This is a genomic window from Maribacter sp. Hel_I_7 (assembly GCF_000688315.1).
In the GTDB taxonomy this organism is placed as follows: Bacteria; Bacteroidota; Bacteroidia; order Flavobacteriales; family Flavobacteriaceae; genus Maribacter; species Maribacter stanieri.
The window spans coordinates 1-54481 of record NZ_JHZW01000002.1 but is presented as its reverse complement, the minus strand read 5'-3'; the positions used below and the strand labels follow the sequence as shown (position 1 = coordinate 54481).

Here is a 54481-nt window from a genome sequence, read left to right as displayed (position 1 = left end):
CTTTAGAATTTAAACCTATAGAGCAACAATTGATGCTGAACAAGAAAAGGAACAATTAAAAATGACCAATTATCTAACATTCGTAATAGTGTATATAGCTTTTATAGTGTTGGGTAAGTTATGGTATCAATATAGAAATAGTAAATAATTATGGGAGAAATTGTCGAAAAGTTTTGGTATCAGGAATTAGACTGGTCTATGATATGGGTATGTACTGGTGGTATACTTGTAACTATAATGGCTATAGGTACGGGTATAACTCAAAAGAATTTATACGGTGTAGATAATTACTTTAAAGGTACTTGGAAAAACTATTTATATCAGATTTTAAGCGGTTATCTAGTACTATCATTTATAGTAGAGGTTGGACTACCTTTTGCTGATTACTTCGTTAGTATTCCTGTTGATATTCAAACACCTATTGATCATTTTTTGGCTGCTATTAGCGGACTCGGTGGTGGTTTTATTGTAGCGAAATTGATACGGTTATTGCAAAAATTGAATTAAGATGATATTGGTTACAACAATAGTTAGTGTGTTGGTGGCAATAGTAATATTGCTCTCTGATCATGCCGATAAAGCATAATAAGCGCATGCCTGAGAATTCCCCCAAAAAACTACTGCTTAGACTGTGGATCAAATACAGGTGGTGGTTGCGATCAAAAGAGCGCCGGTTTATAAAGACCAGGCTACATACGTTCATAAAAAAGAATAAAGGTTGGTTGGTTCTGGTGCCATTGGCTACGACTACCGTACAGTTGTGGGTAATGACCGGTAAGCGCGATAAGTGGCGTACCAAGAGCGAACAACTAGCGGTTACCAATGCTTTTTTGGTCACCGCCAATATCGGTAGAAACATTGAGATGGATGAGCTCGATATTGCCTGGTACGAGAAAACTCAACGTGGCGATAGTATTCGCATTACGGGCATGAACGAAAAGTACGAGGAAGTATTCGGACTCGACAGAGTGAAGAGTTTAGGTAAAACCAATTTTGATCTAGTGCCCTATGAAGTGGCTGTGGTTTTTGAGGCGATGGACCGTAAGGTATTAAGCAGCGGAGAACCTGAAGATGACGTAGAACCGTGGATGTGGCCAGACAGCAGTAAAACGCTATTGTATAGCCATAAATGGCGTAGCAAATATTATAAGAACAGAATGTTCGGTTTTAGTGCTCCTTTAGAGTTGTTGGTAAAGGTTATTGATGCTCAAGGGAAAATGGAAGTCATAGAGATTGTAACCGATAGTGCAAATGCGGTGCAAGACACGATAATTATTAATTAAATAGAAGTATCATGAAAAACAGTTTAAAATTATTAGTAGTGGTGCTATTGGCACCTATGGCGTTATTGGCGCAAGAAGAAAGCATTGAATTCGATAATGCCACATCGGTATTAACATGGCTTATGCCACTTATTACATTGGGCGTAACGTGGCTCGTAAAAAAGATAGCCCCGTTCGTTACCGGCACGACCACGTTGATTGTGGTGCCTTTGATAGCCACGGCATCTGCCTACTTAGGTACGTTGGCGAGCGACGGCAATTTTATTGTCATGTTCTTAACAGGACTTGGTTCGGTATTCTTAAACCAACTGTACCGATCGGTAACAAGTGAAGTATAAAACTAACTGGGTGGGGTTCGACTCCCTGCCCAGTAACAAAAGTAGATTAAAATGAAAAAGATAGTAGTTGCCCTGGTATTAATGTTCGGTTGTTTGGCGACCGCACAAGAGCTGAGTAAAGATGCCGTTATAGAAATCGGAGTCATTGGCGATGCCAAGAATTTTAGAATACGTACCTATTTCGGTCCCGACCAACAAAACCCGGCACAAGATATGACCTGGGAACGTCTAAGCGGTAACCGTGTTGCCTTTGTTGTGGTACCTACGCAAGAGTACATGGTCAGTAAAGAAGGTTTTAAGCTGGGTAAAATAAAGCTCTCCCCAAAAGACCCCTTGTTCAACACCTACGGCAGTACCTTCTCCAATTACAACGAGTTGGAGCAATGGGCAGAAGATAGTTTGGGTGAGAGTGATGGGGATGTGGTGTCTTCCCCTGGTTCTGGTGCAAGTACAGAAAGACCAGAAAATGCTTCTACGGGGGAAAGTTTTTTTGATTCAACATTAGGTTATCCGATATGGTATAATGGAACTAATTGGGTAACAAGTGCTGGAGTTGATGAGCCAGACGTAGTAGTTGAATTGGCTTACAACCCTAATCTAATAGAAATAGGCGGTCAAAGTAATGCATTCGGATTTGCTCCTAGTTCTGGATTGCCTGGAGAACTTTCTATACCTATAACTGGGGCTTATATGGCTATAGGTGGTAAAGACGGTAGTTATGAATCTATGACACTAGAAACTTTAAGCTATACGAATAGTAAAGGATGGAACGGTACTAATACATTTGGTAATTTCGGTATAGAGTTAAGGCTGGCAGAAGTATTGGTAGATACATTTGGAGAAGATTTTTACTTCATAAAAACATCCGAGGGATCAACAGGGCTTGAAACTGTAGCTGCTGCGGATTGGAATATTAATTCTGTAGATGATTTATATTTAGATAGTAATGGTCATCATGATGCAGCGGTAGCATTAATGCCTAGTCAATTAGCCCCTGCTTATTATGTTTGGATTCAAGGAGAGGAAGATATACAACAAGATAATTTAGATACTTACCAAGCTAATTTAGAAGCTTTTATTGCAGCAAAACGAGCTTATTACAATTACCCTCAAATGCCTTTCCTTATTTGTAGGATGAGCAATAACCAGACTTTATATACAGAATTACAAAGAAATACTATACGAGCGATTCAGGAAACTGTAGCTGCACAGCCATATAATGTTCTAATAGATACGGATGCAGCCACTACTCAAGCGGATAATGTACATTATAATGCTTCTGGAATAAACACTATAGCACTTGAGGTAGCGGAAGCTATAGGGGTGAATATAGATCAGTTAGGTACTGAATTAACAGGTACTTCTTTTAGTTCTCCATATTATCTAGAAGGTTCTAATGATGTTTATTCTGATGAAAAGGCTTTTGATAACAATACATCTACATTTTTTAGTTCAGAAGGTTCAGGAGGGTCTATTAATAAATATATAGGGCTTGATTTAGGTGTTGGTAACGAAAAAGTAATTACAAAAGTATATATATATCCCAGGACTAGCTTTGGTGATAGATCACATAATCTTACACCACAAGGGAGTAATACAAGTACTACAGATGGGTTTGTAGATATAGGGCCATCGACTGGTACAGATCCAGTAAGTGGAGAATATACAAAATTAATAATCACAGATACAACACCTTATAGATATATTAGAATGTATGGGGAGGTTGCGGATTTAGACGTAGCAGAAGTTAAATTTTACGGGTACTAGAATAATTTACCTAAATAATGAACAGCATACATAATATAAACAGCTATGACATTAAAGGCGATGGTCTTCCTTCTAAAGTGGAGACCGTTGCTTATGTTGCTCATATGGCACCACTAAAACTTGTGGAGCAATGGATAAAAGAAAAGTACAAATGTGATATTAAAATTTATGTATCACTTAAAAGTAGCTACAGAAGTGTTGAGTGGGAAAAATCAAAAGGTCGTAGCGGTTATTCAGAACATACCTATAATTTTTTGGGTGCTTGTGATATTACTTGCGATAACTTTAAAGAAAATCAAGGAATATTACTTGAAGCCTTAATTGCTGTTACTAGGTACACACGTTTAGCAATCTATAATGGTTTTATCCATGGAGATTATAAAAACGCTCAGAATGATGCTTATGTCTACAACAGTAAATGGGTAAGGCAAACACACATAAAAAGAGAAGCTTAATGAACGACATTCTATTCTATCATCAAAAATATTGCGGTATCTGTGGTACTAAAGGAGCTTACGAAATACGACCAGGTGATTTTATCTGTGAGGAACATTTGTTAAGGAATATACCATGTTAAAATGTATAATTACTGTATTACATATAAGGTATCAGAAGATGATTACAGACCAGGCTTAATGAACATGAGAGGTGCGAATATAAAAGAGGTTGAATCTGCTTTTTATAAAGCGTTTCCAACGTATATATTAATAGACATTGTATGAGAATCGGGATCCTGTTTTTAGTTTTTATCATCTGCACGAGCTGTGGTACCCGTAAACGTGCGATGGATTTAGAAAAACTTGAACTGGAGGAAAAAAAAGAAACTCGTGTTGAAACTAAAAATGACATTACCTCGAATGTACGGTACACCAAGGCGTATAACATGACCACGCTAGAACCGGTGGATCCAACAAAGGAAAGCACCTTTACGGACAGTGCCGGTAACACGACCAAGTTCACCAACAGTAAAATAATATTTGACAGTTCAAAAAAAGACAGTTCGGCTACGGGCACTGACCGGTCTGTTTCTGCTAAAGCAGAAAAGATTGAAAGCAAATTAAAATCCAAAAAGAAAGCTGTTGAAGTGGAGACGAAAAAACCGAATCCGTATTTGTGGGGCGGTTTGGTGGTAGTGGTATGTTTTAGCTTGTACTTATTAATTAACCGTTCTAAAAAATAGCGTTTGACGTATAAAGGAAAAGAAATACAGTTAGTTCCCTTCAGGTTGCGAGATCACCTGGTACCATTTCTTTTCAATGAATTTAAAGCCGAGGAGGTGGTGATGATGCCACGTCTGCAGACCAAGGCCATAAAGTTGAACCGTACCAGTAGCATTTGCCGTATTATCAACCTTATTCATGCTAAGTACGAAGACAGTACTCATTTGTACGATTATAGAATACAGTTCAGTATTCGCATGGTGCAGGGCGGTAAAAAGTTCGAGAGCTCACTTTTTAAAAGTCGTAAAGATGTGCATGAAATTTTGAGGTTTACAGAATCTGACAACACCTATATCAATAGTTTCTTTGAAGACATTTTCCGTACTGCATTCATCTTCTATGTTAACGGTAGCAAGCAGTTTACCAATATTGGCGTAAAAGAGGTCATCAACGATTTTATGGATGAGTACGACCTGCTAGAACTTGGTTTCGATACCGAGGCGTTGCGTATTCTCTATTACCGTGAAACCAGTAAGGAAAATAAACTGACCAGGTTTCAGCATAAGAAGAGTAATAGGGTTACCAATTACTAAGCGTGTCCCTAACAAACAGATTGCCGCGCTTCGCTCGCAATGACGTGATTTTGGTGTTACACGCTTAACGCTCAGTTCTTCCCATTTTTACGTTGTGAAAGTAAATCGTCTATTATCGGAAGTTATTAGAGGGGTTTGGTTATTGGAACCAAGCTACCTATTGGGGTTTGGTGAAACGGTGCATAAAATCGTCAGCGGGCAGAATGTGGAATTTGAAAACAGTACTACTGCCCTGGTAAAGATCATGGACCCAAACGGTAACCGTGTGCGTGCCAATGATGACGGAGATATGGATATCCCAGAAGGTTCCGTTGCCGTGGTAGATATGATGGGGGCGGTCATTAAATATGGCGATTGGTGTACTTATGGTGCAGATGAAATTGTTGGGGCGCTGCAAATGGCAGAGAACAACCCCAATATTAAAGGAAGTATTTTAAATATCGATGGACCAGGGGGCGCGGTGAGTGCTATAGGTCCGTTTTTGCAATTTGCGAAAACGAAGACCAAGCCCGTTATCGGTTTGGCAGATGCCTGTATGAGCTTACACTATTGGACGGCGTGTGCGGTCTGCGATTACTTAATGGCAGATAATGATGTAAGCGCCCGTTTTGGTAGCGTTGGCGTAGTAGCATCGTTTCAAGATGTGAAGCCTTACTATAAAGAACAGGGGATCGTGTTCCATGAAATTTATCCAGATGAAAGTGCGAACAAAAACGAAGCTTTTCGTTTGGCGCTAGAGGGTAAATATGATATGATAAAGACAGAGCAGCTATCTCCACTTGCTCAAAAATTTCAAGCTGGTGTGCGTGCCGGTAGACCTAACCTTAAAGAAGAACCGGGGGTGCTCAATGGTAAAACTTATGATGCCGATACCTCTTTAGGCTTGGGAATGATAGACGGCATTGGTAGTATAAAAGAAGCGATCGGTATGATCGATAAAATACAATTACGAACAGAATTAAAGAGAATTATTTAAACCCTTAATTATAGAAAGCCATGAAATGGACATTAGCAGCAAATTTAGCCACAATTGTTTGTGGGATCCTCGGTATCGGAGAAATTCCGGTATTGGAGGGAAAGGTCAATTTTACAGATGACCAAAAACAGCAATTAGCGAAACGGCTAGAGGCTGAGAGTGATGTAGATGAAGCGATAAACGCTTTTAATCGTGATCTCGCAAAGATGGAAACCGATGCCCAGCGTGAGGCTCGTTTAAACAGTGAATTGAAAACGGCATTGCAAGAAGCCGGACATACTGAAGAGGAAGTGGATGCTAAAATCGCCGAAGGCGATGTACCCGGACAAATTGCTGCGCTTAATGCCAGTAACAAGTTAATGAAGCAACAGATAGATAAGTTGATAAACGAATCTGAACCTGATGCTCCCTTAGCTATAGTTCCATCACCAGGTAAAAAAGCAATGCACAGTGCTACCCATTTATGGGGAGACAACAAAGCTTACAACGCTTTTGCGGGTAGACCATGGAACCAAAGAGCTGCAGGTATCGTAACCGATGCAACGGAGTTCAGTGATAAAGTGATCGTTGAGAAATTGAACGATGATTTGGATCATTATTTTAGAGAGAATCCTGAAACTATTAAATCACTACATAGAGATAATTTTGGTTTACCATCGTTTTGGCCCAAACGTTTTAACGTAGATGATAAGGTAAGTGACGGTAACATAGTTTCGGCACCTATTACCCAAGCTAGAAAACTGCCTTGGTTACCGAAGAACAAACAAATGATCCAGGCAGAGGAAGGTCAAATATTCCCTGTACAAATAGACATTGAGTTCATTGGTTACTACTTACAGAAAATGGAAGCTAGCTGGTTGAACAAATGGAATAAAGAAGGTTCTCAGCCTTACAAAGAGTCTTTTGTAATGTTCTTGGTATCTGAATTGGATAAAAAAGCGCGTGTTGAAGATCGTATCTCTACTGTAAAAGGTATTCACGTTGCTACTCCTGAAGATGCTACTACTCCCGGTAAATTCATTAACAGACAAGATGGTCTGTTATACCAATTGTACAAAGGTAGGTTCATTACCAAAAAATTCAAGCCGTTTGCAGTAGGTACGCCTACCACTTCTAACATTGTCGATTATGTAGACAAAATGATAGAAAGTTTGGATTTAGATGTGCGTGTTATGCCAAATTTGGTGTTCTACATTTCGCCATATTGGATCAAAGCCTACAAGCGTAGATATGAGCAAATTCACGGTACACAGAACAACTATACGGGTTATCCTGTAAACCCTAAGGATTACAGCAACGTTCAGTTCGAAGTGATGCCAGATTTAGAAGGTTTAGATGTCATGTTCATCACCTTTGATGATAACATTGAATTGTTGGAAAACATTCCGAAAGAAAAATCATTATATCATTTTGAGTACCTAAAAAGAATCATGTACATATGGGCAGATTACAAGCAAGGTATTCGTTTGATCCATGTGGGTAACAAGATTAAAGATGGTGATCCATTAGAATTTAAAGTACAAAGTGTTTGGACGAACGATGTGCCGATCTTTAAGAGCGATGTGAACATTCCGCTGTTTGATGATGCCACGGGTACCATTAAAGCGAAGTATGGCTATATGAAAGTTGACGCTGCTTGGGCAACGCCAATAACACATATTGAAGGTGCACAACCTGGTCAGATCATTAAGTTAGAAGGTAATACAAATATGGCAGCCAGTAAGAATGTAAATTCTACGGGCAACCTAACGTTAACTGCTACGTTCGATCTAAAAAGTGGTGGCATTCTAACACTATTCGTTAAGAACGACGGTACAATTACAGAATTGAGCAGAACTGCAGGACCGCCAGCTGTAGCTGCAGACGAAGATGTAAACTTTGACGGTGATACGATCGATGCCAGCAATGGTAGCGTATTCAGATTTACCGGTGCGGCTAGCGATGTACTAGAAGCTATACTTAAAGGTGTAGAAGGCGATTCGGTTACTATTTATGGTAATGCCGCTGCTGGTGTAACACTTACGGTAAGTGATGTTGCCGGTAATATAGATGTTACTGCTAATGCTGTTCTTGCCCTTGCGGCAGACTACGTGACTTTAGTCAATGTAGGCGGAGTATGGTACGAATCTGAAAGGGATATCGCCTAATCATTAATCTATAGTCCTTCTGTTTTTTACGGGGGGACTTTTAATACTTAAAAAGTTATGCCAATATATACAAGAAAATCGGTTCCGGCTCCTGTAGGGATTGCCCCAGGTGCAGCGAAACCAAAGAATCCGAATGTGACCATCATATTCGTAGATGATATTTTATCATGGCCAGTACGTGATGCAGGGGGAATTCTGCTAGACGGAAACTTTGTGATGAAACCTGGTACCAGTATGCATCAAATTTACATGACACCTAAAAAGCAAAAGCCTGGTTATACCGGTGAGGGCGATGTAGATGCGGAAGTTGTACCACAAAAATTTGAAGGCTCTTCGCCTGGTAACAGTTTAGAGCTTCGTGAGTTCATTCAGAATACACTGGGTAAAGATGTAATTTTGTTATCTGGTGATTGCCAAGGTGCGGAGTATGACCAATATGGTACGCCATGTTCACCATTACGTATGAAGCCTACCGGTGTTATCGATGATACCAGAACGGCACATGACCTTATGTTCGAGCAACCTTTGGCAACGGGGTATTTACCTGCATTGTTTAGAGGTGCTATTGTAATGGCAGATCCTTTTGAGGTTGCCGATGAAAACATTTCGTTGTTGAAAGCGAACGGTTCTCAATACCAATTGGCAGCCAACGCATTAGGTACGGCATTAGATATTGCCGCTATCGACCTTGACCATGGTGCTGTGGTGAGTTTAATTGGTGACGGTGGTGCTGACCCTTATGTGCTAAGCGGCGGTGCGGCTACAGCTGCAACGGTTATTTTAGCGAACGGTACAGATTGGGCTGCGACCAAAAATGCGGTGTTAGATTTAAAGGTCTACAAAGCTGGTGCAACTACCTATTTAATAGAACAGAAAAGAGCTTAATTAGTTTGAGTTAGTTTGGTTGTTTAGATTGAAAATCCCCTGCAGGAGTGTAGGGGATTTTTTTTATGGACAAATGTTAGACAAATGTTCGACATTGTTTCGACATGCCCTGTTTTCTTCATGTTACACCGTTTGCAATTGGCAATTGCCATATTTGAAGTAAGCAAGTACAAATAAAATCTGATCACAATATGAAAGATAAAGTTTTAGCCTTTTTAAAGGATGGGTCCGGAGTGCCGGAAGAGCGTTATAATGAGGCTATGGCCTTATTACAAAAAAGTGAGGGTAAGAGTGTAGCCCAGGTAAATAGTTATTACCGTAGTGGCTTCACGGAAACGAATCTCAAAAACATCTGTTATGACCTGCAGCAATTGCATGGGGTGAGTGATGTGGAGATGGCAAGTTCTAAAAATAAAAAGCCAAAAGTACAAAGTACGAAGTCTGATGATGGTGACTCTTTAGATGCTGTTTTGGCGTTGGTGCCTGATGAAATAAAGGCTATTGTTGTTTTCATTGCGAATATGCCTGCAGGAGATTATCCTGCGGAAACAAAGGTATTATTCAAACCATTATCTGAATTTGTAGAAAAGCATAAAGCTGTATTCTTAATGCCGGATAAGACGCCGATGAGCGAAGAGGAAATATTTAAAACCATTTATGTGTCTATTGCAGATTGGAAAGATGAGAATAATTTGGTTAATGCCTTTGCTGATAAGATTACTGGTATAATTCAAGAACAATCTGGACCAGGTTCTGCAGGATCTATTGATTTAGCAAATACGCTAAATAAGAGTGCAGATATCCTGAATAACGATACATATGTTGCGAAAAACGGAACAAATTCACTTATAAGTGAATTAGAGTCTGCATCAGAAGAAGTTAAAAGTGGATTAAAAGTAAGAGAGCGTTTTGCATTCTTGGGAGAAACGGATTGTCCGGATAAGTTTAAAATACTAATTAATGATTTTTTTACAGCTTTAGATGCTTTTAAAGCGGGGCATGCTGCTTTGCTTATAGTTACGGAAGAAGGAAAAGATAACCGTACGTTAACGGATGCTGAAATCTATGCAATAGGAAAAGAAACTATTGATGCCTTCCAATTAAAACAAAGTATTTGGGATGAGCTGGAGTTCTACAACGAGCATAAAGAGGTTTTGGGTAATCACCCCATTTTTGCCGATGATCAACTAAAAGAAAAGGTTGCCGCTATGAGCGATGTAGATTTGGTGAACCGCCAGAAAAACGTGCGTAGCTATATCAGTAAAGAAAACAAGAAATTGAAATCTGCAAAAGATGAAGCTGCAGCAACCAAGATAAAGGGAAAAATTCAAGAGTTGAATCAAGAGTTGAACCTATTGGATGAGCGCATCGGAAAGAAAAAATAAATTTTTTGATTTACGACAGGCGAGTGCGAAAAACGATGTTGTAAACGATAAGAGCCCCAATTTTACTTCTAAGTATTTATTGGGGCATTATCAAAAAATAAAGCAGCTAGATAAAGACCTGGGCAGGTTGCCCAGTAAAGAAGAATTTTTCTTTCTGCAGACAGACGGGGCTTTTAATGCCTTTACGTTCATACCCTTTGTTGCCCGTAACTACGCTATTAAAGAATTGTTCGCCAGTACCTATAGTATTAGTCGGCGAACTATTGAAGCCATGGTAGAACTGCACGATGCAGGGGTTATCGAAAAGATAACGCTGTTGATCAATGAAAGTATGCCGAAACGGAATCCGGTAACGATCGATTTACTGAATGGATTGGTAAAGTCAAGACCTAATATCTGTGTAAAATATGCATGGACACACGCTAAAATCTGTTTACTGGAGACCATGGATGCCCATTACTGTATTGAAGGCAGTGGCAATTGGAGCGAGAACGCACACTATGAACAATATGTGTTTGCGAATAGTAAAGGGTTGTTTGAGTTTAGGAGGGAGTTGTTTGATGGTTGTTAGTTGTTGGTTGTTGGTTGATGGTTGTTGGTTGTTCGTTGGTGGTTGTTGGTTGTTCGTTGTTGGTATTAAGATAAAAGTATTAAGTACAAAGTATGGATATAGCTCAGATAGGTATTATGATTTTTGGGGCTTCGGCTATTTGGTTTGTGGGGCGTAAAGAAAGCTGGAAACGGTGGGGCTATATTTTAGGTTTGCTAGGTCAGCCTTTTTGGATTTATTCATCCGTAGTTAATGAGCAATGGGGAATCTTAATAATGACACTTTTCTATACGTATTCATGGAGTCAAGGAATTTATAATTATTGGATAAAATGAAACTATCTCAAGAGGAGTATGAACAGATTGAAGATTTATCGGCGGCGAATTATGGTGTCGATAAAATTGCGATGTATTTAAGCCTAGACAAAAAGGAATTTCGGATCGATTGGGAGAATCTCAATAGTTTGGTACGTCATCACTATGATAGGGGTCAGCTGGTTGCTGATTTTGAGATCAACCAGAAATTATTGGAGAATGCCCGTAGTGGTAATATTACTGCAGCACAGATATTTGAAAAGAACCGGGAGCGTGTTCAGGTAGAAAACCTGAAGGAACAAATTTATTTTGGTACGGAATGAGATTGAAATTGGAAGATATATCGTTGGATATTCTCTATGACTTTATAGAGAACGGCAATCCCGATAAAGCAGATCCCGCCATTGTGGAATATTTAGAGGTGCTGGACAAAGTGCGCGGTATGCGCTTGCGTTTTAGCAATTTTCCCAGTAAAGACCACATCATTAAACATTTAATGAAGGTAGACGGGTTCTCCCGTTACTTGGCTACCCAATTCTACAATGACGCTACCCAGTACTTTTATTGCGATACCAAAATTACTAAAGAGGCGTACATAAATATGTATGCCGAAGACCAGGAAAAAGATATTGCCCTGGCAAGAGCTCTGGCAAAAGATGTAAGCGATCTGGCAAAGATTTCTAAAATGAGAATGGACCTTGCCAGTCTTAGACAGCTGCACGTTGCCGATAAAGAGGAACTACCGGAAGAATGGTTCGCAAAACCTTGGAAGCTTTATGCGATGGATGCCGAATTCTTAGGCTTGCCTACCGTAAACAGGCACAAATTGGCGGAGCAGATAGACAATTTGCCCGAGCTGAGCGAAAAGGAACGTGAAATGATCAAGCGTGAAGCTGCAGTATTACCCGTAAAAATATTCGTAGATGGCTCGGAAGACGCACGTAAATCATAAAAACCTAGATGTAGAAGGTAGATTTGGCTCTTGGGTTAAAATGAGTATTGACCTGATATCTCCCAAAACATTGATATTTATTGGTGGGCGTGGAACTTCTAAAACTGGTGATATTCATGCGGAACGGAGTATTGAAGTTTGTTATGATATGCCAGGGAGTTATCAGGTATTTGTCGCGGACACGTATGTAAATGCGTTAAAGAACGTGGTGCCAACCTTGTTAGAAGGTTGGGAGCGCAAAGGGTGGAGAGAAGGAACCCACTACGTTACCGATGAGCGGCCGCCTGCACACTTTAAACTTCCGTATAAACCGGTAAGTCAGTACAAGCATACCATCAGTGTATTTAATGGGTGTTTTTATAACCTGGTTTCCATGGACCAACCTGCAGGTGCAGCTGGAAACAGTTACCAACATTTGTTCGGTGATGAAGTTAGATATATAGATCCAAATAAATTAAAGAAGTTAACTCCAGCATTACGTGGTGAATATGTGCGTTTTGGACATTCTGTTTATTATAGAGGTAGGACATTTACAACTGATATGCCTAATGTTGCAGAGGGTGATTATGATTGGTGTTTAGACGAAGAAAAAAATATGGACTTGGAGCAGATAAAACTCGCTCTTCAAGTTGCTCTTGTATTAAATGAGATTAAAAAAGAGCTGTATAATGCCATTCGTGATAATGATAGAATTAAAACAGGTAACCTTAGAAGAAATTTAGAGCGTTGGACGGAACGTTGGGTGCGCGCTCGTAAAGATTCTACCTTCTTCTATGTCGTAAGTAGTTATGTGAACGTAGATGTGCTTACAAGCGGTTATTTTACCGATTCGCTGAAAGCATTGGGTATCGAGGAGTTCAAAGCCAGTATTCTGTCTTTAAAGGCAGAATTGAAGAAGGGCGAGCGGTTCTACATTAACCTGGGCAAACATCACTTTTATGATGACGGGGTTTTCTCCGATTTTTATAACGATTATGCCATTGGTGAAGAAATTGAAGAGACGAGCTTGGCGCTCAAATATATTAACCTGGACAAAGAGCTCGATGCCGGTGTAGATTTTGGGAACATGTGCAGCATGGTTCTCGGTCAGGAATTAGGCAGATACTACTATTGCCTTAAAAATCTATACACATTGGCGCCAGATAACTTGAAAGAATTGGCGAAACAGTTTATCGATTTTAATAAACATCATAAAAAGAAGGTTCTGAACCTTTATTATGACCGTAGTGGTAACCAGTACGCCCAAATGAAAAAGGATTGGGCAACGGAGCTGCAGAACCATATTGAAAAATATGACGGAGTGGCAACGGGTTGGACAGTAGTATTAAAAAGCAAGAACCAACGTACCATTTACCATGATGAAGAATTCAACTACGCCAAAAAGTTAATGGGGGAGTATTATGACGGCATTCCGAAATTAAAAATAGACAGGTACCAGTGCCGCGAATTGAAAAGTAGTCTGGAACTTTCAAAAACGAAAATGAAAAAGAATACCCGTACCGGCAGTATTGAAGTGTTGAAAGATAAGAGCAGCGAAAAGCTGGATCTGAAGAAATTGCCGATGCAATCTACCAATTTCAGTGATGCGTTTAAATATTTAATGTGGAGACCAGAATGGGTGAAAGTAGCGAGCAATAAGAAAGGCGGCGCCATGATGGAACCTAGTGTGATGGATTAGAAATTTTTGTAAATTTATAGTATGTATGGAACTTCTACGAATTGGGAAAAGAAAACTAGAATGCAAGATGACATGCATAGTTATTATAAGTCAAGTGATATTGAGTCTTGGAAACGTGAACATTTGAATTTTCCTGAACATAAAACCTTTATGCAAGAATTGGCTGAGAAAAGTCCGATTCATGTAGATGAGTACCGATATAGATATCCTCTTTTTGCGAACAAAGTGGTGCTGGAGAAAGATATAAAGCCTGATAACTTTAGGAGATTTGATGAATTGAGTATTGAGTTGTTGAAATTTAAAACAGAGAGGTTGGAATCTGGTCTTGATTTTAATTACAGGGACGTTTTAGGTCTGCAATTAAAAAGAAAATTTGAGGTTTTAAAACAAGCTGGAGTTCCAGTTTTTTTGCATAATGATCCATTTGGTGACTATCCCGATAAAAGTACAGGATATGAATATTCAATACCAAAGCAATTTGAATATCAACAATTTTTTATCACAGAACCTTGGCATATTGCGTTGAGAGGTTCATTTGAGTATGCAAGTAATAAGCTTCATGCATTTGTAGATAACTACAATTGCTAAAGAAGACCAAGCCCGCCCGTAAGGGCGAAAAAATTTCTCGCCCTTACTAGCATTGGAAAAATGGGTTTAACCGTTTTCGGTCGGTTGTCGGGTTTTTCCGTTCCCACTATGTTACGGCTTGCATTTTCAGGTTTTTTTTAATGAGGTCGTCTCAAAAGCAATGCTAACAAAATTCATCCTCTGCACTAGGTGTTATTTAATTAAAATCAATAAGGTTTTATGTTGATGAAAATTTGGGTTTATTGCATAGCTGCGGTGCGGTGCTGTCATTCTTAGCGTGTCCATGTGGTGAACTTCGCCCCTTATTTGATGCATACATAGATTAATAGCGGTCATTTTACAACAAATAGAATCAAGGTCTTGCGCTACATAGTAATTGCCTTGAACGGCTTTATTTGAAGCTAAGAGCAGGCGACCGCTTCCACACGTTGGATCGTTTATATTGTTGCCCCATGTTGCGCCAGTTAAAGTAATAGATGCCATAATATCGCATAAACTTTTAGGCGTAAAGAATTGACCTAGCCTACTTTTTTTATATTGTCCGGCTAAAATTTCGTAGTAGTCGCCTAATGGGTCGATCCAATCTTTATTTAATTTTGCATTGTTATACAGTATTAAAAGTTCGCCCATCATTTTTGCGAAGTGGTTTAACTCCTTTTTATTGTATCGTTTTATTGTTTCAAAATATAGCGGTTCTTGTGTCTCTCTAGCGAATACACATATGAAAATGGTTAGAAAATCATCAAAAACGGTGCTCACATCGTGGCGGTATGTCAATTGATTAAAGAATTTATTAAACTCTTTTAATTCTCCTGGTACTTCTCTAGTCTTTGGCATTTTTTAACGGCTCTACTTGGTTATTAGAAAAAACGAAAGTGATCGGAAAGAAATCGAGTTCCTCGGTTTTTTGTTCTCCGTTGGGTTTCTCAACCTCTTGTTTTTTTCTGCCCCATAATAAAAAAGCCTTTTCACCTTTTTTTACTACGAAGCCGTTTTTTATCCAGCCTTTGAACGTGTTAAATTTGTGGTGAATTTCGTCGGTGTAGATATGCTCTACAATTAATTGGTTAATTGTCATTGCTTCAATTAGTTCCTCTTCTTCTGGGTGCTTGCATTGATTTATAAGTTCTTCTCGTATTGCTTTTGCTCTACTTGAAAAGTCTTTTAATATTTCTCTTTTTTGCTGTATTGTTGTTTTTTGTGCTGTCTCCATGATTAAAAAATATATTCGTTAAAATCGCTTTGTTGTTCTGTTTCGTTTTGGAATTGGTCCGCAATGGCTTGTGCTTTGTTAAATGTTTTTTTGCATCGAGCTTTAAAAATTTCGTAATCGGTGTAATTGAAAATTTTGCTCAATCCTTTTTTATGTAGAATCGATTTAACTTGTTCGGAGAGTAGGAAAGGGTTATTTTTATCCTTTCTAATTTCGTTCGTCATAACAGATTAGATTATTGATAAAAAGCCCGTAAAACCTGCCAGTTAAACGGGCTTTATTATTTGTTAGATATTATATTTTAAAATTTCGTTTTCTGAATGTGCAATAAAAAGGCTTAATTTTTCTTGCATCACTTTTACTACTTCTTCCACTACTTGAGAATTGGACACGGTAAACTCATAACCCTCGGCATTTTTAAGAGTTATATTTTCTTTTGTGCCATCACTTGAAATAATAAATTTATCTAGCTGATCTTTTTTGTCCGCTAAAAACTGATAACGGTTTGCCAATAGCTGAAAGTTTTCCATTTTTTTAATCCTTGCGCTTGCGCTAGGGTTTAGAATTTCTTCAACAGTTGAACGGCTCATTTTTTCTGAATCCTTGGCGGTTGACTCTGTTGCAACTTTTTGTGGGGTTGCTTTTTCGGTTGCTGTTTTTGCACTCGTTTTTGTGTTACTCATAACTTATAATTATTTGATTATCAATACTTAAAGATAATAAAATATCGTCTAATAGGCGAGTATTTATATGTAAAAAAGCAGGGAATAATCTAGTTTAGATCACTTCTAAATAATGTATGATTGCCTATATATTTTGTTAGAAAATCAGAGGTTAAAAAATATTTTAAAAATTAAACATTCTGAAAATCAATGAACTAACCTAAAATATTTAGGTGGTGAGTTGATTTGAGTGAATCAAGACACCGACCCGCTGAAAAACGTAAATGCAATTGCCTGTGCGGCTGAATCTGCGAAATATGACTAAGCATTGAATCACACCACCACCAGTACTTATTGTTGTTGTCGCTCTTCATGTTACAAACAACAATGAATCCTATTAGTATAATTGTGTCATATAGCAATTGCATGAACACAGTTAATATCTATGATGCATTAAAACAGATGCGAGAGCTCACCAAGATTGGTGCACCATTCTCATTTGAATACATAACATTTAATAGTTCTAAAGGTTATAGCGAGGGAACAAAGAAAGTTGCTAAAGCATTATTACGTACTGGGTACTCAAGAGAGCAATCGGATAAAAGTGAAATACTTATTGGATATACAGTAGAGCCTGAAACCTTACCTAGATGGTTCTATCTGCCTTTATTAATGAAGTTTAACGGGATGAAAGTAACACCATGAATATTGAATACATAGGTAATAATGCGGTAGTAGATGATGGTCAGAACGCTTTTACGTTCGAAGTATCGGACAATCCGCGAAGCTTTGACTCTTATCGTGTCGATCAACAGACATTGGATTGGACAGATAACAGATACCATCTAGGTGGTTGGCGTGTATTTCCTTATGGTAATGACAATCAATTACCTAAACAAATAAGAGATATAGTTCAAGAGAACTACATTGCTCCTGGTTTAGTTAAGAAAAAGACACAATGGTTATGGGGTAAAGGACCTAAGCTCTATATTGAGAAAGTAGTAGAGGGTAAGCTTGTTAAAGAATGGGTTGAAGATGATGAGATATGGAAATGGTTCCAGTCGTGGGATGGTGAAGAGTACCTGACCAAGGCATGTGTAGATTATAACCATATAGAGGGTGTATTTACTAAGTTCTATTTGAGCAGGGGCGGACGTATAGGTAAACCATCTATTGCTAAGTTGGAGCATAGCATGCCCGATAAAAGTAGATTGGCAGCTGAACTAACTGATACAAGTAATAAAGCTACTCATGTTGTAGTTACTGATTGGAACTTTGAAATGATTAATGCTATTCTTAATCCAAAGGTCTATCCTATTTTTGACTATAAGAATCCGTTTGCGCACAAGAATAGTATTCTATATAGCAATATGTATAGTTTCTGTTCAGATTACTATACAGTACCTGATATATATGGTTCGTTTGAATGGCTACGTAGGTCTACCGCAATACCGGCAATCCTTAGGGCATTGTCTCAAAAAGGAATCTCGGCAAAATATCATGTTATATCGCCTCAAAAATTCTGGGATGATAAAAAGAAAATGCTTGAAGATGATGCTACGGCTCGTGGTAAGAAATTCAAACAGAAAGATTTCAATAATTATAAAAACGATTTCCTAAAAACTATAAGTAAGGTATTGTCCGGTGAATCTAATACCGGTAAGTTCTGGCATTCTACCAAGGAGATAGAAATTGAAGGTACCAACATGAAAGAACATGGTTGGGAGATTAAGGAAATACCGAGCAATACCAAAGAGTTTATCGAATCTCAAATAAAAATCTCTGAACGTGCAGACCATGCAGTGAGTTCAGGTATCGGAATAGGTACCGTATTAGGTAATGTTTCAGAAAGTGGTCGTTCAAGCGGTGGTAGTGAAAAGTTGTATGCGATGAAGGAATATCTGGAAACGGGAGTTGACATTGCTGAAATGATCGTATGTAAGGGTATCAATTTCGCTATAGCAGCAAATTGGCCGAACAAAAAAACAAAAATGGGCTTTTATCACACCGAACCCGAAAGAGAAGAAGATATAACGCCAAGCAAAAGAATCAAAAATCAATAGCATGAATATTATTTTTAATAAAGATGGTGCCGGTGATCAAGAGATGAAACAACATCTTGGCTTTATAGATAAAAGTATTGGCTACGCTAATTTAGACCGATTCATTCGTAATGCCTGTTTGACTTTAATTGAAATTATAGGGCAACCGACTTATGAGGCTATTTATGCTATGTATGCTGCAGGCATTCCTTCTGCTGTGAATACTGGTTACATCACCATGTTACAAGATGCAATTGCTATTGAGGCATATCGCAGATATGTGCCATCCAAAGATGTGGGGCATACGCAAAACGGCAGGCGTATGCGAATGGACGAACATGAAAAACAAGCCTTTGAATGGATGATTGATCGCGACAACAGCAATATGGAACGTATGTTTTATCTGTCCGTTGATCAATTATTGAATGAATTGGAAACGCTTGCTTCTTGGAAAACTTCAGATGCTTATAAAAAACTGAACGCATTATTTGTTTCAAAAACTTCAGATGTTCAAGAGTGGTTCGATATCAGTAGCTCTAGATATCTTCTTCTAAAACTAACACCAGGTTTAAGACAGGCAGAGCGCCGTGCTATTCTGCCTCGTATCGGTACAGAAATGATGGCGACGGTAAAAGCTGCTCCCCAAGACAATGAAGATTTGTATATGCTTATTAAAGAAGCGTGCGTGTATTGGGCATTATCGTGGGCAATGAGAGGTCGGTTAACGGTAACCTTGTTTCCTGAAGGGGTGTTGCAACGTTTTGTTAGCGATAGAACCACTACTCAAGGCAAAAAACCACCATTACAGAACGAATATGCCTGGGCAGCTCAAGAATTCATGAACGATGCCAATGATATCCTCATAAAAATAGAGGAAATGGTAGCTGAACCTGTTCTAGAGGAAGAGGAACCGTCCGAAGCAGAAACCGATACCGAGAAATACGGATTCAATGAAGATGACAATTTCGTAACTACTTAAACTAAAATAATGTTAAAAAAAATCACTCGTTTTTTTAAAAACTGGCTGCAGCAATGGAAAGATTATTTTCAAATGCGAACCAATGACCGATTGACCAATAAATTATTTAAAGCTCAAATTAAAGACATCAAAGAGCGTACTGAACTAAAAAAAGAAATTCTCGAATATATACAGTCAGAATTCAAGGTTAACCCACGTAGTAAGCACATACCAATGAACATACGTCGGCAAATTGTAGAAGGTGTATATAACAGGTTTCGTAGTAGAATGGAGCCTTTAAAGGTCAATGTAAATTATAGCCTACAATTCGCGCAATGATTTCTATAGAAATTCCACATACCGGCACCAAGCTTTATATGCCCGAAGATTTATCGGAGTGCGATACCAGGCAGTATTATGAGCTGTCTATGCTGATATACCAATTGCAGACACAGCAAATGTCTTATGAGGTATTTCGGGTACATGCCGTGTATGCTCTTTTAAATATGAAGCCTGTTGAAGATGATGATACCGGTGCTCAAGAAGATAAAATGGCAAACATCTATAAGCTATCAGAGCTTGTAGATGATTTTTTTGAAGATGGAGAAGGTGATATTCGTATTCTAAAACAATACTATGTACATAATCCTATCGCCAAGATAAAGCTCTTGGGCAGTAATTATTACGGACCTGCAGACGGATTCGAAAATATTCAGTTTGGCGAATACATAGATGCACTTCACCTATTCTCTGAATTCAATGCCACAAATGATAATGAATGCCTGTATCAATTAATGGCTACGTTATATCGTAGACCAAAATCGATATTCAAAATAGGCGTTTCTAATGAAGAAATTAATGGTGATGCTCGTAAAGCGTATAATCAACACGGTGTAGAAGATCGCGCCAAACATTTTAAAAAGCTGTATTTCGGACAGGTATATGGTTTTTACCTATTGTTTGCATCCTTTCAAAAATATATAGCATCGGCAAAGATATACTGGCAAGGTAGAGAGCTTGATCTTAGTATATTGTTTGAGGCGGACCCCGAAAGCAAGCAATCTGATGTGCCTGGTATAGGGATGAAGAGTATTTTGTTTACGCTGGCAGAAAGCGGAGTGTTTGGCTCAAAAAAGGAGCTGGAGAAAGAAAACCTTTGGGAAATTTTAATGCGCATGTACGATCTAACCAAGCGAGATAAGGACTTCAAAGTCCAGCAAGACGCTTTAAAAACGAAATCATGATAATTACACCGAATGAGTTAATGTTGTTTTTGGCTGCCTGCAAAGATGCGATTGATGAAATTAATCATATAGAAATGATTATCGATGATTCTCAATTAGCCAATAGAATAAATGATGTACATGTAGCCGATAATTTATTGTTATACGGTGTGTTGCCAGATTATGGTGGTGATTATAGAGATGACGACGCACCAATGTATGATAATGGGTTAGATTTTCTTATCCTTAAAAAAGTGGAGTATGCAGATTTGAATCAAAGCGACTTTAATGCCGTTATGCAAGAAACTTTAATGGCTGCACGTAAGTTTCTTACGTATGTGTACACCGAAAAAATGAATTCGAATACCTGTCCTACATTTGCATATTTAAAAGAAGGTAGTGAAAAAATTACCCCTGTCTGGGCAAAAGCAGGTTGCAATGGCTATATGGTATCGTTTAATTTACGAACTGAATTATAAAAAAAATAGTCGTACCTTAGACGACTATGAAAGACGAGCAGATTAAACAGCTTTTTATGAAGGTTGTTACCGATAACGATTTAATTAAACCTTTAGGTGCAAGCAAAGATCAATTGTATAATTGGCGCCATCCAAAAAGGAAAAAGACATCTTTAGGTGTAATGCTAGAAGTACTTGGTAAGCTTGGTTACTTAAAATTTCAGAATGTCGTAATTACAACAACAGATATACACCCGGTTATAAATGACAAGACTAGAACGCCGTAAGGCATCGCAAGAGAATTTGATTTTAGAACGCCGGTTCATACGTACTGTATTGCGTGAAGAAGGTAATGATATGATGGCAACGCAGACCAAGAAAATGAACCGTAGTGGCTTTCAAAGTCGTGAGCTTTTTGCCGATCGTAAAATAGATGCTACCGATACCGTGCTTTCTTTTGATCATTTAATGAAACACCGTTTTATAGATATGAAACGTAGGCGTACCACGACTGGTGTGGTAAAGAAAAAGAACTACGCTATACATAACCGCCTACTCTATGGTTATGCCAATAACATTGTTCGTAGGTTGTCATTTGGCTTTACGGAAAGTACCAGGGAAATTATGGGAGGTTTAGAATAATCAAGATACAATGGAAAAATCAACTTTTCAAAACTTAGTAGTTTTAAAAAATGTTCAGAAATCAGTAAAGAAAAAGCTGGGTTCTGACTACAATTCTAAAATAAAACCATTTGTTGATATTATAGACAAGGTAATGGTGAATAATAATATAAATGAGTTTGAAGCTTTGAAGTTAATTAAAGATGAGCTTTCTATTTATAAAAAGTCTGGAGCACCTCAGTTTTTCTCGGCAGCTTTAATTGAAATTACCCAATCAAAACATTTTACGGGTTTTAAGGATAAATGATAATGTTGCATTTCATCGATTATTTTTACCTCAAACCGTAATAATAGAATGTCCTCTTAAAACCAGAGGTTTTCCTAGTTGTTTGGTGTTGTAAGATTTTTACCTTTGCTTGAACAACTTTTTAATAAATAAATTCTCCCCCGTTTATTTACGCAATTTCATTTCTGAACTTTAGGGAATAACCCTAAAATAAGTTTAAAATGAAAAAAGTAGTATTTGCGTTGTTGTTCATTGTTGCTGTTAGTGCTTGTACCAATGATAGTATTGAAGAAGAAGATACATTAAATCAAATTGAAAGCGTTGACGGTTCAAAAATTAAAAGACCAGGTTCTAGCGGGGGTAACTAATACCTCTCGCAGTTCTTTGTTAGGAAATTTATTGGTAGCCTTATCAGGATTCATTTTGTATTCTGATAAGGTTTTCTCTTTTCTAGGGATGCAGTTTATCGTGCCCGAAAAGTGGGCAGCTGCAGGTATGGACTTTCCCACCTTTGTTTGGTTCTGTTCACAGACCATTAGCCCTGCAATCTGGGCGTTGAGTACCCGTTTGTTTAAAACACATTTGTTAATACATGCGGTACCGGTGTACTGTTATGTGTTGCAGTTATATTTTATATTTTTTGATTTCAAGATAGTAGATGACAGTTATTTGCAGGTATATGTCGTTGGTACTACAGTATTAACCATGTTGGCTTTATTGGGTATGTGGTGGTTGTTAAGACGCCATGTTGCCCAAAAAATTGAGCAGGCAAAAAAGATAGTGTTGGAGAATGGCAAGTAATTTAAAACAGTTAGCATTAGTACTACAAGTTGCAGAAGAGCTTCATGTAGAAGGTAAACTTCAAAATGAAGATTATAAGAGGCTCATTGAAAATGTAGAGGCAGAATACAAGCATAGTTCAAACTATATGAGAGAGGTCAAAGTTTGGCTGAACGAATTGTTGAGCAATGATAGGGCGTCTAACCAATTACAAACTTTAGATACGCTTCTATTTACGTTCTTGGAGTCTTCAGATGCTGATGACCACCAGAATAGAACCGAGATTATTCTATTGGTAAAGCAGTTCAAGAAATTACTTTCTATAACAGACGGTTATAACGAAAAGTTATTGGTAAGACAATTAAACCATTTACAAAATTAGAATATGAAATACGATCAGAATTCGAACAATCCAAAAGGATATGTTTTTTATGCATTATTATTTTTTATGGGGCTGATGATTAATTTGTCATCTGCTCAAGGGGCTAGTGTTAGTTGGAAGAAGAAAATAAAAGAACCTATAGAGACTCTTGATGGTCATGTTATCGATATAGGTGACGAGATACAAATTAATGAAGGGGTAAACCAAGACGGTTCTTTTAGGTACGTTCAGTTTGTAAATAATTTTAATGAGCCTATTCAAAATGCAGATAGTAGAGCTGCATTTAAGAAGCAGAAAGTGAAGTTTTTTAAGGAACAGGACGGAGTACATTACCTTTTTACCAAGTATTTCTGTATAAATATAAATGCAGCTTTTAAGAATGGAGAGATTTCATTAAAATAAAAAAATGGATACTATCATAGCATTTTTCGTAGGTGGATTATTAGGTTTTTTTGTGGCAACCCTTTTATATAAAAAGCCCAAATCTTTAGATATAATTGAAACTGAAAATAATCTTAAGTCTGTTTCTTCTAAACCTATTTTTAAAAATGAAGAATATGCCGAAAGTGCTAAAATAGAAGCTTACGAGGATATTGCTGAGTTTAAAAGCAGAAAGATAAAAAGCAATTATCTGCAGCCTAGAAAAGATTTAGATGATAAGACTCATTTTTTTTATGGTAAGAAAGTGGTGGTAACAGGTGTGTTTGATGATTTTTATGACCGCAATATTTTGGTTAAAAAATTATGGGAAGTTGGTGCCGACGTGGATAGTGGTGTAAGTAAGAATACTAAAATATTGATTATAGGGAATTCACCAGGTCCTAAAAAAATGGATTTAGCGGTTGAATTTGGAGTCACTGTTATATCTCAAGAAAACCTTTCCGAATATTTTGAGGACTATGAAGATTTTATAGAACCTTAATAAATTAATCTACATATTTTCTTATAGGAATTACTTTCCTATCTTCGCCTTGTCGAATTACACATGCAGTTTTTTAAACTGAATATTTACCGGAAGGCGTCCGTAACCCGTAAGGGTCGGGGGTCTATATCTTCGCATTATGCATGTGTAACCTGACAGCGCCTTCCGCCGTCGAATTATACTATGTCAAACAAAACATTCTTTAGAAACACCGATACCATTTATACAGATGACGGTGAAGTTATCGATAGCGATAGCCTTTGGGAACAAAAAGAACAAAACCTATTGGTCCTCGTTGATGATGACCGCTACATAGAACATAAGTTGACCATGAACTTTATAGAAGTAGAATAGTTAACTTATAAGTTAAATTTTAAGCCCCGGTGTCTGAGCGTAGTCGAAGACATCGGGGCTTCTTCATGTTACATGAAAGGCAATTGCATTTGGCTAAACTTGCTGAAAGCAATTAGTAATGGCTAAACGTATCGTAGACGAAGAAATGAGGTTCACCATTGTGGTCAATGGCGATAAGGCACAAAAAGAACTCTACGACCTCGAAAAATCTACCAGAGACCTAACCAGTCGTAACAAAGAACTCCGAGCAGAACAGGCTAAGCTTGTAGCATCTGGGCAAAAGAGCAGTGCGGCATATAAGGCATTGTCTGCAGAGATCAAACAGAACAATGCCGTAATCAAATCTAACAAGGCGCAAATGAAAGCCTTGCAAGAACAGATAGGTGTTACGGGGTTGACCATGGCGCAATTAAAAAAGAAAGCTGCAGAACTTCGGTTGCAGTTGCATAACATGGTGCCGGGCTCCGCTCAATTTAAAAAGTTCAATACTGAATTAGGGGCGGTCAATACCAGATTATCTGAGCTTCGTAATCAAAGCAAGGCATCTCAGTTCTCTTTGGGCAGTCTCGCCAACGGCTTCAATAAATACGCTGCACTTGGTGCATCTGCCATTGCTACGGTTACCGGTTTGGTATTCAGTATGCAAAAGTTGATAGACATCAACGGTAAACTGTCAGATGCCCAGTCAGATGTGCAAAAAACTACGGGGCTTAACAAAGAAGAAGTAGACGAACTTACCAAGTCCTTTGGGGCTTTGGATAGCCGTACCAGTCGTATCAACAAATTAAAGATTGCCGAAGAGGGTGGTCGTATCGGTATCGCCAAAGATGAAATTGAAGATTTTGTCGAAGTTATGGATAAAGCGGTTGTTGCTTTGGGCGATTCTTTCCCTGGTGGGGTAGAAGAAACGGCTTCTAAACTCGGTAAACTAAAGTTGCTGTTCAAGGAGACCAAAGAACAAAGTGTCGATGAAGCTTACAATGCCATAGGTAGTGCCATTAATGAGCTTGGTGCAAATGGTGTGGCTACAGAGAGTAATATTGCCAATTTTGCTACCCGTGTAGGTTCGTTGCCAGATGCGCTAAAACCGAGCATTGCAGATGCGCTGGCATTGGGTGCAGGTTTTGAGGAAAGCGGTATTCAAGCGGAAATTGCCGGGCGTGCCTATAGTATTCTCTTGAACCAAGCGGCTACCAATACCGAAAAGTTTGGCGAGGTAATGGGTATTACTGCAGATGAAGTGGCAAGACTCATTAACGATGACCCGTTGGAGTTCATGATCAAATTTGCAGAGGGGCTAGATGGTATGAACGCTACCGATACCGCCGAGACCTTAAATTATTTGGGCGTACAGGCAGACGGTGCCAATAAAGTGTTGGGTGCCCTGTCCAGTAATACAGATAGGTTCAGGGGTTTGCTAAACCTTAGTAACGATGCTATGCGCGAGGGTACTTCGCTCGTTAATGAATACAATATTAAGAATACCAATTTTGCCGCTACCTTAGATAAGTTGCAGAAATATTTCATGGGTATTTTTGTTAGCGGTCCCATAGTTGGGGGCGTGAAAGGTCTCATCATGAGCCTTGCTGATTTATTAGGTATTGCCGATGATTTGAACGAAGCTTTTGATAAAGAAAGCAAACAGCTTTTTGAGAATACCAAGGCGAACAGGGCATTGGCTGAATCTAGTTCCGATTTATTAGAAGAGTATGAAGCTTTGATGGATGAAGGTGTGGACCCCACCACCGAATCGAAGAAAAGATTGGACGAAATTACCTTGATATTGTCCGATAACCTGGGCGATTCGGTTATTGCCATCGATAAAGAGACAGGTGCGCTTACCTTAAATACCGAGGCGGTACGGGAACAGATAAAATTAAAGCGCTTTGCTGCAGATGAAGATGCCGCTACCATTGCCAGTCGTTTAAAAGGTGCTCAAGATGAGATTAAACTTTTAGAGCAAAGACAAAAAGCATTGCAGCCTACATTAGAAGGTAGAACCAGGTTGGCTAGAAAAGCATTGGCACCGTTCGGCACTACCGTTCCTCAAGATGATTTTCAAAGAGGGTTGCCAGAAGTACAAGAACTCAATAAAGTTTCTACTGCTTATATCAAATTATCCGATGATATCGAAACACAGAAAGAACGTGTTGCCGAATTCTTGGTACAATTAAAAGAACTTAATTTCTCTGAAGCCGATGTAGATAACCTCTTCAAGACCAATAACGGAGATGAAGCTGCAGCGGGTCCGTTATTAGGCACGTTCAATGCAGGCGGGTTGGATAATGGCGATAAGTTTAAAACACCCTCAGGTGGTACACCTGCCCAAAAAGAAGCCCGAAAGTCATTACTTGATTTTCAGCGCGAGACAGAAGATGCTCGTCTTGAACTCATATCAGATAGCTATTTAAAAGAACTGGAGCTACAGCGTATTGCCCATGAGCGTAAAATTGCCGATCTGCAGTCGCAAAAACAGACAGGGACCGCAGGCGCTACAGAGGTCAATGCCGAAATCAATAGGCAGATTGCCGTACAGAACGAAATCAACAACCTAAAGGTTGGTACCATTGTAGAGAACGGCATACAGGATCGTATTGAAAAACTGGGCGATGGCTATGAGCGCGAAAAGCAATTGCGATTGGTACAGCACAACCAACAGCTTGCCGCCTTGGGCGATAACGAGAAAAAGAAACTTGCCCTTCAAGAAGATTACAACAAGCGAGAGCTGGTCGAAGAAGAAAAGCAGTTGCAAGAGCTCTTGCGCATTGTCGATGAGATTAAGGATAGTGGTTATTTTGGCGGTGTAAATCTAGATTTGTTGACGCCTGAGCAAATACAGGTGTTTGAGTCGCTTGCCGATGACCTTATCTTAAAGCTTTCTGAAATTGGAGTTGCCAAGGCAGCGCTGGGTAAACCCAGTGCAGGCTCTGAAAGTGATGTTGATGCCGGTAATTCGTTGGCGCAAAGTTTTGAAAGTACCGATATATTTGGCTTTACGCCCCAACAATGGAGCGAAACCTTTGATAGTCTCGATACCGTTAACGAAAAAATGCAGGCTGCAGTTGTGGTTGCTACAGCAATGAGCAATGCCTTTGGACAGTATAACGATTTTGTAAATAACAAAACACAGATAGAGCTTGCCAATTTCGAAAAGGCACAGCAAAAAAAGAAAGATGCCCTAGAGCGTAATCTAGAATCGGGCTATGTAAACCAACGCCAGTATAATGAAAGTGTACGTGCTATAGAACAGGAAACTGAGGCTCGTAGGGCAGAGGCAGAATATCAACAGGCGAAAAGAAACAAGGTGCAGGCTCTGGCGAATATTGCGATCAATACCGCAGCTGCTATTATGGGTATATGGGCACAGGTACCGAAATTCGATTTTGGTATTTCTGCAGGTCTTATGACGGCGTTCGTTGGCGGACTCGGACTCTTACAGGCGGGTATGGTAGCTGCTACACCGTTACCCGCTAAAGGCTATGAAATGGGGTATTATGGCAATATGCCCGTGCAACGTGAACAAGATGGTAAAGTATTCAATGCCGGTTACGGTGGCAAGCCTTCTACCCAGTTGGTAGACCAGCCAAAATATTTCTTGGCAGGTGAGGGCGGTAAAGATTTCCCGGAAATGATTATCGACGGTAGGGCGTTCAAAAATTTCAATCCAGAATTTAAAAATTCATTGTACAGAGAAATCGCCCGTGTAAAAGGGTATGAAGGTGGGTATTATCAAAATGAAGGATCTCAGGCATCGTCTTCTGGTAGCAACGATGTAATGCTAATGGCAACATTGGCACGTACCAATGAGGTGTTGGACAGGATTCAGAGAGAAGGTATTGAGGCGTTCTTGGTACGTAGTTTCCGTACCGCCAAAGATTTACAGGAAGATATAAACGATTACAACAAACTCAGAAATAAAAACAAAAAGTAATGGGGTATAACGCATATAATAATTCAATTTTTGAATCTGCAGCGGCTACAACTGCTTGTAATAAGATAATAGAAGCGTTGCAAGTTAAATTTGGTTTGGTTACAACAAACGAAGCTTTTGTGTTATCTGGTGCAGCGGCTTCATATTTGCAAGTGCCCACCGAAAATAAGAATATTAGAAATATTTCTTTTGTAACTACAGATGAAGATATGTATGCTTTTTTGGTGGGTAGGTTGTCAAGTTTGTTGTCTCCTTCAGGTATTATCGCCTATAAAGAAGTAATTCAGGTAGTGCTTACCGGTAATGTATATATAGAAATATGGTTGATTACCACTGTTTTAAATAGAGAGGTGCGTTATGGTATAGAAATGCAAGAGCGAGATGAAATACCAGCAAACCTGTTAACGTATTATCAACCATCGGGAGATTTGGCAATTGGTACACCGCCAATGGTGCATAACTATGATCAAATATTTAATCCGGGCAGTACGGTGCTATACAACCAATCGTGGCTGTTTAGTCCAAATAAGGTAAATGTGAGATGGACACAAGGTGAGGCGGTTCCTGCCGACATAGATGTCGCTACCATTATTAAAAATTATAAGACCGATGATAAATTTTCGAATTATTCCGATTATCAGGTTGAAGTTATAAGCAATATTGGTAAAGGTAACGGATTGATTTCTCCTTTTTTTAGTGCAGATATTGGTGGCAATACAGTGCATCAAATTAGTGGTAATCCATTAGATCAGACACTTAATATTTCTTTTGTCAATTTTCAGTTGATCGATCCCGGTAAGTATAGCGCCAATGTCGGTTTTCAAGTTTCGGGCATAGATGCTCGTACAGGTAGTAGGGGTTAATGGATAGAATTGTATTACCCATTGAACTTACGGTGGTAGCACCTAGTGCTGTTTACGTGAAACCTACTGAGCTTTATTTTGAACATGTTATTGGTGAGGCGTTGCCGGCAACCCAAGAGGTGGTGATAAACGATACGGGTAATTATACCATAAAATATGCCAAAGAGTTGATTGTAAATGGCAGCGGACTCATTGATCGTAGTACGCGAGATATTAATATTAAAAGTGGCTCGGGCATAAAAACGATAAACGTTGGTTTAGATCGATCTATTGAGAACAACGGTGCCCGTAATCAGAGTTATGCCATTTCGGTAGTTACTTTTGATGGTACTAAAATAGTGGAAACGGTCGTTTCGGTGTTAGATAGTAGAGAAATAAAGGTGGTGCCATCTTCTTTTAGTTTTGAGGCTATTCAAGGCGTGGAGGAATCGCCGTCTCAGGCAATACGTATCAGTTCGCCATTGCCGTACACGTACGAGATATCGGGTTGGTTAACCATCAATAGGGTGTCGGGTGTGTTGGGCAGTTCCTTTTCGGGTTTGATAGACCCTGCAGATTCAGAAAACTTTTCGCCTGGTGTGTATTCCGGTGAAATTAAACTGACATCAGATGAAGGTACGGTAGTTGTTCCGGTTACCTACACCATCAAGGCAAATTCATTCACGGAGCTGCAGCCCAACAAAATTAACTTTACCAAAGATCAGCTATTCGTTAATTTGGCTACGAAAAATACCGGGGTGTATCTTCGTGCCGTGCTAGGGCTTACCTGGTATAATTTTAAGGATGTGGCAACGGTGACCGAATATCCGCAGCATATACCAATTTTTAACGGTCAGGCAGAATTCCATCCGGGGGAATTTATTCATAGTATTATGGATAGCCTTACCGATATTGAACAGTTTATACCTGCCGATTTAGAAAGTAGGGTAGATAAACCTTTTGATTATTATACACCTGCAAGTTTGGATATCTCAATGGAGCAACGCAACTATTCAGATGGCGGTTTAGTGGAGACAAAGGAAATCAATAACCTTTTGTTTGTAAAAGGTACCAAGCCCAATCAATTTGCCAATGATGCAGGGGTTATGCTCAGTGATTATCCAGTGCGTGTTACGCCTAATAGTTATGGCATCATAAACTTTATAAAACGTAGCGGTGTACATAATATAGAGGTGCATGTTAACGGAGTGCTGAAAAGAAACATAGTTCACGATACCGTTAATGATAGTGTATTTGGCATGATATTCAGCTTTCATACCTATAAGCCTGGCGATTTGGTCTACTTGAAAATTGAAAATGAGAATGAAGGATTCTTTGAACGCCGTTTCTATGTATTTCCCGAAAACAAAGAATCGTATCATCTCGCTTGGGTTACGGAACATGAACAGTTGGATCTGTTGGAATTTACGGGCGGGTATTCGATTGAAACGGAATATGAACGTATAGAGAATAACGTTTATAAAAATCTGGTGAACGTAAAAGAAATACTGCAGACGGATAAATCACAACCATTGGTAGCGAATACCGGCTGGATATTAAAGGACAACCATGTGTTGCTCGATAGTCTTATGCGTAGTAAACGGGTGTGGCTGTTCTTGCCGAATACCGATTACAAGATTGCTCTGGTACCACAAGGTAAAAAGCTGTCAAATTATGATAGCGACCAGGCAACCTATGCTTATGATATAGAATTCACTATTAACCCAGACAATGATGCAAAAGTTTATCCACGATAATTTTATGCTGGACCTAACCAGTTATCAAATAGATAGGGTAGAGGAGAACCAATGGTTTTCAGATGATTTCTTTACCAAATATACCTTTCCGTTCGAGCTAAAGATAACCGATGAAATCAATCGTTATTTTGGCGGCATTTTAGATTATAATATTGAATCGCCGGTGACTGTATACAACGGATATTTCTTTATTGACGGCGGTCATGAAGAGGCTGTGTTGGAGATTAAAGATGTAAAAGGTAAAACCGCTACTATAGAAATTAGCTACGGCTTGGATGAGTTTCCTAATTGGGATACCAGGCTAAGCGAATTGCCGTTACAGAAGCAAGAGCTTGGCGAATCGTTATTTGACCATGCAGAGGGTATTATAACGCAGACCTATCCGGCGGTCAACTATAATTTTGTACAAGTGCATACAGATAGTTTCAATGCGGAGGAAGATAGGTGGTTAGGTTTTGAAGGTATCATCAACAATAGAAAAGCAGGGGTGTTTTTATTGAACGAATTTGATGTTGCCGAAGACCTTACCTACAACAGAAATATCATGATACCCTTTCCCTATCTCATGCATGTATTGATAGCAGGTTTTCAAGATGCTGGTTATGAACTGAAGGGTGATGTATTGACCGATCCAGAATTGTTGAAAATTGTTTTCGTCAAAGAAGCTGAAGAATATATCAATGCTAGAATAGAGGGTGAAGAGTATGTAACCACTACAGATGAATACCAAAACTTGTATCAACAGCGTTATACCTTCGGTTTTTTAAGTGCTAGTTCAATTACTACTACTTTGGGCAGGTACGAGCATGAATATACTTTTCCGAAAAGAGGTAGATATAAAATTACCGGTAATATTTATTTACGTAGAGATGATTCTGAGGCAGAAGCAAAAATATATTTTAAAAATGCTCAGATGTGGCGGGCGTATGAAGGATTGTTGCGGTCGGGGTTTTCAGAGAAAATAAAATATGTGGATCTGGTAATCGATGTCGATAATTTAAATGATAAGTTAATCATAGAATCGAACCAAATTAATTACGGATTCACCAATGATCAGGTAGACCGCCAATTGAATATGGTAGACTTAACAATTACACCATTGGCTATTTACGATGAGAACGGTGATTTGATTCCACCATTGATTACGACCGAAAAGCTCGACCTTACCCATTGTGTTCCTGATAAAACGTTTGGTGAGCTGGTGAAAATGGTAAAGAATTGGAAGAATATGGATTTCCGCATCTATGGTAATGAGGTGCATATGAATTACATAGAACCTCAATTGAATGTCAGTGAGGCAATTGATTTCGGTAATTTCAATTTGCGTGAGCCGCGTAGAAGATATGATCAGGGAGATTCTTTTTTGTTGCAATTTAAAGATGTGGACAATGAAAATTATACCAGGGGACAATTGTTCGTAGATATCGATGGTGTACAGACTTCAGGTTTTACTACAGATGATAAGACCAACGAAATTGATATAGATGCAATACCATTGCCATTGGTGTATAGGGGCGATGTTACCACGGCATTGGCGGTGAACGACGGTAAGAGCGATTTCTGTACCGTGTTATATAATGGTGCTACAGGTATCGATAATATTGCACAAGAAGATACCGATGTCATGTTACCTGCTGTTTATGAGAATCATTGGAGCAAATGGCTATCGTTCCGTTTGCGTTCACAAGGGTTCACCACACAATTTAATGTAGCTAAACAACGAATGCAGGGAGTTACCACTTATGATAAGGTGTTCATGTACAACAATTTTCACCTTATTAAAACGCTTAATAAGGTGAATTTGCCGGGTAAAGATGTGTTTCAAGTGGAGTTGGAACTGGAGAGCCTAAAATAGTTTATCCATCAAAGCCATGTCTTCATTGGCTTCTTGTTCTACAATATGTACGTAGATCATGGTGGTCTTTATATCTGAATGCCCCATAATTTCTTTGAGCTTCATTAAACCGCCCTTCATGCGAATAAAATTGGTAGCAAAAGTATGTCGGGCAACATGGAAGCTTATCTTATGGTTATAGCCTAAATGTTTGGCAATTTTTTTGATTTCTCGGTTCATATGAACATCACTTATTTCATTCACGAACAATTGAGGATGGTGAGAAACAATATTGAGTGCCTTTTCATTTATGATAATTGTCTGTAAATTGTTCGTTTTGCTTACGTGAAAGCGAACAAAGCGATGCTCGATAATATCTTGCCGTTTTAAATCCATGATATTGCCCCATCTAATACTGGTAAAGCATGAAAATAAAAAGTAACCGAGTATCAATTTCCATTCATCTGTGATGAATTCAGAAAAATAATACTTGTAAAATCGCTCAAGCTCATGCGGTTTTAGGTCCATGCGGTTGCCGTGGGTTCTACCAACTTTAACATCTGTAGCTTCTATTGGTAATTTAATACCTGCTTTCTGGGCTTTTAAGAGAAACTTTTTAATTGTTGCTAGATTCGAGTTAACGGTTGTCGAAATATTTCCTTTCGATGCCAGATATATTCTGTACTTGTTTTCGAATTCAGGAGTAATATCAGAGAACATTATCTCATGGGGGTACTTCTGAAGTTTATTAAGAACCGTATTCATCCGTTTCAAATAGCCTTTGCTATATAATTTAGCTTCTTTCGCTAGTTGTTTTTTAAAGAATATCTTGAAATCTACACGTTCGGTGGTCTCTTTTAGTTCTTCTGCAAGTTTTGTGGCTGTCAGCGGTTTTTCATTTAGTAAGTACACCGTTTTAATTTTAGAAACCTTGGCTTCTAAATTTTCAAGAATAAGATTATAGGTCTCGGAATTATGAGCGGTAGATTTTACCCGTTCAGTTTTCTGGTCCCAGTCTTTAGGGTAGAATTCAAGCTCTGTTTTAGGTCTTTTGCGGTCTCCAGGGGAGCTAATGAACATATATAGCGGACTTTTACCGCTTTGGTTTACGTAATCCCTAAGGATAAATTTGGTTTTGATTGTCACAAAGATTTTTTTTGTGTCCAATTCTGTGTCAAAACTCGTCGAAAAGTGGCTCATAATAGAAAAAATAAAGGCGTGTGATACCAGTTAGTTAACTGTTGCACACGCCTTTAACTATTATACAATAGATTTTTGTGACCTCGACAGGATTCAAACCTGTAACCTCTTGAGCCGTAATCAAGGGATACCTTAGATTCAAATATATTTAATATTAGATATTATTATAAATTACGGCTGTTATTCAAGTATATATGTTAATAACATCTGGTTAATAGTAGTTAATAATATTTCATTTTGTGGGTAAATGTGGGTAAATTGTGGGCAAATGTAATTTTAATGATAAATGAATAGCAAAATAACCATAGTACAGGATAAGCGTAGAAAGCTAAAGGACGGTACTTATCCAGTAAAGGTTAGAATATGGTCTAATGAACTTAAAAAAGCAAAGAGAATCACCACAGGGCTTAATATGAGTGAAATTAGATTTGAATCTGCATGGAACTCTAATATTGGTTCTCATAAGTTGAAAGGAGTTGCTAAAAAAGATTATGAGCAATTATCATATTTATTGAAAAGAGCAGAGGAAGCAGCCGAATCTTTAGAATATTTTGATTTTGAAAACTTTGAACAAAAACTACTTAGAAAAAGTTCAGATAAAACAAGTGTTATTTATCACTTCAACAAAACCGTAGACGAGTTTAGAAGTAAAGAAAGAATAGGAGCAGCTGAGAGCTATAACGCTGCATTAAAATCTCTTTTAAAATATGAAGCCCAAAGAACTAAGGTTAGTAAAAATACCCTATCATTTTTAGAGATTACTCCTAAATGGCTTGAGGACTATGAAAGTTTTATGATAGATGATAAAGGTAGAAGTTTAACCACCGTGGCAATCTATACTCGTACTCTTAGGGTCATTTTTAACAATGCTATAACCGATAATGATTTGGATAAAAAGTATTATCCTTTTGGTAGAAAGAAATATGAAATTCCTGAAGAAAAAAAGGTAAAGAAAACTTTAAGTAGGGAACAAGTAACACTATTGTATCATTCTAAGTTGCCACAACTACAGGATAGGGCTAGAGACTACTGGTTCTTTAGTTATGGATGCAGCGGTATGAATTTTAAAGATATTGCTATGTTGAAATATGAGAACCTAAAAGATGATGAAATTTCATACTATAGGGAGAAAACTAAGATAAAGAAGAGAACGAATAAAAAGAAAATATCCTTTCAATTAAATAAGGTTACAAAGAGAATACTTGAGAAATACAAAACTGAGTATAGAGGTGAACAATCTTATGTTTTTCCAATTCTTGATGATGGTGATTCTGCCGAAGTCATTTATACAAAGGTCAAAAACTTTACTAGAGCTATTAACCAACAACTAAAAAATATTGCTAAGGAATATGAGTTCCCTAAAGAGTTTTCGAGCTATTGGGCTAGACATAGCTATGCCACCAATATGATTAATATGGGGGCATCTATAGAGTTCGTTAGCGAAGCTTTAAATCATTCTGATATTTCGGTAACACAAAACTATTTTGATGGTTTTGAGGATAAAACAAAGAAAGAATTTGCAGATAAATTAATGGATTTTTAAAAATGGAATTACAACGAACTTTTCTCAGTCAATTGTACGAAAATAGAAAGAATAGGATTGGAGTTGATGAAATTCCTTACATCGAATTGTTTCAAAACGATAAGGAGCTAAGAAATTATTTATATCAGGAATACATAACGGAGTGTAAAAAATTCTCTAAACCTTCTCATATAGTTTTATTAGATATTATGAATTCTTTAGCAACATTAAGTGTAATGGTAAAAACGTTTAAAGAATCTGTTTTTGAAAACGATTATAAAGAATTAGGTAGTATGGAAAGGTATGCTAAGGTTTTTTCTGGACACCTGACTGATAGAGTTCGGAAAATTAAATCGGATAGGCTAACTAGCGTTTTACTTCATCAATTTATTAATGATGATGATATCTATTTTATTAAAGGTCAAATAATAGCAAATAAATACTTAAAACTTAAACATGATAATTCTTATAAATGGGAAAGTAACTACCTAGATTTGAAAGGATATGCTAATGATTTTATAAAGGAATTTTTAAAAATTGAACTTGATGAATCTACTGTAGGGTTAAGTAGTGCTTATGATGAAGAGTTAACTGATGTCGTAAATGAGTTAGATCCTATTTATGATGCAGAGGGAAGGTCACTTGCTCTATACTATTTGTTTATAAACGAAAAGGTAACTAGAGGTAATGCACAAAAAAAATTAAAAGTTTCAAAAAATAATTCTACACAAAAATTTTTAGAATACTATAAGGAATATGAAGACTATTATAATAATGTATCCACATTATGTAATTCTAAAAATAGAAAGCAAATTTTTGCTTTAAGGAAAATTTACAGAAATACTAAGGAACTGCTAGTTTATAAAGAATTTAGTACTAAGGAAGTAGATTCAGCTTTAAGTATTATTGAGACTTTTATTTTGGATAATTAAATTTTCTAAACTAGTGTAAACCAGTTACCACCTCCACTATTTCCCAAATTTGTCTTGTAGAATTAAAACAAGATAAATGGAAACACCCACACTTGAGCAAACACCTAGAATGGTGTTAGAATTAAATAAAAAATTAGATCTTTTTTTAGAAAAATTTTCTTTTACCAATCTATCTAAAGATGAAATAGAACAACCTATAGAGATTGATGAAGCATGTTCTTATTTAAAGGAAAGTAAGGATAGCTTATATAAAAAAGCTCGTAAAGGATTGATACCATGTCATAAAAAGAATGGTAGGTTATATTTTTTTAAATCAGAACTCCTTGAATGGATAAAGTCAGGCAACAGTAATTCCGAAAAGCATATACAACAGGAAACTGACAATTTACTTTCCCGAAAATCTATAAGAACAGCATAATAAAAAAGCCCCATGTCTTGGACGGACATATTGGGGCTAAAAATCTTTATTTCTAGAAGATGCAAGATACAATAAATACAGAATTAAAACAATCCTCAGATTTAGTTTTAGCAGATATATTAGACGAGGTAATAACTATAGAAGGTGATGTTTCAAATTCATTAATGGTTGATCTTGAAACTGTTTTAATAAATCCATTAGAACAATTACCACCACCTGAAAACTGTCTTCAGATAATATCTAATGGAACACCTTCTGTTATTGCTACACTTGGAAACTTTAGTTTATTGATTGGTAAGGCAAAAAGTAGAAAAACTTTTCTAATTGGTTCAAAATTAGCTTCATTCATTACTAATTCTGAAATATTGGAAACAATAAAAGGAACAGCTAAAAAAGGTAAGAACGAAGCAATATTATTCGATACGGAACAGGGTAAGTATCACCTACAAAAAACTGTAAATAGAATATGTAAACTTTCAAACACTTCAAACCCAAACAACTTTAAAGCTTATGGGTTAAGAAAGTTTAAAGCCATAGACAGGGTTAAAATGATTGAACAAAAAATTTACAACTCACCAAATTTAGGTTTAGTTGTTATAGATGGGATAAGAGATCTGGTAACCTCTATTAATGATGAAGACCAAGCCAGTAATATGACCAGTCTTTTACTCAAATGGACTGAAGAGTTAAATATTCATATCGTGGTTGTGCTACATCAAAATAAAAACGATAATAACGCTAGAGGGCATTTAGGGGCTGAATTAGTCAATAAGGCAGAAACTACTTTATCAGTAACTAAAAGCCCCCAGAACAAAGATATATCGATTGTAGAAGCTGAATACTGTAGGGATAGAGAACCTGAACCATTTGCTTTTGAGATTAACGAAGAAGGGCTTCCAATACTAGCAGAAAACTGGGAAGTTAGAACAGCATCAAATAAAAGAGGTGGTAATAGTATAGAGCTAGATGATTTTAAGAAGTTTCAGCTCCTTACATCCATTTTCTCAAAGAAATTAAGCTACACCTATAAAGAGCTTTGGATTGCTTTACAGACAGAGCATAAAAGGCAAATAGAAAAGGAGTTATCAGATGCTAAATCAAAGAAGTTAGTAGATCAATGTAAAAACGAAGGTTGGGTAGTTCAAGATGCAGAAAGGAAGCCATATACATTAGGTAAATATACTAGTGATATCCTATAGGTTTAATACCGCCTACTATATAGGCGGTTAAACCGATGAACCTAAGGGCGTTTATAAGTTTAAAATAAGGTTTGAACCTATTGAACCGATAGAATTATGAAAGATTATAAATACATTTTGGAACCGTATAAAAGCAGCAAAAGCAGATATCATTGCCCTAGTTGTAATAAGGCTAATCAATTCACAAGGTACGTAAACATTGAGGTTAGTGAATACGTTAACGATAATGTAGGTATATGCAACAGGTTAGAAAAATGCGGTTATCATTTGACGCCAAAAGAATACTTACAAAGGTTTGATAGGTTTGGGCAAACTCCGAATTTATCGGTTCAAAACGTTAAACCTATAACACCCCTCTTAAACCGATATAATAAGCAATTACCCACCACTAATTTAGATAGGGAAATACTGTCAGAAAGTTTCAAAAGAACAGGAGAAAATAACTTTTTAAAATACATGGTATCGCTATTTGGTAGGGAACAGATGGAGCAACTGAAGAAAGAGTATTTAATAGGAACAAGTGAAAGGGATAACAACCGAGTAGACTTCTTTCAAGTCGATTTAAACAACAATGTCAGGCAATTAAAGAATATGGGTTATGACCCATTAACGGGAAAAAAACAAAACGTTTATTTCACTTTTCCTAAAAGTAAATATCCTAATTACAATTTGGTACAATGTTTCTTTGGCGAACATTTATTGAAACGATACCCAGACAAAAAGGTTGCAATTGTCGAATCCGAGAAAACGGCAATAATCGCTAGTGTCTATATCAATGAATTTGTTTGGTTGGCAGCGGGTAACGCAAACGGTCTAAATCATGAAAAGACCAAGGTGTTGAAGGGGCGTAATGTAACCTTATACCCTGACCTAGGGCAGTATGAAAATTGGCTAAATAAAATTTCGGATTTAGAACCTGGTGCAAAATATGAAGTTTCAAAGATTCTTGAAATAAAAGCTACAGAAGAACAGAGATTGAACGGCTATGATTTAGCTGACTTCTTAATCAATATTCCATTAGAAAAATTTAGAAAGCAGGAACAACCGTCTATAATAAAGTATGACCCAACATTTGATGAAAGTGAATTTGAACAAATTTCTGTAGTTGCTGAGAAGTCTGAATTTGATAAGCAACTTATCAGTATAACGGAATATTTCTCAAAGCTTGATTTAAAAGGCTTAGCTGCGGTGGAGATATCTAAAGGTGTGGTATGGTCGGAACCTGATAAGACTATAAAAAGCTATCTGAATATTTTAAATAGTGGTGTAAACGAAAAGGTAATTAGACCCTATTATGATGATCTAAAAACTTATCAGGATATTTTAAATAATTGAAAAACAATCAATATAAATCATTATGCGAGGAGGAAAAAGAGAGAATGCAGGTAGACCTAAAGGAACACCTAATAAGAAGACAGAAGCCTTAAGGGCTAATGTAAATATGTTAATAGATGACAATTGGGATTCAATACAGGAAGACATTAAATCATTGTCATCAAAAGATAGGGTAGATACTATTATCAAATTGTTAGAGTACTCCCTTCCTAAATTAAACAGGACAGAAATTACAGATAATTTAAATATAGACAAGATGACACCTAATCAACGAAAGGCAAGGATTAAGGAATTGAGTAAGAAACTTAATATAGTTTAATCTAAAAGGATTTAAAAATACGAATAGAACGATAATTAAAATGGAAGCAGAATCTAAAACGTTACAAAGTGTTACAGAATTTGAAACGATTACAACAAAGAAGGAAGTAATTGTACATCTTGAAAAAAGACCTAATGACTGGAAGAATCTTTTGAGTTATTTAATTAAAGAATATAACCACAGCATGACGGTCAAAGACGGGAAAGAATACCGCATTTGTGAAATGATAGCTGAGGTTTGTAGTATAGGTGGTGATGTTGAAGAGTTGGAGAGATTTAGGAATTCAACGTATGAAATGCATCATTATTTAATTTCTAGATGTATTCATAACCACATTTTGGAATACGGCTCTTTTCCACCTAGTTCGTTGGTGATAAAAGAATTGGGGCTTTCCAGAATGACAGTCTACAGGCATTTAAAAGATGGTTTAAAATCCGAGTTCAATAGTCTCCTAAAAGGTAAGTTGAAATTCATGGCGGCTAACGCATTATCTAAACTTTACTTAATAGGCGTAAAAGATAACAACGCTAGTGCATTAAAAAGCTTTATAGAGCTGTCAGGAGGTATCGAAAAAGAGCCATCTACGAACATAAATAACTACATACAAATTAACAATCTAAAGATATCTAAAGATGAGTTTGAGCAATTGCCATTTGAAACAATAGAACAGATAGAAAAATTAATATCCAATAACATTAAAAATGAAAAATAGAGAAGTGTATGTACCTAAAACATACGATGAATTTGTCAAGCACTGCGATAGTTTAGGAATAGAGCAGGGAACTGAACAAGGAAATAGTTTAATGCGAAAGTTTTCAGCGGAAATAGAGGACTTTTTTGAATAGTAAATAGAGTTTAATTTTTAAATATAAATAGTATGAGTGAAAAATTTGCACCTCGAATAATAGAGGTTGATTACAATGGTATTGAATCGAGAATCAGGAAAAATGAAGATTTGAAGAAATCTATTATTTCGGTATTGGTTAAAGCTGAAAGAATGTTAGACGAGAAACCTTCTAATGAGGTCAGAAAAAGACTTTTAAGTAGGGGTTACCAGTATTTTCTAGAGACTATAGAAAATAAGTTTCCGTTTCCTAAAGCGTCGAATTCCGAAAATTATAGATTGTTAGGAGTAGACCCCCCTTCTTTAGAAAGAAGTTTGCAGAATATGGTGAATCAATTTAATGGAAGTGAATTGTCTTTATCTGGAACAGATTTAGTTATGACAAATCAAGGTAAGGCGTCCATAGAAAACGATTTTACATACTTTACACAAAATGTTAAGCAGAATGAAATTTTAGATTTTGCCCTGAAAATTTGCAACATTTTAAAAGAGAATGAAAAGAACTTTATTGATTATTGTGATTTGCATCCAGGTGCCCCAAAAGGTGTTAGTTGGCATGGTAATTCTAATGTAGAACAAAAATTCTTGATAGTGAAACCTGAAAGAAAGGATATTGATTCTGAATATAAGTATGTTCCATTCGCAAGGGGTATTTATCACGTGGAAAATAAATTACAAAGGAGTTTGCAATTAACTAAAAAATAAGAATTATGAAAATTGAAAGTATTACAAGAAAATTGAAAGGAACTGATATTAGCCTGTTTGAAATTTCCTCAATGACGACTAAAATCAATGAAATGTTTAACAATAGTCAAATACCAGAGCATTTAAAAGAGGTGTTCCTAAGTGATGTTAAAATTGATAATCACAATCATTTGGAGGATATATTTAAAATTCACGAGAATAGATACCTGAATATGGTTGGAGAGCAACCAAGGACAGACATTGAAAAAGAGCCTTCATCAGAAGAATTAGATAGGATAATTAATTCTATGGGGCTTTAAGTAGGATACTAAGAATAATTCCTGCCATACGGTGGGGATTATTCTATTTACATAGTTTTCAGTAACGGTAAATTCAATTATAATTCAAAGAATTTACATAATTAAATTAATAAAAGTGATTTAGCGACTTGTATCTCCAATAATCATTAATACTTTATCTCTGTTCTAGTTTCAGTTATAGTCTCATCTTTTTTAACAATAGTTAAATGTTGATGATAGTGAACGGAGTTATCTATGTAGGTGCTTGTTTTGGGTTCTTTATTAGAACCAATGAATAAATCAAAAATGGAAGTGAGTATAAAATAACCAAATGCCCCAAAACCAATTATAATTAAAAGTAAGATAAATATACCCATTGGGTAAAAGTATAAAATTAATAAATAGATAAAATTATGGAAGTTGAAATGAAGTTGTACACCGAGGGTGGTGGTGGGCCGGGAATACAGGTATTGTCAAATGGCAAATTAAAGAATGCGAGTAAGGGCATTAAATTAGATATTAGAATGTCCGAAATGGAGGATATGCACTTTAATGACAATAGGATTTATCAAAGTTTTAGAATTGTTGCTGCTTGGAGTTATCGCCATATTAATCCTTCAAAGAAATATTACACACATTTTGATAATGAACCGGAACGGGGAAGAGGTTGGAAAATGGTTAGGGTTTTCGACGAAATATTCGATAATCTACAAGATAACGTTACCAGAACTATTGATTTATCCGCTCCGTTACCAATAGTAAATTACAACTTACCCGGATCACTTGTTGTTATGATGATCGATAGAAACTACTTAGGTAGTCGAAGACGTGATTATCCAAGCTATGAAGCGTGGAAGGTGTATCGTAATATACCCAAATACAAACCCTTTATTACATATTCTTATGATGATGGGTATTGTATAATGAAAGTAACGCAGCAGGGTTAAGGAGTTTTTTAGTGTCATTACGTGCTTACAAATAGCTTACAAAACCTTAATTTTTTATTATCGTTTTCGAGAGCTGATAAAATAAAAATAAATCTATCTTACTAAATGGGTAATTAATCTAATTAATACAATATTTGGTATTATATTTGGTTAAAGCATTGATATGTAAATAATTCGTAGATTTGCAACCCTTTTTGTAAATTGATAATTGCAAAAATAAATTATGTTAGAAAAAGAATTTAAGTTTTACTTAGACAATCAGTCTGCTCTGTTGGAAACTTATGGAGGTAGTTTTATTGTTATAAAAGGTAACGAAGTTTTAGGTAGTTATAATTCAGAAATTGAAGCTCTTACAGAATCTAGAAAAAGTAACGAGGTTGGTACATTTTTAATTCAAAAATGTAGCCCAGGAGATGAAGATTATACTGAAACTTATCATTCTAGAGTTGTAATTAATGACTAAAATTAAAGCGTTTACTTTAAAAGTACCACACCGAATAAATGTACTGAAAACAAAATGTGGAGTTTCAGATGCTGTTCCTTTAGGAGGCGGATCCGCTAATCCATTAGTATTAAAAGAATATGAAGCAATCTGGGATACTGGTGCTACAGGAACAGTCATTACCGCTAAGGTTGCAAAGGAGCTCGGGTTAAAGCCAACTGGAGTAGTTACCTCTCACCACGCTGGTGGTTCACACAGAGTTAATACTTATCTTGTAAATATTTATTTACCTAATAAAATAAATGTTGTAGGTGTTAAAGTTGTTGAAGCTATTCTATCTGGTAATACTGAGATGTTAATTGGTATGGATATTATTTCTTTAGGAGATTTTGCATTCACTAATTTTAAAGGTACATCTTGTTTTACATTTCGGATTCCTTCTACTAAACAAATTGACTACGTACAAGAAGATAAAATTAGAGTAGCTAAAAAGAACCCAGTAAAATCTAGTTACCAAAGGAGAGGTAAGGGAAAAGGAAAAGGTAAGGGAAGATAAATTATTAAAGGAGTAATACAAACTATAATAGTACAGCCCTGTACTTTAACCCCATTCACATTTAGTAATGAATACCATCAATCCACATATCCCGAAGATAAACCAAATCATATTTTTTTGAAACTTATCTGATTCCATATTAATTAAGCTTGTTTAGTAGGGTTTCTAAATCCTCCTTTGTTTCTATACGGTATATAGTATTCTTATACTCTACAAAACCATTAAGTAAAGAATGACCTTTACCAGGCTTAAACAGTTCCCTAATATCAACATCCAATGTATCGGAAATCTTTTCTAATAGTTCTATACTTGGTTTTGCTACACCGCTATTTATCCGTGCTATAGTATTACTGGCAACACCTACACCATCCGCAAGTGCAATAGACGTCATATTCTTTTCTTTTAATACCTCTTTAATCCTAAACATATCTTCTCTTTAATACTTCAAATGTATATAAATATGTTAAAAAATACAAATAAAGTATATTTTTATTTGTATATAATATACTTGTAATGTATATTTGAATAAATAATTAACATTTAAAGTATGGAAGATATATTAAACAGGGGATATTTCACGAATGAAGAGTTTGAAGACATCTGGGATAAAGCGATGGAAAGACAATCAGAAATACAACCCAAAATAATATTTAAAATATTTAAGTGGACATTAAAAATTCAAATAACAAATAGTAAAAATCAATTAAAATGAAAGCAATCAAAAAAAACTTAAAAATCGAATTGTTGACGGGATTATTTAGACAGTATTATGTATCTGAACAAATAAATAATATTTGTAAGACCAGTAATGATTCTGATATAAATGTAAATCCATACATACAGATACTTTTTGGATTTGACCCAAGAACCGTAAAAGGTAAAGAAGATGAATATTTATCCATATTTGAATCCGTAGGTAACGATGGCTCATTGTCATACAAAGAGAAAGCCGAGAATTTCTTTATTCAAGTCAAAACATTTAAAAAGAAAAATTTAATAAGAATCAAATAACAATTTAAAAATCAAACATTATGGTATTATCAGGAGCAAGATCAATTGAAGTAGCTAAAACAATCATCGACAACCCGTATAATTATATGGTATTGGAAACTAATAGATTAAAGTATGGTGGTCAAAAGGAAAAATTTAAATCTGCATTAGAGGTTTTGAACTTTGTGGATTTAGCAGACACAATCAATAAAACAATTGAAAAATTGGAATCACCACAACGAATAAAAACCGATATCTTTTATACTGCTATTGAGTGTATTATAGAGAATCTTGGATTTCATGATGCACAGTTTAAACAATACCTCATAGAACTAGATAAAGTATATAGCTATAGTCAAATATTCCAGAATTTAGCGGAAACCGATTATTATATGCCATTTGAGGTAGATTATATATTATTAGGTATGACCCCAGAGGAACTTAATAATTTATCTCAAGATAAGTTGAATGAATTTAGTGAGAGTTATGGGGATATTTGGGAGGAGCACAATGAAAAAAAAATTACTGTTGATCAATATATTGGAAGAGCAAAACTTTTAATAGAGGGGGTAAGGAGGAATAAAGCAGGTAGAAATTCCGTAAAAACCACTTAAAATGGGTAAATAGTGGGCAAATGAAAAAGGGGCTACAAAATAAATCTTTGTAAACCCCTTTGTTTTTAGTGACCTCGACAGGGTTTATTTTCAGAATGTAACGAGTTAGTAATCAATGGCGTTATAAAATTTGTGTGTCAAATTTGTGTCAAATATTTCTTTAATTCTTCTAGTTTTTCTTCTACTCCGGTAATGTACTGCATGGCTTTAGACGCATTGTAATCGGCAGGTTGCTCTGCGACACGATCATTTATTTTGCGATGCTCGTGTGGCAATAGCAACCAATTCAAATCTATTTCAGGAAAACGTTTTACCACTTTTAATATGAACTCCATATTCGGTGTACGACCTGTAAAGAACTTGTTCGTATGAGCATAGTTCATATTGATCTCATGGGCAAACTCCTTTTGTGTAAGTCCCTTTTTATCAATTAGTTCTCGCATTTTTTCCCCAAATTCCATATTTAGAACAATTATAAATTAGACAAATAAGAATATATTATTTGTAAATAATAGACAGATTAGAATATATTTGTTGACATAAATAGACAAACCTTGACAAATATAATTAAAAATACACCTGCAGAGAATGTGCATTCGCATAAAGAGGTTCTTGATTTTCTAAAAGAGCACCTTAAATATGGGTATGTAAAAGAAGCGAAAAGCCGTCTGGCTAAAAAGCAGCTTACTTATTCTTCTGGTAGTATACGCAATATCAAAAGCGGTATTGTCGAAGATTGGATAGTGTTAAACGTCTTGGCAGAGATCGCACTTGAAAATAAAACGGCAAAAAGAACCGTGAGCAATTTAATCAGTAACCACTAAATAAAACTGTTATGACAAACCAGAACAAATTATTACCCGGACTCACCAGCGATGCTGTTGAATTTTTTATCGATAACGATAATATTAAAGCGATTACCAATGGTAGCGTGATGGATTTAACTCAACTTCCTTTCTCTTATATGCAAATGTTGCAAGATGAAATCGATAAAGATCATGAGGTTAAAATTCACCTGTTCGATATGCACCCAGCGAGTAGCTACAAACGATTAGAGCAATTTGTAAAATGCCGTTTTGGTGGGTTGGACTATAAAGCCGATATGTCTACCGATGGGGTTCAAGATGGTGAATGGTGGCCGTGCCCTTTGCGTGGTACATGTGCATCAGAAGGGGTATTGTGTAAAGCGGTTCAGTATAACGGTGCGCGGTTAGATCATCAAGATATTACGCTAGTACAAATGTTGTCTACCAATAACACCAATGATGTTATCGCAAGTGAAATGAACCTGCCTTTAGGCTCTTTTCACCTTGCTAAAAAGAAACTATATCAAAAGCTTGGTGTACAGACCAAGCAAGAATCAACAATAATAGGCCAACGCCTTAATCTTATCTAGGAGAATCCTAGGTGCAGCTGGAGCACACGCCGGCTATTATATATTAGTTAGTTACCCTGCTGTTGGGGCAGCAGGGTTTTTAAACCAAACCTTATGAATCTAATTATCTATATCACAATGTTCTTATCGGCTGGCTTCCTGTTCGGTATGGCAGTGTTCACCATCATAGATGCCAAGGCAACGAAAAGAATGTTTTTTCAATTAAATAAAGCGAAGTAATGGCTACTAAACCAGAATTCAATATACAATCATGGTTCGACCACTATTTGAAATTATCAAATGTGGATAAGAGCAAAATTAATCCTGTTCAATTATCCGAAATGAAAAAGGCTTTTGTGGCAGGTATATCTTCATTTCATGTGGATTTAATTGCTGAATCGAAGTTACCTGAAGACGAAATAGTAATGTGGCCCTCGATAATAGACGAACAATTGAGGAATTTTTGGAACGCGGAAGTGGAAGGTTATAACGAAAAAAACAAGTAAACAATGCCATTTATATCAAAAGATTCAATCGAAAAGGTTTGGGAAATTTCCGATATGGTTGAAGTCATTAAGGATTTTGTTGAACTTAAAAAAGCAGGGGCGCAATTTAAAGGACTAAGCCCATGGATAAATGAATCTTCAGGAAGTTTTATGGTTTCACCTGCAAAGGGAATTTGGAAAGATTTTAGCAATGGAAATAGTGGCAACTCTGCAGTTAGTTTTCTAATGAAAAAAGAGGGTATCACATACCCTGAAGCGATTGAGTGGTTGGCGAAAAAATATAATGTAGAGTTACAATATGAAGATAATAAGGCCACCAGGGCTTATCATGAAAAGCAAGAAAAAAAGGAAGCCCTTCGCCCTTTATTAGAAAGTAGTTTAAGAAAATTTGAACAAGCATTTCAAGAACTACCTGAAGACCACCCTGCTAAATTGGAGGTATTCGGTAAACGAGAGTATTCTAATGATATTGTCGAAGACTATAGGATTGGATATGCACCTGGTGGCAAGTTTCTTTATGATTTATGTGTAGCCAACGGTAGAAAGGCAGATGCCATTACATTGGGCTTAATATCGGATACGGGTGATAAATGGCATAACAGAGTTATTTATCCTTTGGTTGAGCGTAAAGGCACTTCATTACTACCGGTAGGTATCGCAGGTAGGGCATTGGTAGACAATAAAAAGTACGCTAAATGGATAAATTCTGCAGATAGTGAGCTATACAAAAAAGGAATTTTTTGGTACGGACTGGACAAAGCTCGTGAAGCGATAGTTAAAAAGGGCGAAGCCTGGTTGGTCGAAGGGTATAATGATGTAATTGCCTGGCAAACCAACGGTATACCCAATACCATTGCTGGGTGTGGCACAGCTATTGCAATCGGTCAAATCCGTTTGCTAAAAAAATTATGCGATCGTATCATTTTTAATTTTGACCCAGACGGACCTGGTAAAAAAGCAATGCTCAGGTATATACCTGAATTTATTAAGGAAGGGTTTCGAGTACAACTTGTAGTGAACCAACCACAGTTGGACCCAGACGATTTTATTCGCTATCATAAAGTTGCTGCACGTAAATACGATTTAAGCAATCTAAGTGACAATATAAACTATCGTCAAGATGGATTTAAATTCTTGATGGCACATCGCTTTAAGGCAAAAGATGCCGTTGCAATTGCGCAGTCAACTAAAGAATTAGTTCAACTGGTAAGTGATATTTCAGACGAAGGCATCCGCAGTATTTATAAGGACTGGTTAACTAAAGAAAGCTCAGTAAAACCAACCGAAATAAATAAGTGGTTTAAAGAACTATCACTTATAAAAGATATCAAGGGAAATCAGAACAAACGAATACAAGAGTTTTCTTCAGAAGATTTCTACCGCCTTCCTGAAAGTGTAAAAGAGCCATTGGAAAATATAAGGCCGATCATTGAAAAGTATCAAATGTTCATGGCCAATCATCAGATTTATGTACAGCAAGGCGCTGAACCCCCTTTTACTTTTAAAAGTTACAGCAATTTCGACATTGAGATTATTCAACATATGCAAGATGAAAAGTACCCAATGAAGCTGGTACGTATTAAGAACGTGCATAAACTTGAACGCATTTTTGATATGCAGAGCGCTGAAATGAACACCCCCATGTCATTTGAAAACGCTGTAACGGCGCACGGCAACTTTAGATGGAAAGGTGGTCGTAAAGAACACGAACTTCTTAAAACGTTTCTGTTCGATTCAATGGGTACCGGTCGTAAGATTGAAGTGCTTGGTTGGCAACCTGAAGGGTTCTGGGTATGGAACAACAAAGTAACAGTGCCTAGCGAAAATGATATCACTATAGATGATAACGGAGTATTTGAACATAAAAACGTTATGTATTATGTGCCTAGTGCCAATAAAATATACAGTACGAACATCTATAAGTTCGAGGCTCAAAAAAGAGTGGTCTCCCTGCCACCCACTATAAACTTTCAAAACTTTACCAATCAGCTCATTAAAGTTCATCGAAGTCATGGTATGATGGGTATCCTGTTCTCCATAGCTTCTATATTTCAAGATATTGTTGTTTCTGAGCTAAATTCTTTCCCTATGCTGTTCTTATTTGGACCTGCTTCTTCAGGTAAAGATCAATTAGCGGATGTATGTCAGAGTTTCTCAGGAAGACCACAGACCGCTATTAACTTAGAGGGTGGCGTAAGTACTATTAAAGCGCAGGTTCGAGAATTTGCCCAGTTCTGTAATTTAATTTCTCAATTAAGTGAATATAAGAACGGTGATCCAAAATTAGATGGAGTTCTTAAAGGATTATGGGATAGACGTGGCTATAAAAGAGGAAATATAGATAGTCATGTGGGTACAGAGAGCATTCCCATTCTTTCAAGTGTAATTATGACCGGTAATTATGCTCCCGATCAAGAAGCTTTGATTTCAAGATTTATTTGGGAGTTTATGGATAAGACCGTTTTTGATGACGAGGACACAAAAGAGTACGAGAAGCTTAGTGATATTGTAAAAAAAGGTATCAGTGGCTATACGGATATGTTCTTGCACCATAGGGCATCCGTAAAAAATAATTTCAAGGGTAGGTATAGAGAATTTAAGAGCACTCTAGCACAACGTAGACCAGAGGCACAGAGTAGAATGGTTCAAAATCTTTCGGTACTGGGAACATTTTACCAGATGTTTCAGAATATACCCGAGGTAAGCTTTCCTTTTAGCCATGAAGATATGATGTCCCATTTCGATAAGACTATCGATAGTCAAATGAGCAAAATGAACAGCGCTAGTGTAATCAATCGTTGGTGGGATTGTTTCTTGGCGAGTATGCGAGGTACGGTGGCAGACCAAATTAGAGACGGCCGTGATTTAAAACTTGACGGTGATAGACTGTATTTCAATTTTACCAGCTGTTACAATCGGGTACAACGGCAATGGTATACGCAGTACAGAGATAGCGCCCGGCTAAGGGAGTAATGATGGATGCATTGAAAAAAGATAAATCATTTATAGACACTATCGCAGGGGTCCGTTTTGCGCCTGGTAAAGAATCTAAGGCTACATCTGCCTATTTGGTGCAGATACAAGAGATACCTATTAAAGATGAGATAAAGTTTGCGGTTGATTTTCAGCGGAATGAGAACTCTTTGTTTCCATCCCCTGCAACCCCTGAAGAAAAAATAAATAATACGGAGCAGAAAGATTTACCCTTTTGAACTTCAAACGTTTCAACACCTAAATAAATAATACTTAATAAACTAAAAATCAAATGATTAACTATAAAAGTAAGGTGTTGAAAAGGTGTTGAAGTTGTTTGAAAGTGTTTGAAGCTGTTTTGTGTTTCAAACACTTTCAACACCTTTTTAAGCGTAAGTATCTGATTATCAATGATGTTGAAGTGTTGAAACGTGAAAGGTTATTTAAGTATAACGCGAGAGCATTAAAAAGTTTTTTTATGAGCGATACATTAGAATGTAGTGTAGTAATGAAAGTTAGAAAAGCTACGGCCAGTGACTTGAAATTAGACGATAAAACGTTGAATTATGGTCAACCATTTTGGTTAAAGAGTATGGTTACAGGTGAGTTTATGAACCAACCTTTAAAAATTCATGAGAATACAGATGTAGATGAGCTGGCTTCTTGGTTAAAAAATAATATGATATATGTTCCAGTTCAATGGAATGAAAAATTTAAAGAAATATGAAAAAATATACGCGATTAGAAGTGGCAGCCATTTTCGCAAAGTGCGAGAATATTAATGAGATATTCAAGGCGTGCAGGGTGTTTAAATATTTTGCCGATGAATTTGGCGATCCGTTGCCCATGTATATCAACCTGTGGGCGAATGCATGTATTCGTCATCTATCCTTAAAAAGAAGACCACGATGAGCAAACGTCAAGAATACACGTACATGCACCGGTGCAACAAAAACGGGATTGGTATTTATCCGGTATTAAAATATGGCTACTATTTTCTAGAGATAGAGTTCAATAAAACACACGAATTTTTCCGCATGAAATAATCAAGATTAAACCAGGTGAAATTCGGTACGATCCATCGAAAAAAGTATGGTGTAAAAAAATGTTTGAATTATACGAACACTTGTACAAAACAAAGATTGCGCCCAAAAGTGATGCCGCTTAATTTAAATAACGGAGTTATGAAATATCTAAAATTAATAGGGATACCGTTTATCGTAGTTAGCTTTTTTCTTGCTTTTTTCTTGGGTACCATCATCTATTTTCTACTACAAATCGTGAAATTATTTTGTAACGATGACAAAATTTTTGTTGTACGCAGGTATTAATAACCATTAAAATCAATTATATGAAAATTTGGAAACTGCTTAGGTGGCTTAATCAATTAGGGTGCCGGCATACAGACTGGTATTATGAAATGTTACCATCATCGGTAACCTGTGAAGCTATGCAGATACGCTGTAGACATTGCGATAAAATATTGTCTAACAAAAAATTGGATTGTTGATATGGCTAGAGCATCAGATATAGAACGATCGGCCAAGTACATTCACGCGCAATTAAAAGGATATTATCAAGCCTGGGAAGAGCTTGAAGTGTTGGCTAACGAGATGGGTCAAACATTGGATACCAAAACAGCAAAATTAAAACCAATGAACAATAATTTATAATCAATAAACAGTAAATAATTATGGCAAAAAAAGAGGAAGATTACGGTTTTTACACGGGTACAAGGGTAGATGTAACCAAAAGAATTGAAGAAGGATTAACCAAATTTTTTAGAAAGCAACTACCTGCAGAGGCTTATGCCGCTCAAGCAAGAAGTTATCCTTATCCGATTTTTAATTTTAAGGGAAAGCAAAAAGGGTACGGGGTTCCGAAATAAGTAGGCGGTTGGCAGTAACAGTTGGCAGTAATAAATTAACAATAATCAATAATCAATTATGGCGAAAAGAAAATATACTAGAAGCGGAGATACCGCCGTGGCGTACGAGTGTACCAGAAGAGTTTGTAAATGGCAAGGTTTGCCAGATGAGCGTAAATGGCGTAGAACCGAAGGTGTGATCAATAGTAAAGAACAGGTATGTCCCAAATGCGGCAACAATACTTTCTACGGATTAATAGAAACCCCTAAAAAAGAAACGGTATGATATTAGATCAAGAATATACAGAGAATAGTATTAGAACTTATACGGGAAAATGCTTTGATATTAGAAAACTGGATCCAGATTCTATCTGTATCGAAGATATTGCTCATGCACTAGCATATACACCTAGGTTTGGTGGACATTTAGAAGGTTTTTATAGCGTAGCGCAACATTCATTCTATGTTTCTGATTGTTTAGCCGGAACGAATGATGAATTAGCAGGTCTACTTCATGATGCAAGCGAGGCTTACTTAGGTGATATGCCTAGTCCTTTTAAAAAATTAATGCCTTGCTATAAGGAGCTGGAACATAATCTATCTGTAGTAATTGCTAAAAATTTGGTATTAAATATCCGTATAGTATGTACATTAAAGATGCCGATGCACTATTATTAAGTTCGGAATGGAATGCTTTTGTTATGAAAAAAGATTTAATGTGTTATTGGTCTCCAGAAAAAGCGAAGGCTATGTTTTGAAAAGGTTTAACAAATTAACTAATTATGATCTTAGGTATTAGCACAAAGTGGCCCAAGAAATGGGAGCGTTGGCAGGTGAGCCAACGTATTTTGTAGAGAAATTATGGAAAGGTCTAGGTGATGAGCCTATAGATACCGGATTTCAACAGGCTTTATTTTGTAATAGGTTTGATATGCCTATGTATAAAAAATTAGAGTTCGGTAAACCGCATACCATTCGCGAAGACAAAGCTCACCGTTGGAAAGTGGGATTGGATATTCACTTTTATATAGATGTTCGCAAAATAAGTATGATGCGTTTTGCACCGGTTAAAAAAGTGACCGCGATCCAGGAGCTGGAGATACAATGGATAGACCAGGACAAATGTAAATTGGAAAGACCATTGGTGTTTATAGATGGCGCATGGATCACAGACGTTACAGAACTAGCGCTCAACGATGGCTTCCCCACCGTAGAGGCATTCTTTACTTGGTTCAATACAGATTTTAAAGGAAGGATTATTCATTGGTCAGATGTTCGTTATTAGTTGTTGGTTGACCGTAAAAAAAATAAATTAGAAAATGAAAATTAAAACATATAAGTACGAATATAACTGGGAGATGCTTCTGCCATTTAGAAATTGATATTGAGAAATTATCTGAAGGTGATGCGAAAATGTTATTAGAATTCTTCTCTTGGGATTGGGACTTGGAAAAAAACATTTATGATGAACTGGGTAGGTTGTATTGTAGAACAGCAATGTGTTTGCGACCACTAATGTTCATAATTTAAGAGGTGTGTTGTCTGATTTTGAAGATGCGGAAGGATTTCCTGAGTTAGATGGAAGTTATGGAATTAAACTAATCAGTGTTGAAGGGATTGATTTTAGTGAGATTGAAATGGATGAAATGAAATGAATCTCTTCAGTAATATAAAAACGTGCAGCTATTGCGGTACAGCATCCAAACCAAAGAACGATGTATTGTTCAATGGTTTTAGAGATGCCGTCACCGGTGCCCTCGTCTGCTGGAACTGCAAGGCGCTGCATGATAAAAGTAAATGCAATGATCAATTAATAGTAAACAATCAGCAATGGAAAAAATAATGGTGAATGCGGAGTTTCTTTTTGAACTCAGTAGCAAATTACAATGGATTAGCAGAGTGCCTGGTATACTACCAGATAAAATTAGAGGTGGCGAACAATGGATTTGGCTAGACAAAAACGGAGATGTTTTTGAATGTGGTACTGATTTCTCCGCTGCTGAGAAAAAAGCTACGTACCCATGTAAAGTATATAGAGTTCAGAATGTAGCAAGCTCAAATGATGGATAACGTAAAATGTAAGATTAGTTTCAATAGCAATAACAAGCCTTAGTAAATATTAACTTAAAATTAAACAATAATGAAAGCACAAGAGTTTTATCAAAAATCAGATTTAGATATTGACACACGCAAAGAAATATTTGCCTTTGCAGAAGCGTACCATGCCAAGAAATTAATTTTACATAGTAATGTAAAATCGTCTTGCGACAAAGTAGACTTATCCTTAGTCTTATCTGAACACCACAAATACATACTTGAAAATAATTACACACAAAATTATATTGATACTGACTTAGTTGCTTTTGAATTTATGGGGATGGATTACGACGAACAAGAAATATCAAAGAACTAAGCAATATGTTTTACAACACCAAGCTATGACCAGTAGCGAGGCACGAGCTTTTGGTTATAGCAACTGTTATCGCATCGTTTCTTTTCAAATAGAACCTCTAATACTGGAGTTTTTTTATGCCCGGTAGCGAACGCCTGGTGCAGTAGACTAAGATACTTCCGTATA

At 36.8% G+C, this 54481-nt stretch carries 78 protein-coding genes (1 of these 78 cut by a window edge); 70 read left to right on the top strand and 8 right to left on the bottom strand.

The genetic code is table 11. From position 1 onward, the window contains the following. The 20 genes from P178_RS0101740 to P178_RS0101650 form a co-directional block, all read left to right on the top strand. Positions 1 to 59, top strand: partial view of a heparin lyase I family protein gene (locus tag P178_RS0101740; protein WP_027064592.1) — the 3' end only. The gene continues 835 nt to the left of window position 1, outside the view; 59 of the gene's 894 nt are visible here — the last part of the coding sequence; the start codon falls outside the window, past its left edge; it ends in the stop codon at positions 57 to 59. 91 nt (positions 60 to 150) lie between these two features. Then, positions 151 to 507, top strand: a complete 357-nt coding sequence (locus P178_RS0101735; protein ID WP_027064591.1) for a hypothetical protein — start codon at positions 151 to 153, stop codon at positions 505 to 507. Positions 508 to 593: 86 nt separating this feature from the next. Then, positions 594 to 1283, top strand: a complete 690-nt coding sequence (locus tag P178_RS0101730; protein WP_027064590.1) for a hypothetical protein — start codon at positions 594 to 596, stop codon at positions 1281 to 1283. An 11-nt stretch (positions 1284 to 1294) separates the two neighbouring features. Next, positions 1295 to 1621: a hypothetical protein gene (locus tag P178_RS0101725; protein WP_027064589.1), complete on the top strand. Its 327-nt coding sequence runs from the start codon at positions 1295 to 1297 to the stop codon at positions 1619 to 1621. 51 nt (positions 1622 to 1672) lie between these two features. Next, positions 1673 to 3388 (top strand): sialate O-acetylesterase, encoded by a 1716-nt coding sequence (locus P178_RS21310; RefSeq protein WP_036145555.1) that lies wholly within the window; start codon positions 1673 to 1675, stop codon positions 3386 to 3388. 17 nt (positions 3389 to 3405) lie between these two features. After that, positions 3406 to 3843, top strand: coding sequence for a hypothetical protein (locus P178_RS0101715; RefSeq protein WP_027064588.1), 438 nt, complete (start codon positions 3406 to 3408; stop codon positions 3841 to 3843). After that, positions 3843 to 3965: a hypothetical protein gene (locus P178_RS23615; RefSeq protein WP_262493274.1), complete on the top strand. Its 123-nt coding sequence runs from the start codon at positions 3843 to 3845 to the stop codon at positions 3963 to 3965. The genes P178_RS0101715 and P178_RS23615 overlap by 1 nt, the downstream gene beginning before the upstream one ends. Before the next feature lies 1 nt (position 3966). Further along, positions 3967 to 4110, top strand: coding sequence for a hypothetical protein (locus P178_RS23125; protein WP_155941565.1), 144 nt, complete (start codon positions 3967 to 3969; stop codon positions 4108 to 4110). Beyond that, positions 4107 to 4568, top strand: coding sequence for a hypothetical protein (locus P178_RS0101705; protein ID WP_155941564.1), 462 nt, complete (start codon positions 4107 to 4109; stop codon positions 4566 to 4568). The genes P178_RS23125 and P178_RS0101705 overlap by 4 nt, the downstream gene beginning before the upstream one ends. A gap of 3 nt (positions 4569 to 4571) precedes the next feature. After that, entirely contained in the window at positions 4572 to 5141 is a 570-nt protein-coding gene (locus tag P178_RS0101700; RefSeq protein ID WP_027064586.1) for a hypothetical protein, read from the top strand. Between the two features lie 94 nt (positions 5142 to 5235). Further along, a complete protein-coding gene (locus P178_RS21305; protein WP_051638144.1) occupies positions 5236 to 6117 on the top strand; it encodes a S49 family peptidase in 882 nt (293 codons plus the stop codon). A 20-nt stretch (positions 6118 to 6137) separates the two neighbouring features. Further along, a complete protein-coding gene (locus tag P178_RS0101690) occupies positions 6138 to 8264 on the top strand; it encodes a hypothetical protein (RefSeq protein WP_027064585.1) in 2127 nt (708 codons plus the stop codon). Positions 8265 to 8321: 57 nt separating this feature from the next. Beyond that, on the top strand, positions 8322 to 9149 hold the full coding sequence (locus tag P178_RS0101685; protein ID WP_027064584.1) for a hypothetical protein: 828 nt from the start codon (positions 8322 to 8324) through the stop codon (positions 9147 to 9149). Positions 9150 to 9340: 191 nt separating this feature from the next. After that, complete coding sequence (locus P178_RS0101680) at positions 9341 to 10534, top strand: hypothetical protein (RefSeq protein ID WP_027064583.1); 1194 nt, start codon at positions 9341 to 9343, stop codon at positions 10532 to 10534. Then, positions 10509 to 11105 (top strand): hypothetical protein, encoded by a 597-nt coding sequence (locus tag P178_RS0101675; RefSeq protein ID WP_027064582.1) that lies wholly within the window; start codon positions 10509 to 10511, stop codon positions 11103 to 11105. The genes P178_RS0101680 and P178_RS0101675 overlap by 26 nt, the downstream gene beginning before the upstream one ends. A gap of 92 nt (positions 11106 to 11197) precedes the next feature. Further along, the gene (locus P178_RS0101670) at positions 11198 to 11419 is read left to right on the top strand and encodes a hypothetical protein (protein WP_027064581.1); all 222 of its coding nucleotides are present in this window, start codon (positions 11198 to 11200) and stop codon (positions 11417 to 11419) included. Next, positions 11416 to 11721, top strand: a complete 306-nt coding sequence (locus P178_RS0101665) for a hypothetical protein (RefSeq protein ID WP_027064580.1) — start codon at positions 11416 to 11418, stop codon at positions 11719 to 11721. Before P178_RS0101670 ends, P178_RS0101665 begins: the two co-directional genes overlap by 4 nt. Next, positions 11718 to 12350, top strand: coding sequence for a hypothetical protein (locus tag P178_RS0101660; RefSeq protein ID WP_027064579.1), 633 nt, complete (start codon positions 11718 to 11720; stop codon positions 12348 to 12350). Before P178_RS0101665 ends, P178_RS0101660 begins: the two co-directional genes overlap by 4 nt. Next, entirely contained in the window at positions 12322 to 14028 is a 1707-nt protein-coding gene (locus P178_RS21300) for a hypothetical protein (RefSeq protein ID WP_051638143.1), read from the top strand. The genes P178_RS0101660 and P178_RS21300 overlap by 29 nt, the downstream gene beginning before the upstream one ends. A 21-nt stretch (positions 14029 to 14049) precedes the next feature. Next, positions 14050 to 14616, top strand: a complete 567-nt coding sequence (locus P178_RS0101650; protein WP_027064578.1) for a hypothetical protein — start codon at positions 14050 to 14052, stop codon at positions 14614 to 14616. Between the two features lie 192 nt (positions 14617 to 14808). Here the strand turns inward: P178_RS0101650 and P178_RS21295 are convergent, their stop codons facing one another. The 4 genes from P178_RS21295 to P178_RS0101630 all read right to left on the bottom strand — a co-directional run bounded on the left by P178_RS21295 (position 14809) and on the right by P178_RS0101630 (position 16512). Further along, entirely contained in the window at positions 14809 to 15453 is a 645-nt protein-coding gene (locus tag P178_RS21295) for an N-6 DNA methylase (protein WP_051638142.1), read from the bottom strand. Then, entirely contained in the window at positions 15440 to 15829 is a 390-nt protein-coding gene (locus P178_RS0101640; RefSeq protein WP_027064577.1) for a hypothetical protein, read from the bottom strand. Before P178_RS0101640 ends, P178_RS21295 begins: the two co-directional genes overlap by 14 nt. A 2-nt stretch (positions 15830 to 15831) precedes the next feature. After that, a complete protein-coding gene (locus P178_RS0101635) occupies positions 15832 to 16053 on the bottom strand; it encodes a hypothetical protein (protein WP_027064576.1) in 222 nt (73 codons plus the stop codon). Between the two features lie 63 nt (positions 16054 to 16116). Next, positions 16117 to 16512: a hypothetical protein gene (locus P178_RS0101630; protein ID WP_027064575.1), complete on the bottom strand. Its 396-nt coding sequence runs from the start codon at positions 16510 to 16512 to the stop codon at positions 16117 to 16119. 405 nt (positions 16513 to 16917) lie between these two features. Between P178_RS0101630 and P178_RS21290 the strand changes: the two genes are divergently transcribed. The 19 genes from P178_RS21290 (at position 16918) to P178_RS0101535 (ending at position 32902) form a co-directional block, all read left to right on the top strand. Next, positions 16918 to 17196 (top strand): hypothetical protein, encoded by a 279-nt coding sequence (locus P178_RS21290; RefSeq protein WP_081819374.1) that lies wholly within the window; start codon positions 16918 to 16920, stop codon positions 17194 to 17196. After that, positions 17193 to 18554, top strand: coding sequence for a hypothetical protein (locus tag P178_RS0101620; protein WP_027064573.1), 1362 nt, complete (start codon positions 17193 to 17195; stop codon positions 18552 to 18554). The genes P178_RS21290 and P178_RS0101620 overlap by 4 nt, the downstream gene beginning before the upstream one ends. A gap of 1 nt (position 18555) precedes the next feature. Next, the gene (locus tag P178_RS0101615; protein WP_027064572.1) at positions 18556 to 19512 is read left to right on the top strand and encodes a DUF6712 family protein; all 957 of its coding nucleotides are present in this window, start codon (positions 18556 to 18558) and stop codon (positions 19510 to 19512) included. A 9-nt stretch (positions 19513 to 19521) separates the two neighbouring features. Next, positions 19522 to 19830, top strand: coding sequence for a hypothetical protein (locus P178_RS0101610; RefSeq protein ID WP_027064571.1), 309 nt, complete (start codon positions 19522 to 19524; stop codon positions 19828 to 19830). After that, positions 19827 to 20735, top strand: coding sequence for a hypothetical protein (locus tag P178_RS21285; protein ID WP_051638141.1), 909 nt, complete (start codon positions 19827 to 19829; stop codon positions 20733 to 20735). The genes P178_RS0101610 and P178_RS21285 overlap by 4 nt, the downstream gene beginning before the upstream one ends. Next, entirely contained in the window at positions 20732 to 21193 is a 462-nt protein-coding gene (locus P178_RS0101600; RefSeq protein ID WP_027064570.1) for a hypothetical protein, read from the top strand. The genes P178_RS21285 and P178_RS0101600 overlap by 4 nt, the downstream gene beginning before the upstream one ends. Positions 21194 to 21249: 56 nt before the next feature. Beyond that, positions 21250 to 21459, top strand: a complete 210-nt coding sequence (locus tag P178_RS0101595; RefSeq protein WP_155941563.1) for a hypothetical protein — start codon at positions 21250 to 21252, stop codon at positions 21457 to 21459. Then, a complete protein-coding gene (locus tag P178_RS0101590) occupies positions 21437 to 21814 on the top strand; it encodes a hypothetical protein (protein WP_027064568.1) in 378 nt (125 codons plus the stop codon). Before P178_RS0101595 ends, P178_RS0101590 begins: the two co-directional genes overlap by 23 nt. A 10-nt stretch (positions 21815 to 21824) precedes the next feature. Next, on the top strand, positions 21825 to 22100 hold the full coding sequence (locus P178_RS0101585; RefSeq protein ID WP_027064567.1) for a hypothetical protein: 276 nt from the start codon (positions 21825 to 21827) through the stop codon (positions 22098 to 22100). 200 nt (positions 22101 to 22300) lie between these two features. Beyond that, a complete protein-coding gene (locus P178_RS23120; RefSeq protein ID WP_155941562.1) occupies positions 22301 to 22447 on the top strand; it encodes a membrane lipoprotein lipid attachment site-containing protein in 147 nt (48 codons plus the stop codon). Positions 22448 to 22463: 16 nt separating this feature from the next. Continuing rightward, entirely contained in the window at positions 22464 to 22880 is a 417-nt protein-coding gene (locus P178_RS0101575; RefSeq protein WP_155941561.1) for a hypothetical protein, read from the top strand. Further along, the gene (locus P178_RS0101570; protein ID WP_027064565.1) at positions 22870 to 23241 is read left to right on the top strand and encodes a hypothetical protein; all 372 of its coding nucleotides are present in this window, start codon (positions 22870 to 22872) and stop codon (positions 23239 to 23241) included. The genes P178_RS0101575 and P178_RS0101570 overlap by 11 nt, the downstream gene beginning before the upstream one ends. A gap of 3 nt (positions 23242 to 23244) precedes the next feature. Next, complete coding sequence (locus tag P178_RS0101565; RefSeq protein ID WP_027064564.1) at positions 23245 to 23643, top strand: hypothetical protein; 399 nt, start codon at positions 23245 to 23247, stop codon at positions 23641 to 23643. 4 nt (positions 23644 to 23647) lie between these two features. After that, on the top strand, positions 23648 to 24163 hold the full coding sequence (locus P178_RS0101560) for a BRCT domain-containing protein (RefSeq protein ID WP_027064563.1): 516 nt from the start codon (positions 23648 to 23650) through the stop codon (positions 24161 to 24163). Between the two features lie 183 nt (positions 24164 to 24346). Beyond that, positions 24347 to 24517, top strand: a complete 171-nt coding sequence (locus P178_RS23115; protein WP_155941560.1) for a hypothetical protein — start codon at positions 24347 to 24349, stop codon at positions 24515 to 24517. A 118-nt stretch (positions 24518 to 24635) separates the two neighbouring features. Continuing rightward, positions 24636 to 28448 carry a phage tail tape measure protein gene (locus tag P178_RS22515; protein WP_027064562.1) on the top strand — a complete coding sequence of 1271 codons (3813 nt, stop codon included), beginning with the start codon at positions 24636 to 24638 and terminating at the stop codon, positions 28446 to 28448. Further along, positions 28448 to 29311, top strand: a complete 864-nt coding sequence (locus P178_RS0101545; RefSeq protein ID WP_027064302.1) for a hypothetical protein — start codon at positions 28448 to 28450, stop codon at positions 29309 to 29311. Before P178_RS22515 ends, P178_RS0101545 begins: the two co-directional genes overlap by 1 nt. Then, positions 29311 to 31047: a BACON domain-containing protein gene (locus P178_RS0101540; protein ID WP_027064303.1), complete on the top strand. Its 1737-nt coding sequence runs from the start codon at positions 29311 to 29313 to the stop codon at positions 31045 to 31047. Before P178_RS0101545 ends, P178_RS0101540 begins: the two co-directional genes overlap by 1 nt. Then, the gene (locus P178_RS0101535; protein WP_197026764.1) at positions 31025 to 32902 is read left to right on the top strand and encodes a hypothetical protein; all 1878 of its coding nucleotides are present in this window, start codon (positions 31025 to 31027) and stop codon (positions 32900 to 32902) included. The genes P178_RS0101540 and P178_RS0101535 overlap by 23 nt, the downstream gene beginning before the upstream one ends. Here the strand turns inward: P178_RS0101535 and P178_RS0101530 are convergent. Then, positions 32894 to 34027 carry a tyrosine-type recombinase/integrase gene (locus P178_RS0101530; protein WP_197026765.1) on the bottom strand — a complete coding sequence of 378 codons (1134 nt, stop codon included), beginning with the start codon at positions 34025 to 34027 and terminating at the stop codon, positions 32894 to 32896. The two genes, P178_RS0101535 and P178_RS0101530, sit on opposite strands and share 9 nt — an antisense overlap. Before the next feature lie 340 nt (positions 34028 to 34367). Here P178_RS0101530 and P178_RS0101525 point away from each other — a divergent pair, with 340 nt between their 5' ends. The 10 genes from P178_RS0101525 (at position 34368) to P178_RS0101480 (ending at position 41654) form a co-directional block, all read left to right on the top strand. Continuing rightward, positions 34368 to 35624: a tyrosine-type recombinase/integrase gene (locus P178_RS0101525; protein ID WP_027064561.1), complete on the top strand. Its 1257-nt coding sequence runs from the start codon at positions 34368 to 34370 to the stop codon at positions 35622 to 35624. A 2-nt stretch (positions 35625 to 35626) separates the two neighbouring features. Continuing rightward, entirely contained in the window at positions 35627 to 36535 is a 909-nt protein-coding gene (locus P178_RS0101520; protein ID WP_027064560.1) for a hypothetical protein, read from the top strand. Positions 36536 to 36611: 76 nt separating this feature from the next. Then, positions 36612 to 36953, top strand: coding sequence for a helix-turn-helix domain-containing protein (locus tag P178_RS21275; RefSeq protein WP_051638140.1), 342 nt, complete (start codon positions 36612 to 36614; stop codon positions 36951 to 36953). Between the two features lie 59 nt (positions 36954 to 37012). Next, positions 37013 to 38152, top strand: coding sequence for an AAA family ATPase (locus P178_RS21270; RefSeq protein WP_051638139.1), 1140 nt, complete (start codon positions 37013 to 37015; stop codon positions 38150 to 38152). A 96-nt stretch (positions 38153 to 38248) separates the two neighbouring features. Next, on the top strand, positions 38249 to 39487 hold the full coding sequence (locus P178_RS0101505) for a DUF6371 domain-containing protein (protein WP_027064559.1): 1239 nt from the start codon (positions 38249 to 38251) through the stop codon (positions 39485 to 39487). A gap of 22 nt (positions 39488 to 39509) precedes the next feature. Further along, entirely contained in the window at positions 39510 to 39806 is a 297-nt protein-coding gene (locus P178_RS21265) for a hypothetical protein (RefSeq protein ID WP_051638138.1), read from the top strand. A 40-nt stretch (positions 39807 to 39846) separates the two neighbouring features. Continuing rightward, a complete protein-coding gene (locus P178_RS0101495) occupies positions 39847 to 40518 on the top strand; it encodes a hypothetical protein (protein ID WP_027064558.1) in 672 nt (223 codons plus the stop codon). Further along, positions 40508 to 40651, top strand: coding sequence for a hypothetical protein (locus P178_RS23110; protein WP_155941559.1), 144 nt, complete (start codon positions 40508 to 40510; stop codon positions 40649 to 40651). The genes P178_RS0101495 and P178_RS23110 overlap by 11 nt, the downstream gene beginning before the upstream one ends. 32 nt (positions 40652 to 40683) lie before the next feature. Beyond that, positions 40684 to 41355, top strand: coding sequence for a hypothetical protein (locus P178_RS0101485; protein WP_027064557.1), 672 nt, complete (start codon positions 40684 to 40686; stop codon positions 41353 to 41355). Positions 41356 to 41426: 71 nt separating this feature from the next. After that, on the top strand, positions 41427 to 41654 hold the full coding sequence (locus P178_RS0101480) for a hypothetical protein (RefSeq protein WP_231500494.1): 228 nt from the start codon (positions 41427 to 41429) through the stop codon (positions 41652 to 41654). 146 nt (positions 41655 to 41800) lie between these two features. Here P178_RS0101480 and P178_RS0101475 read toward each other — a convergent pair whose 3' ends face one another. Beyond that, positions 41801 to 42010, bottom strand: coding sequence for a hypothetical protein (locus P178_RS0101475; RefSeq protein ID WP_027064555.1), 210 nt, complete (start codon positions 42008 to 42010; stop codon positions 41801 to 41803). Positions 42011 to 42046: 36 nt separating this feature from the next. Between P178_RS0101475 and P178_RS0101470 the strand changes: the two genes are divergently transcribed. From P178_RS0101470 to P178_RS0101460, 3 genes are all read left to right on the top strand, one after another. Continuing rightward, positions 42047 to 42580: a hypothetical protein gene (locus tag P178_RS0101470; protein WP_027064554.1), complete on the top strand. Its 534-nt coding sequence runs from the start codon at positions 42047 to 42049 to the stop codon at positions 42578 to 42580. Between the two features lie 223 nt (positions 42581 to 42803). Next, positions 42804 to 43043, top strand: coding sequence for a hypothetical protein (locus tag P178_RS0101465; protein ID WP_027064553.1), 240 nt, complete (start codon positions 42804 to 42806; stop codon positions 43041 to 43043). Then, positions 43036 to 43578, top strand: coding sequence for a retropepsin-like aspartic protease (locus tag P178_RS0101460; protein WP_027064552.1), 543 nt, complete (start codon positions 43036 to 43038; stop codon positions 43576 to 43578). Before P178_RS0101465 ends, P178_RS0101460 begins: the two co-directional genes overlap by 8 nt. Before the next feature lie 139 nt (positions 43579 to 43717). Here P178_RS0101460 and P178_RS21260 read toward each other — a convergent pair whose 3' ends face one another. Next, the gene (locus tag P178_RS21260; protein ID WP_036145546.1) at positions 43718 to 44005 is read right to left on the bottom strand and encodes a helix-turn-helix domain-containing protein; all 288 of its coding nucleotides are present in this window, start codon (positions 44003 to 44005) and stop codon (positions 43718 to 43720) included. 120 nt (positions 44006 to 44125) lie between these two features. Between P178_RS21260 and P178_RS23105 the strand changes: the two genes are divergently transcribed. The 3 genes from P178_RS23105 to P178_RS0101440 are packed head-to-tail and all read left to right on the top strand — an operon-like array spanning position 44126 to position 45182. After that, positions 44126 to 44290: a hypothetical protein gene (locus P178_RS23105; RefSeq protein ID WP_155941558.1), complete on the top strand. Its 165-nt coding sequence runs from the start codon at positions 44126 to 44128 to the stop codon at positions 44288 to 44290. Further along, positions 44287 to 44589, top strand: a complete 303-nt coding sequence (locus tag P178_RS0101445) for a hypothetical protein (protein ID WP_027064551.1) — start codon at positions 44287 to 44289, stop codon at positions 44587 to 44589. The genes P178_RS23105 and P178_RS0101445 overlap by 4 nt, the downstream gene beginning before the upstream one ends. Positions 44590 to 44609: 20 nt before the next feature. Continuing rightward, positions 44610 to 45182 (top strand): hypothetical protein, encoded by a 573-nt coding sequence (locus P178_RS0101440; protein WP_027064550.1) that lies wholly within the window; start codon positions 44610 to 44612, stop codon positions 45180 to 45182. Between the two features lie 137 nt (positions 45183 to 45319). Here P178_RS0101440 and P178_RS22510 read toward each other — a convergent pair whose 3' ends face one another. Beyond that, entirely contained in the window at positions 45320 to 45643 is a 324-nt protein-coding gene (locus P178_RS22510; RefSeq protein ID WP_051638137.1) for a helix-turn-helix domain-containing protein, read from the bottom strand. Positions 45644 to 45736: 93 nt separating this feature from the next. Between P178_RS22510 and P178_RS0101430 the strand changes: the two genes are divergently transcribed. The 15 genes from P178_RS0101430 to P178_RS0101350 all read left to right on the top strand — a co-directional run bounded on the left by P178_RS0101430 (position 45737) and on the right by P178_RS0101350 (position 54316). After that, positions 45737 to 46006 carry a hypothetical protein gene (locus P178_RS0101430; protein ID WP_027064549.1) on the top strand — a complete coding sequence of 90 codons (270 nt, stop codon included), beginning with the start codon at positions 45737 to 45739 and terminating at the stop codon, positions 46004 to 46006. Positions 46007 to 46017: 11 nt separating this feature from the next. Next, on the top strand, positions 46018 to 46578 hold the full coding sequence (locus P178_RS0101425) for a hypothetical protein (protein WP_027064548.1): 561 nt from the start codon (positions 46018 to 46020) through the stop codon (positions 46576 to 46578). A 93-nt stretch (positions 46579 to 46671) separates the two neighbouring features. Beyond that, a complete protein-coding gene (locus P178_RS23610) occupies positions 46672 to 46797 on the top strand; it encodes a hypothetical protein (RefSeq protein WP_262493273.1) in 126 nt (41 codons plus the stop codon). Then, positions 46797 to 47063: a hypothetical protein gene (locus P178_RS0101415; RefSeq protein WP_027064547.1), complete on the top strand. Its 267-nt coding sequence runs from the start codon at positions 46797 to 46799 to the stop codon at positions 47061 to 47063. Before P178_RS23610 ends, P178_RS0101415 begins: the two co-directional genes overlap by 1 nt. A gap of 3 nt (positions 47064 to 47066) precedes the next feature. After that, a complete protein-coding gene (locus tag P178_RS0101410) occupies positions 47067 to 50036 on the top strand; it encodes a DNA primase (protein ID WP_027064546.1) in 2970 nt (989 codons plus the stop codon). 2 nt (positions 50037 to 50038) lie between these two features. After that, positions 50039 to 50275 carry a hypothetical protein gene (locus P178_RS0101405; protein ID WP_197026770.1) on the top strand — a complete coding sequence of 79 codons (237 nt, stop codon included), beginning with the start codon at positions 50039 to 50041 and terminating at the stop codon, positions 50273 to 50275. Positions 50276 to 50514: 239 nt separating this feature from the next. Further along, entirely contained in the window at positions 50515 to 50763 is a 249-nt protein-coding gene (locus P178_RS0101400) for a hypothetical protein (RefSeq protein ID WP_027064544.1), read from the top strand. 784 nt (positions 50764 to 51547) lie between these two features. Then, the gene (locus P178_RS23100; protein WP_155941556.1) at positions 51548 to 51709 is read left to right on the top strand and encodes a hypothetical protein; all 162 of its coding nucleotides are present in this window, start codon (positions 51548 to 51550) and stop codon (positions 51707 to 51709) included. A gap of 20 nt (positions 51710 to 51729) precedes the next feature. Further along, entirely contained in the window at positions 51730 to 51924 is a 195-nt protein-coding gene (locus P178_RS0101385; protein WP_027064542.1) for a hypothetical protein, read from the top strand. 58 nt (positions 51925 to 51982) lie between these two features. Continuing rightward, a complete protein-coding gene (locus P178_RS0101380; protein WP_027064541.1) occupies positions 51983 to 52189 on the top strand; it encodes a hypothetical protein in 207 nt (68 codons plus the stop codon). Next, positions 52186 to 52581, top strand: coding sequence for a hypothetical protein (locus tag P178_RS21250; RefSeq protein WP_051638136.1), 396 nt, complete (start codon positions 52186 to 52188; stop codon positions 52579 to 52581). Before P178_RS0101380 ends, P178_RS21250 begins: the two co-directional genes overlap by 4 nt. A 127-nt stretch (positions 52582 to 52708) precedes the next feature. Further along, a complete protein-coding gene (locus P178_RS0101370; protein ID WP_155941555.1) occupies positions 52709 to 53188 on the top strand; it encodes a hypothetical protein in 480 nt (159 codons plus the stop codon). Between the two features lie 214 nt (positions 53189 to 53402). Beyond that, positions 53403 to 53558 carry a DUF2528 family protein gene (locus tag P178_RS23095; RefSeq protein ID WP_155941554.1) on the top strand — a complete coding sequence of 52 codons (156 nt, stop codon included), beginning with the start codon at positions 53403 to 53405 and terminating at the stop codon, positions 53556 to 53558. A 175-nt stretch (positions 53559 to 53733) separates the two neighbouring features. Further along, the gene (locus tag P178_RS0101355; RefSeq protein WP_027064538.1) at positions 53734 to 53973 is read left to right on the top strand and encodes a hypothetical protein; all 240 of its coding nucleotides are present in this window, start codon (positions 53734 to 53736) and stop codon (positions 53971 to 53973) included. Between the two features lie 70 nt (positions 53974 to 54043). Beyond that, entirely contained in the window at positions 54044 to 54316 is a 273-nt protein-coding gene (locus tag P178_RS0101350; RefSeq protein ID WP_027064537.1) for a hypothetical protein, read from the top strand. Positions 54317 to 54481: the final 165 nt, after the last annotated feature.

Excerpts from the sequence above, each read along its gene's own strand:
- P178_RS0101595 (WP_155941563.1), top strand. The coding sequence starts at position 21,250 with ATGAAGGTTGTTACCGATAACGATTTAATTAAACCTTTAGGTGCAAGC.
- P178_RS23105 (WP_155941558.1), top strand. The coding sequence starts at position 44,126 with ATGGAAGATATATTAAACAGGGGATATTTCACGAATGAAGAGTTTGAA.
- P178_RS0101620 (WP_027064573.1), top strand. The coding sequence starts at position 17,193 with ATGAATATTGAATACATAGGTAATAATGCGGTAGTAGATGATGGTCAG.
- P178_RS21250 (WP_051638136.1), top strand. The coding sequence starts at position 52,186 with ATGATATTAGATCAAGAATATACAGAGAATAGTATTAGAACTTATACG.
- P178_RS0101675 (WP_027064582.1), top strand. The coding sequence starts at position 10,509 with ATGAGCGCATCGGAAAGAAAAAATAAATTTTTTGATTTACGACAGGCG.
- P178_RS21295 (WP_051638142.1), bottom strand. The coding sequence starts at position 15,453 with ATGCCAAAGACTAGAGAAGTACCAGGAGAATTAAAAGAGTTTAATAAA.
- P178_RS21260 (WP_036145546.1), bottom strand. The coding sequence starts at position 44,005 with ATGTTTAGGATTAAAGAGGTATTAAAAGAAAAGAATATGACGTCTATT.
- P178_RS21310 (WP_036145555.1), top strand. The coding sequence starts at position 1,673 with ATGAAAAAGATAGTAGTTGCCCTGGTATTAATGTTCGGTTGTTTGGCG.
- P178_RS0101440 (WP_027064550.1), top strand. The coding sequence starts at position 44,610 with ATGGTATTATCAGGAGCAAGATCAATTGAAGTAGCTAAAACAATCATC.
- P178_RS23100 (WP_155941556.1), top strand. The coding sequence starts at position 51,548 with ATGGCTAGAGCATCAGATATAGAACGATCGGCCAAGTACATTCACGCG.
- P178_RS21285 (WP_051638141.1), top strand. The coding sequence starts at position 19,827 with ATGATTTCTATAGAAATTCCACATACCGGCACCAAGCTTTATATGCCC.
- P178_RS22510 (WP_051638137.1), bottom strand. The coding sequence starts at position 45,643 with ATGGAATTTGGGGAAAAAATGCGAGAACTAATTGATAAAAAGGGACTT.
- P178_RS0101540 (WP_027064303.1), top strand. The coding sequence starts at position 29,311 with ATGGATAGAATTGTATTACCCATTGAACTTACGGTGGTAGCACCTAGT.
- P178_RS0101445 (WP_027064551.1), top strand. The coding sequence starts at position 44,287 with ATGAAAGCAATCAAAAAAAACTTAAAAATCGAATTGTTGACGGGATTA.
- P178_RS0101495 (WP_027064558.1), top strand. The coding sequence starts at position 39,847 with ATGGAAGCAGAATCTAAAACGTTACAAAGTGTTACAGAATTTGAAACG.
- P178_RS21300 (WP_051638143.1), top strand. The coding sequence starts at position 12,322 with ATGGCTCGGAAGACGCACGTAAATCATAAAAACCTAGATGTAGAAGGT.
- P178_RS0101585 (WP_027064567.1), top strand. The coding sequence starts at position 21,825 with ATGGAAAAATCAACTTTTCAAAACTTAGTAGTTTTAAAAAATGTTCAG.
- P178_RS0101475 (WP_027064555.1), bottom strand. The coding sequence starts at position 42,010 with ATGGGTATATTTATCTTACTTTTAATTATAATTGGTTTTGGGGCATTT.
- P178_RS0101590 (WP_027064568.1), top strand. The coding sequence starts at position 21,437 with ATGACAAGACTAGAACGCCGTAAGGCATCGCAAGAGAATTTGATTTTA.
- P178_RS0101485 (WP_027064557.1), top strand. The coding sequence starts at position 40,684 with ATGAGTGAAAAATTTGCACCTCGAATAATAGAGGTTGATTACAATGGT.
- P178_RS0101380 (WP_027064541.1), top strand. The coding sequence starts at position 51,983 with ATGGCGAAAAGAAAATATACTAGAAGCGGAGATACCGCCGTGGCGTAC.
- P178_RS0101355 (WP_027064538.1), top strand. The coding sequence starts at position 53,734 with ATGGAAAAAATAATGGTGAATGCGGAGTTTCTTTTTGAACTCAGTAGC.
- P178_RS0101705 (WP_155941564.1), top strand. The coding sequence starts at position 4,107 with ATGAGAATCGGGATCCTGTTTTTAGTTTTTATCATCTGCACGAGCTGT.
- P178_RS0101505 (WP_027064559.1), top strand. The coding sequence starts at position 38,249 with ATGAAAGATTATAAATACATTTTGGAACCGTATAAAAGCAGCAAAAGC.
- P178_RS0101615 (WP_027064572.1), top strand. The coding sequence starts at position 18,556 with ATGAATATTATTTTTAATAAAGATGGTGCCGGTGATCAAGAGATGAAA.
- P178_RS21270 (WP_051638139.1), top strand. The coding sequence starts at position 37,013 with ATGCAAGATACAATAAATACAGAATTAAAACAATCCTCAGATTTAGTT.
- P178_RS0101560 (WP_027064563.1), top strand. The coding sequence starts at position 23,648 with ATGGATACTATCATAGCATTTTTCGTAGGTGGATTATTAGGTTTTTTT.
- P178_RS0101350 (WP_027064537.1), top strand. The coding sequence starts at position 54,044 with ATGAAAGCACAAGAGTTTTATCAAAAATCAGATTTAGATATTGACACA.
- P178_RS0101735 (WP_027064591.1), top strand. The coding sequence starts at position 151 with ATGGGAGAAATTGTCGAAAAGTTTTGGTATCAGGAATTAGACTGGTCT.
- P178_RS0101410 (WP_027064546.1), top strand. The coding sequence starts at position 47,067 with ATGCCATTTATATCAAAAGATTCAATCGAAAAGGTTTGGGAAATTTCC.
- P178_RS0101640 (WP_027064577.1), bottom strand. The coding sequence starts at position 15,829 with ATGGAGACAGCACAAAAAACAACAATACAGCAAAAAAGAGAAATATTA.
- P178_RS0101480 (WP_231500494.1), top strand. The coding sequence starts at position 41,427 with ATGACGACTAAAATCAATGAAATGTTTAACAATAGTCAAATACCAGAG.
- P178_RS21265 (WP_051638138.1), top strand. The coding sequence starts at position 39,510 with ATGCGAGGAGGAAAAAGAGAGAATGCAGGTAGACCTAAAGGAACACCT.
- P178_RS0101525 (WP_027064561.1), top strand. The coding sequence starts at position 34,368 with ATGAATAGCAAAATAACCATAGTACAGGATAAGCGTAGAAAGCTAAAG.
- P178_RS0101660 (WP_027064579.1), top strand. The coding sequence starts at position 11,718 with ATGAGATTGAAATTGGAAGATATATCGTTGGATATTCTCTATGACTTT.
- P178_RS0101425 (WP_027064548.1), top strand. The coding sequence starts at position 46,018 with ATGACAAACCAGAACAAATTATTACCCGGACTCACCAGCGATGCTGTT.
- P178_RS21290 (WP_081819374.1), top strand. The coding sequence starts at position 16,918 with ATGAACACAGTTAATATCTATGATGCATTAAAACAGATGCGAGAGCTC.
- P178_RS0101630 (WP_027064575.1), bottom strand. The coding sequence starts at position 16,512 with ATGAGTAACACAAAAACGAGTGCAAAAACAGCAACCGAAAAAGCAACC.
- P178_RS23120 (WP_155941562.1), top strand. The coding sequence starts at position 22,301 with ATGAAAAAAGTAGTATTTGCGTTGTTGTTCATTGTTGCTGTTAGTGCT.
- P178_RS0101680 (WP_027064583.1), top strand. The coding sequence starts at position 9,341 with ATGAAAGATAAAGTTTTAGCCTTTTTAAAGGATGGGTCCGGAGTGCCG.
- P178_RS0101730 (WP_027064590.1), top strand. The coding sequence starts at position 594 with ATGCCTGAGAATTCCCCCAAAAAACTACTGCTTAGACTGTGGATCAAA.
- P178_RS0101465 (WP_027064553.1), top strand. The coding sequence starts at position 42,804 with ATGTTAGAAAAAGAATTTAAGTTTTACTTAGACAATCAGTCTGCTCTG.
- P178_RS0101635 (WP_027064576.1), bottom strand. The coding sequence starts at position 16,053 with ATGACGAACGAAATTAGAAAGGATAAAAATAACCCTTTCCTACTCTCC.
- P178_RS0101600 (WP_027064570.1), top strand. The coding sequence starts at position 20,732 with ATGATAATTACACCGAATGAGTTAATGTTGTTTTTGGCTGCCTGCAAA.
- P178_RS0101565 (WP_027064564.1), top strand. The coding sequence starts at position 23,245 with ATGAAATACGATCAGAATTCGAACAATCCAAAAGGATATGTTTTTTAT.
- P178_RS23610 (WP_262493273.1), top strand. The coding sequence starts at position 46,672 with ATGAATCTAATTATCTATATCACAATGTTCTTATCGGCTGGCTTCCTG.
- P178_RS0101460 (WP_027064552.1), top strand. The coding sequence starts at position 43,036 with ATGACTAAAATTAAAGCGTTTACTTTAAAAGTACCACACCGAATAAAT.
- P178_RS0101520 (WP_027064560.1), top strand. The coding sequence starts at position 35,627 with ATGGAATTACAACGAACTTTTCTCAGTCAATTGTACGAAAATAGAAAG.
- P178_RS0101385 (WP_027064542.1), top strand. The coding sequence starts at position 51,730 with ATGGCAAAAAAAGAGGAAGATTACGGTTTTTACACGGGTACAAGGGTA.
- P178_RS0101535 (WP_197026764.1), top strand. The coding sequence starts at position 31,025 with ATGCAAAAGTTTATCCACGATAATTTTATGCTGGACCTAACCAGTTAT.
- P178_RS0101685 (WP_027064584.1), top strand. The coding sequence starts at position 8,322 with ATGCCAATATATACAAGAAAATCGGTTCCGGCTCCTGTAGGGATTGCC.
- P178_RS23615 (WP_262493274.1), top strand. The coding sequence starts at position 3,843 with ATGAACGACATTCTATTCTATCATCAAAAATATTGCGGTATCTGTGGT.
- P178_RS0101665 (WP_027064580.1), top strand. The coding sequence starts at position 11,416 with ATGAAACTATCTCAAGAGGAGTATGAACAGATTGAAGATTTATCGGCG.
- P178_RS21275 (WP_051638140.1), top strand. The coding sequence starts at position 36,612 with ATGGAAACACCCACACTTGAGCAAACACCTAGAATGGTGTTAGAATTA.
- P178_RS0101650 (WP_027064578.1), top strand. The coding sequence starts at position 14,050 with ATGTATGGAACTTCTACGAATTGGGAAAAGAAAACTAGAATGCAAGAT.
- P178_RS23125 (WP_155941565.1), top strand. The coding sequence starts at position 3,967 with ATGTATAATTACTGTATTACATATAAGGTATCAGAAGATGATTACAGA.
- P178_RS0101690 (WP_027064585.1), top strand. The coding sequence starts at position 6,138 with ATGAAATGGACATTAGCAGCAAATTTAGCCACAATTGTTTGTGGGATC.
- P178_RS0101545 (WP_027064302.1), top strand. The coding sequence starts at position 28,448 with ATGGGGTATAACGCATATAATAATTCAATTTTTGAATCTGCAGCGGCT.
- P178_RS0101725 (WP_027064589.1), top strand. The coding sequence starts at position 1,295 with ATGAAAAACAGTTTAAAATTATTAGTAGTGGTGCTATTGGCACCTATG.
- P178_RS0101570 (WP_027064565.1), top strand. The coding sequence starts at position 22,870 with ATGGCAAGTAATTTAAAACAGTTAGCATTAGTACTACAAGTTGCAGAA.
- P178_RS0101405 (WP_197026770.1), top strand. The coding sequence starts at position 50,039 with ATGGATGCATTGAAAAAAGATAAATCATTTATAGACACTATCGCAGGG.
- P178_RS0101400 (WP_027064544.1), top strand. The coding sequence starts at position 50,515 with ATGAGCGATACATTAGAATGTAGTGTAGTAATGAAAGTTAGAAAAGCT.
- P178_RS0101415 (WP_027064547.1), top strand. The coding sequence starts at position 46,797 with ATGGCTACTAAACCAGAATTCAATATACAATCATGGTTCGACCACTAT.
- P178_RS23115 (WP_155941560.1), top strand. The coding sequence starts at position 24,347 with ATGTCAAACAAAACATTCTTTAGAAACACCGATACCATTTATACAGAT.
- P178_RS22515 (WP_027064562.1), top strand. The coding sequence starts at position 24,636 with ATGGCTAAACGTATCGTAGACGAAGAAATGAGGTTCACCATTGTGGTC.
- P178_RS23110 (WP_155941559.1), top strand. The coding sequence starts at position 40,508 with ATGAAAAATAGAGAAGTGTATGTACCTAAAACATACGATGAATTTGTC.
- P178_RS0101610 (WP_027064571.1), top strand. The coding sequence starts at position 19,522 with ATGTTAAAAAAAATCACTCGTTTTTTTAAAAACTGGCTGCAGCAATGG.
- P178_RS0101715 (WP_027064588.1), top strand. The coding sequence starts at position 3,406 with ATGAACAGCATACATAATATAAACAGCTATGACATTAAAGGCGATGGT.
- P178_RS0101670 (WP_027064581.1), top strand. The coding sequence starts at position 11,198 with ATGGATATAGCTCAGATAGGTATTATGATTTTTGGGGCTTCGGCTATT.
- P178_RS0101470 (WP_027064554.1), top strand. The coding sequence starts at position 42,047 with ATGGAAGTTGAAATGAAGTTGTACACCGAGGGTGGTGGTGGGCCGGGA.